Consider the following 57671-nt stretch of genomic DNA (forward strand, 5'->3'; position numbering starts at 1 on the left):
AAAAAGGTGATGCTGCTGCATTACAAACCGTTGTAATCGCTTCTACAGGTTCAGACGCTGATATTTGGCGTTATATCGCAACATTACCTGAAACCAAAGCTGCTGGCGTTAAACTCGAAATCAAGAACTTCACAGACTACGTTGCAATGAACACTGCAGCTGCAAACAAAGAAGTCGATTTGAATGCATTCCAATCTTACGCTTACCTTGTTGCATTCAATGCTGCAAATAAAGACAAGATTGCTCCTGTTTCAACCACTTACTTAGAACCGATGGGTATCTACTCAAGTAAAGTAAAGAAAGTTGAAGAGTTTGCTGAAGGCGCAACCATTGCGATTCCAAATGACGGTGCCAATGAATCACGTGCTTTATTACTTTTACAAAGTGCTGGCTTGATCAAATTAAAAGCTAACTTCGATCCTGTAAAAGGCACGCCTGCTGACATTATCGAAAACAGCAAGAAAATCGTGATCAAACCTATCCAAATGGCAACAGCTGTACGTGTTAAAGACGAAGTTGATGCGATTCTATTGGGTAATACACTTGCAATGGAAGGCGGTTTAAACGTTCTTAAAGATGCAATCTACTATGAACCAGTTGATCAAAGCACCAAATTAAATGTCAATGTATTGGCAACTGCTGAATCACGTAAAGATGATGCGGTGCTCCAAAAAGTTGGCGCGCTTTATCATACGGAAGCAGTGAAGCAATATGTTCAAGAACACTTTGCTGGTACCAAAGTTGACGTAAATAAACCAACAAGCTACCTCACAGAAGCAAATTCGTAATATAATATCCTCAAATAAAACAGGCAAAGTGATTTTGCCTGTTTTTTCTTTTTTGCATAGTATTGACGAACATGATCCAATTTAAAAACATTTCGAAACACTATCAGTTGAAAGGTCAAACGATTAACGCGCTGGATCAGATCAATTTAGAGATCCCAGACGGTAGTATCTTTGGCATTATTGGCTACAGTGGTGCAGGTAAAAGTACGCTTATCCGTATGATTAATTTACTTGAGCGCCCGACTCAGGGACAAGTGATCATTAATCAAAAAGATTTTACCGCAATGGATGCGCGTACACTTCGTCAAGAACGTGCAAATATCGGCATGATCTTTCAGCACTTCAATTTACTTCAGACCAAAACTGTGTCTGAAAATATTGAAATACCGCTGAAATTATTAGGTCATAGTAAAGCAGAGCGAGAAAAACGCCTTGCTGAATTACTTGATTTCATTGATCTCAAACATAAAAAAGATGCCTACCCTGACGAACTTTCAGGCGGGCAAAAACAACGTGTCGGGATTGCACGTGCACTCGCCAATCATCCTAAGATTTTACTCTGCGATGAAGCAACATCTGCACTTGACCCACAAACCACCAAATCTGTGTTGGCATTGTTGAAAAAGATTAACCAAGAACAGAACATCACCATTGTAATGGTCACCCATGAAATGGATGTAATCGAATCGGTATGCGATTATGTGGCGGTAATGGAGTCAGGTCATGTGATTGAAACTGGCCCGACACTGGATATTTTCAGTCAGCCACAGCATCCAACCACCAAAACCTTTATTCAAACGGTATTGCAACAACAGTTGCCGATCAATATTCTGAATAATCTTGAGCATAAGCATCACAATAGCATCTATAGTTTGCAATTCTTGGGTACATCAGCACAAGAAACCGTGATTCAGGCTGCGATTAAGCAATTTGATATCAGTCTAAATATTCTTTTCGCGAACATGACAGAAATTAATGGCACGGTGATTGGACAGATGTTCATCCAACTCTTAGGTGATCCGCTGACCATTCAAGAAACTGTTAAATTTCTTGAGCTTCAAGGCGTGAAAGTTGAACAGTCTGGAGTGGTTAGCCAATGAGAGATTTAATCGTACAATGGTTGACTCAAGTCACCGCTCCGTTTTGGCATAGTTCTTTATCCATCGACCAGTTTGTGGCTGCACTACAAGAAACCTTCCAAATGGTGTTCTTCTCGCTGCTGTTTGGCTGTATTTGGGGCTTAATCCAAGGCATTACCTTAGTGGTGACCCGCACTGGTGGCATCTTACAAAATCGCGCGATTTATTATTTCCTCAACCCAATTGTCAATGCCTTACGCTCCCTTCCCTTCATTATCCTATTGATTGCTGTTATTCCACTGACCAAAATGTTAGTTGGGACATCAATCGGGACTTGGGCAGCGATTGTACCCTTAACCATTTATGTCGGTCCGTATTTAGGTCGCTTAATTGAAACTTCGTTACTTGAAGTAAATGAAGGCATTGTCGAATCCGCTCAAGCAATGGGTGCTTCGCCTTGGCAAATTATCTTTAAGTTTATTATCCCTGAAGCGCGTAGCTCTTTGATTCTGAATTTAACCACGGGTACGATCTCGCTCATCGGTGCGACAGCGATGGCGGGAGCCGTAGGCGCAGGTGGTATTGGTGACTTGGCGATTTCTTATGGTTACCAACGTTTCGATACCAGCGTGGTGATTTTAACCGTGATTGTGTTATTGCTACTGGTTCAAATGGTACAAATGCTTGGTGATTGGTTGGCTAAATTACGCTAATTTTCATTCCATACTTGATTAAGGAATATATTGAAAACTCAATATATTCCTTTTATTTTCCTCAAAAACTGACCAAATGATATAAAATAATGCTCTATTAAAATAATAGTAAAAAATCCAGCAAGAGCACAATATGGCATCGCTTGAAATACTCACCACTTTTTTAATTACAACGTTTATTTTTGCTTATATTCCTGGCCCAGCAATGCTATATACCGCCGCACAAACTTTAGCAAAAGGGCAAAAATCTGGTTTCATGGCAACTTTAGGGCTTTTTATAGGAGGATGTGCTCATATCATAGCCGCCGCAGTCGGGCTCACAACACTATTTCATTTATTTCCAGTTCTATACACCATCATTAAAGTCCTTGGTGCATGTTGGTTAATCTGGTTAGGTATTAAACTCATCAAAGACACTCCAACATCCAACACGCTAAACACTGCTCAAGAAGAAATTGCAGGAAAAACACTCAAAGAAAGTATCTTGGTCGAAGTATTAAATCCTAAAACTGCGATTTTTTATCTCGCATTTTTACCTCAATTTATCAATAGTGCTTCTGAATCACCCGTCTGGCTACAATTTGTCCTTCTAGGTTTAATCGTTAATACAATTTTTATTTCTGCAGATCTTGTATGCGTTTTTCTGGCTGAATTCGTCATGAGAAAAATGAATAAATCCCAAAGTATCCAAAAAACTATGTCTATATTGGGTGGTTTAATCTTTATTTCTTTGGGCCTATTTCTGGTTTTGGGCCAACACTAAATCAGCTTATGCAAAGTAAACTTCATTCGCTGCCTTAAAGGTATTTACATGCAATGGCACTAAATCATCCAGTGCCTGATATCCCCCCGCCAACACAAACAACATCGGGATTTTCATTTTCTTGGCCATCTCAAAGACAATTCGATCACGTTCGAATAATAACTCCGTCGTAAACCATTTAGAGCCGTATTTATCATGTTGATGGCAGTCCATCCCCGCCTGATAAATAATCAAATCTGTATCCCAACGCGAAGCATATTGGAATGCCTCAAAGATCGCTTCGCGATATAAATCGAAATTGCCTTGTTTTGGATGGATATAACGCGTCAAACTACGGTCACCGGCCTTGCAACCAAAACGAATCCCAAAAATCCCAAAATTAATCAGATTGGTCATTCGATTGGTAAAAATCGCAGTACCATCCCCACCATGCTGGTCACAATCCAACACAAAAATCCGCTTCTCAGGATATTGCTTTGCGACCAGTGCCAAGCCATTGAACGTACAATAGGCTGCACCTGATTCATAACTGGCATGATGAAAGCCTTGGGCAATATTGGCAGCAATACCCTCTTTAAATGCAATCTCCGCACCCACCAATTGCCCAGCCTGTACTGCCAGAATTGCATCGCGAAGCTGTTCATTCCAAGGCTTAAACCCTTGTATGGTCGCAAAGGCAGACTGTCCCGATAAAAAAGCTTCAACATACTGTGGATTGTGCAGTTTCTTTAAGAGTTCAACATCAATGCTGCCTGGGTCTATCAATTCAACCATCTGTTGAGCACGTAATACATCGGCAACAGCAGTGAGTTTTTCCATACTATTGGTATGCGTTCGTGCAAAATAGCGTGGAGAGTAACAGGCTTTTAGCATGGATGTCCTATGTAAATCTGATCACGCGCAATTTCCATCAGCTGACTCAATTCGGTTGTATCTGGCCTAAATAATCCATTATCGACCTGTTGTTTAAAGTGATATCCAAATGCCCGAGCACGATTTTGTGGCGAAACAGCCAAGGTTGTTAAACGTAAAAACCAAAAACCATACATCTCGGCAATCGGGATCACATAGCCCTTATATTGTTTATTTTTATGTTTCGTCAGCTGTTCAATGTCATAGCTAGCTGAAAACAAACTGCCCGCAGGTAAACGAACACCATTCATCATCAAGGGTACTAAACTGATGCAAGAGTGATTATCCCCCATATTCAATTTTTCCATCATAATCGGTTGATCATGCTCATCCACAAAAATATTGATTTCACCCTGCCGTAATAAACGATGGTGTGCAATTCGCAAGAAGAATTTCTCTGCCATCGGGCAAGACCCTACTTTAGGTTTTTCCTCTAATGCGTGACATTCAATCATTTCAAGGTTTTCCGCATCTTGCGGTAGGATAATATCGCTGAGTAGCTGACAAATTAGTTGGCTCTCTTCGAGCTCAGCATATTGATGTATGGTTCTTAACTTGGCTTGAAACTCAACTTCCTGCTGTAAGCTCTGTGCAAAACTTTCTTGTGGGTTTATACGCTGCAAGCATTGTTGGACGTTTAAATTGGTATCCAAATTACGCCATGTTTCTAACTCTAAACCATAAGATGAGCTTTGATTAAGAATATTACGCAAAGCTTTGGTCTCGTATTCTTCAAAAATACGCAAATCCTGAAACCCAATTGGATCCCGAACTTGAGAAACAAACTCTGCAATAACACGCGTCGCTTGCGTATAACCACAACCCCGACGTTCTGTTTGATGGCTAAAATGCTCATTCAGCATTTCTGTAAGTTTGGCAGAGAGTGGATATAAATACTTTTTAAAGATAACGACCACTTCATGATCGATCAGCTCAGACATAATTCCCTCTCTTGTTCTTCAGATTTATCACTTTTCACCTATCGTAAAAAATCTGTATTTCTCTTTTTAAATCTAATCATTGAAATTATTTAGCTTTACTTCAATATTTTTATACGACTAAAGATAAATCATTAACTTATAAAACTTTTATCTCATCTTTATTGAAAATATGACACTTGTCAACGATAAAGATATCTATTGAAAGTGGCTGTCAAAATCTGCCCGAGAAAGTCATTATTCAGCGCTATAAATCAGTCGGAGTTTTGCACTGGATTGCATTTGCACTTACACTACTAATAGGCACTCATATGGGTACCCAAACTGCAATAACCTCACGAAACCAAACTTTAGGATTCGGCTATGCATTATAAGATTCATGCAATTGACGTAAAAAATGCCTTAAAAAACTATATTTGGTTATTGGAAGATACAGATACACAAGAAGTCGTTGCCATTGATCCAACAGAAGCTGGTTTAGTTACTGTTTTCTGTGAGCAACATGGTCTACAACTTAAACAAATCTGGCTGACGCATTGGCACCGCGATCACACTGGCGGTGTTGAAGGTTTACTCGCCGATCAGAATATAATGGTCTACGGTCCACGCGATGAATTGAGTAAAATTTCACTCATCTCCAACCCTTTACAAAATGACGATCATTTTCATTTTAATGATCTCAAAGTTGAAATTATTGCGACGCCAGGTCATACCCTTGGCCATATTACTTATTTTATTGAAAAAATAGAGACACTGTTTAGCGGTGATACCTTATTTGCAATGGGTTGTGGTCGTCTATTTGAAGGGACAGCGGAGCAAATGTATCACTCATTGAATCGGTTGGCTGCGCTACCTATTCAGACCAAAGTATACTGCACCCATGAATATACTCTTGCCAATGCAGAATTCGCCTTAACTGTTGAGCCACATAATGTCGCACTGCAACAGCGCATGCAACAAGTCAAAACGCTAAGAGAAGCAGATCAAATTACCCTTCCAAGTACGATCGAATTAGAGCTTGAAACCAACCCCTTCCTGCGAACTGAAAGTGCAGAAGAGTTTGCACGAATTCGTAGTTTGAAAGATCAATTTTAATTAAACCCCTTCGCTTCCACTGATTCATTTTCTACTTTCTCAACAAAGTGGAAAATGAAATCATTTTTTACATTTGATTCAAGAATATTTTCTCTAAAAATTGATTTTCACCACATTTATAAAAAATATTTTTTACAATAAATTCAAATAACTAATAAAAGTACAGATAAGATTTTATCTATAAAAATTACGCTAAATTTACATTACTTACATGTGGAAAAATAAATCTATGCAATCCCCCTTTAAAAAAATTTAACTGACCCTTATTAATAAATACATGTTCACAAGGAGATCTGTCATGAAAAACAGAGTTGTTAAAGCAAAAAACGTATTGGCTTTCCGTATTTGGTTAGAAAAATTAGGATATTCGGTTAAAAATCTGACAGATAACCGTGGTTTTACATTCAGCTTTAAAAAAGAATATGGTCTAGTCACATGTGACTTATCTGGTAATGCTTTAGCAATGCAGCTTGGCGAAGAATTCGAAGATCATTTAAAAGCATAATGACAATTTTTTCTAAACCTGAGGATTCCAAAGGGATTTGGAATCCTTGATTAATCGAAATAAGAATACTTCAAACTTTTCCTCCCTTTTAATTCTTCATTTTCTAACCATTTCATACAAAATCTTAGGGTCTGCTGATGTTTCACCTTACGAGCTATAGCTCTCATTGCGCCAGAGGATATTTTTTAGGCGATACAAGGCGAGTTTTGCGTAACTTAGTCTTCTAATTAAGCGAAACGTAACGTAGTAGCGGCAAAAAAAATCCCTGTCCTTGAGCTTCGCCTTGCGCTGCAATCAAAGCAGGGCTTTGCTCTTGCTCAGGGTTATTGGCTAAAGCTTCCCTAAACTGCGTTATGAAACTTGACAAGGGGACCGCCATTGCCAGCGTTTCATGCCTTGTTTATGTCGTTTTAACCAATAACTCAATGTATGGATGAAACTTCAGCAGCCCCTCTTGGAACAAACGCAATTTCCAAGTATCATTATGCCCAGTCGAGGGATGCTGCGACAATTGATCGGCACTAAAGATCAATTTGCCAGGCTCGACGATCGGTTAGACACTCGTTTTAACCAACAACGGCATCCGCGAACAGAATGATCCATACTATTTTTTCTAGGAGATCCTGATGAACGCGGTGAATGCTTCATTTACAGATTATAAAGTTGCTGATATTTCCCTTGCTGACTATGGTCGTAAAGAGATCAAACTTGCTGAAGCAGAAATGCCAGCTTTGATTGGCTTACGTAAGCGTTATTCAGCAGCTAAACCACTTGCTGGCGCAAAAATTTTGGGTTGTATCCACATGACAATCCAAACTGCTGTTCTTATTGAAACATTGGTTGAGCTTGGCGCAGAAGTGCGTTGGACCTCTTGCAATATCTTCTCTACTCAAGACCATGCTGCTGCTGCCATTGCTGCAAGCGGTGTTCCAGTTTTCGCTTGGAAAGGCGAAACAGAAGAAGAATATGTATGGTGCTTAGAGCAGCAGATCAATGTGAATGGTCAGCCTTGGGATGCCAACATGATCTTGGACGATGGCGGTGACTTAACTGCACTTGTTCATGACAAATACCCTGCGCTTTTAGAACGTATCCACGGGATTACTGAAGAAACGACAACAGGTGTACAACGTCTGTTGGAAATGTGGAAAGACGGCTCTCTTAAAGTGCCCGCAATCAATGTTAACGATTCGATCACTAAATCGAAAAATGACAACAAATACGGTTGCCGCCATTCATTAAACGATGCCATCAAACGTGCAACAGACATGTTACTTTCTGGTCGTCGTGCACTTGTAATTGGTTATGGTGACGTAGGTAAAGGTTCTGCGCAATCTTTACGTCAAGAAGGCATGATCGTACGTGTAACTGAAGTTGATCCAATCTGTGCAATGCAAGCATGCATGGATGGATACGAAGTTGTATCTCCATATAAAAATGGCGTACAAACTGGCAAAAAAGAAGACATTAACCAAGACTTATTGGGCAATACTGATCTTGTTGTGACCACAACTGGTAACTACCATGTATGTGATTCTGCAATGTTAGATAGCTTAAAAGCGGGTGCTGTGGTGTGTAATATCGGTCACTTTGATACAGAGATCGACACTGCATACTTACGTGGTTACAAGTGGGTTGAAGTGAAGCCACAAGTCCACCAAGTGTATCGTTCAGAAGACGAAAACAACTACCTTATCCTTCTTTCTGAAGGTCGTTTAGTGAATCTTGGTAATGCAACAGGCCACCCATCACGCGTGATGGACGGTTCTTTCGCCAACCAAGTCTTAGGTCAAATGCATTTATTCGCTGAAAAATTTGCTGACTTACCTGCTGAGCAAAAAAAAGCTGCGATTCGCGTAGAAGTACTTCCTAAGAAATTAGATGAAGAAGTTGCTGCTGCAATGGTGCTTGGCTTTGGTGGTGTGTTAACACAATTAACGCAAGTACAAGCAGATTACCTTGGCGTTCCTGTAGAAGGTCCGTTCAAATCTGACGCTTATAAATACTAAGAAAATCAGGGCAGACGTTTTACGGACTGCCCTTTTTTCTAAAATTCCAAGCGATTTTAAAAAGGATTTGAAATGACAAAACGTGTTCCTATTTCTTTTGAATTTTTCCCACCAAAAACTGATGCGGGCGCGGAAAAATTAAAAACTGTTCATCAAGAATTACAACAATTAAATCCAGAGTTTTTCTCGATTACCTATGGTGCGGGTGGCTCTACACGTGAACGTACTTTAGCTGCGATTAGTGACTTTAATGGCAAAGGTACACCCGTTGCGCCTCACCTCTCTTGTATTGGTGATGACAAAGCACGTATTGCTGAACTTTTAGATTTGTACAAATCTCAAGGGATTGATCGCATTGTCGCATTACGTGGTGACTTACCATCAGGTCAGGTTGGTCTAGGTGAATTACCCTACGCTCAAGACCTCGTGCGCTTTATCCGTCAACATTCAGGCGATCACTTCCATATTGAAGTGGCTGCGTATCCTGAAATGCACCCTCAAGCCGATACATTTGATGGTGACATTCAACGTTTTGTTGAAAAAGTGAATGCAGGCGCGAACGCAGGGATTACCCAATTTTTCTTCAATCCAGATGCGTATTTCTATTTCATCGAACGTATTGCCAAAGCTGGTGTGGATATTCCAGTTGCACCAGGTATCATGCCGATTACCAATGCAAGCAATTTAATCCGCTTTGCAGACGGCACAGGTGCAGAAGTTCCACGTTGGATCCGCAAACAACTGGCTGCTTATGGTGATGACAGTGCAAGTATCAAAGCATTCGGTCACGAAGTGATTGTAAATCTTTGCGAACGCCTGATTGCAGGTGGTGCACCTACCCTCCATTTTTATTCAATGAACCAAACTGAACCGACTCGACAACTGGTTGTCGATCTTGGTTTAAACTAATTTGTACGAGCACAACCCAAGCATGAATCGTTTTTATATCGAAACCGAATTAAATACTGGCAACACCATTGAATTAACCGAATCGGTATTTCATCACTGGGTCCGTGTGCTACGCGCAAAAGAACAAGAACAAGCCATCTTTTTCAATGGAAAAGGTGGCGAATACGTCGTAACACTGACTGAAATCAATAAGAAAAATGCCTTGGTTTCTGTTGATCAATTTGATCCAGCCGATCGTACTGCACCTTTCAAAGTTGTTTTAGGTCAAGTGATGAGTAAAGGCGATCGCATGGATTATGCGATTCAAAAAGCCACAGAATTGGGTGTTACAACGATTCAACTGTTGACCAGTGAACGCTGTGAAATGCGCTTAAAATACGACCGGGACCAGAAAAAATTAGATCACTGGCAATCTGTGGCAATAGCTGCTTGTGAGCAATGTGGTATGAACCGAGTTCCTCAAGTTTTAGCGCCAATCAGCTTAACGGAGTGGCTAAACTCAGAGTTACCGTCATCACGCTTTGTGCTGGCTCCAAACAAAGATCAAACGAATGTCTTACTGAACAGCCGACCAGACATTGCCCTACTAATCGGTCCAGAAGGTGGTCTGAGTGAAGCAGAAATTAATACTGCCAATCAGTATCAATTTAAAAACTGGTGTATCGGAGACCGTGTTCTAAGAACTGAAACAGCCCCAGTAGTTGCATTATCTATTTTAAATTACCACTTTGCATAGAAGTAATGTCGTGACATTGCTTTCTGCTATGTTTAGCGTTAATTTAAAATAAAACGTTGCTGTGTTTACAAAAAAACAAAGACTGTGAATATAGATAAAAAATGAAAAGGATTATTCTTTGTATGTTAGGGGCTCAGGAAAAAAATTTGCCACAGTTTATCTATACAGATCAAATCGATTATCCAAATCATGTACGCTTATTTGTATTAAGTGTCTTCTGTATTTGTCTGTTAGATTATGCCCTATTTGGTATTTTTTATTCATTTGAATCAAATATTTTCACGACTTGGATGAGTATTACCCTCATCCTTTTATTTAGTTTTACCTGTATCTGTCATTTCTTACTCAAACGCTACTCTTCAGTTCGCTACACCAAGCAAACCAACATCATTTTTCAAGTGATCTGTTTTTTTACTGGTTTACTGATTGGAGTGAATACGATTGTCATTAATCACTACTTGGCTGTCGATATCCCTCATTTGATTGGGTCACATATTTTGACCCTAACTGCGTTACTACTCACTGCATCTCATATCATTGCACTGACCTTTTTAACCCAACATATTCGTTATTTTTTCTTATTTTTTATTCCTAGTATTGCACCTTTAATCGCATCTCAAATTTTACATCGAGATCATGATCACACCCTGTTTTATCTTGCTTATTACTCTTCATTTTTCGCAACCGTACTCTGTGCTCAAGTCACTTATAAAATTCATAAACGCTTGGCCTTGGTTTTAGATAAAAATAAACAACTGATTGATGTCGCCGAGCAACATAACCAATGGACTGAAGAACTCTGTCAGCAATTACAGCGTGAAGTGAATAAATCCAAAGATATTGAAGCGCAACTGCAATTCAATAACCACCTGTTGGAACAAAAAGTTCGTGAACGTACATTCGACTTGACGCAAATGAATGAAAGCTTAGAAGAACATCGTCAGAACTTAAGCTTTGCCCATGAAACCGCAGGCATTCGTCCTTGGGACTGGAATCTTGAAAGCCATACCGTTGGAGTCACCAATGCACATAGTCAAGCAGTCACGCGCAATTCTGAAAACCATTACACCCTACTACATAAAATCATTCATCCAGATGATATCGAGCGGGTAAAAAACACCTTATATAATCATTTATGTGGCCAAACCAAGCGTTATGAAGAAACCTTCAGAATTAAACGCCACAATGGTGAATGGACCTGGATTCATGATGTTGGTCAGGTGATTCTAAGGGATCCAAAAGATGATACCCCTTTGCGAATGGTGGGTATTCATCGTGATATTAATCAGGAAAAGAAAGATCAAGAGCGCTTAAAACTTGCTGCCAGTGTATTTGAACAAGCTTCGGAAGGTATTTTTATTTTAGATGAAAACTTTAACTATGTTGAAGTGAATCCTAAATATGAACAACTCACAGGTCTTGATAAACAAGCAATCGTGAGTAAACCGTTATTTGAAATTACCAAACAAAATAAACAACACCACCATAATTTTCATTTATCGATTCTTGATACATTACGTGAAGAACAGGAATATGAGGGTGAATTTCAAGAGACCTATATTTCTGAAAAATCTTGTTTTTTGTGGATTCATATCAATGCAGTGAAAGATGAACAAGAACGCGTCATCAACTATATTGGTATCGTTTCCGATCAGACTGAACGTAAGCATCAAGAGCAACGTTTATCTTATCTAACCAATTACGATACGCTCACCGATCTTCCTAACCGTTTTTATTACCAACAGCAGTTGCATCAATATTTGGTCAATGAAGCTTCGATTCAACATTTAGCTGTCATTCGTTTAAATATCGATCGCTTCCGTGCACTGAATGAAATCATTAGCAACCAAGCGGGTAATGAGCTCCTTAAACAGGTGGCACAACGTTTACGCATTAGTAATATTGATGCCCTACTGGTCGCTCATTTAAGTGCAGATGACTTTGCAATTATTTATGAAATTTCACCACTGCATCCACCGATTCACCAATTGTGTAACAACATCGTTGAAGCGTTTAGCAAACCTTTTTATCTTGCAGATCAAGAGTACTTCGTAAGTATCTCAATCGGTGTCGCCATTTATCCAGAACATGGCCGTCAAGTCGATAATTTAAATACCCATGCGGAACAAGCACTTACCGAAGCTAAGCGTTTAGGTGGTAATACGATTCGTTACTACTCCAATGAAAGAGCGAGTTTTGTTGCGAAATATACAGATTTAGAACTCGATCTCAGAAAAGCCATTCAGAATAACGAGCTGGTTGTGTACTATCAGCCAAAGATTCATGCACATAATCATCAAATTAATGGTTTTGAAGCCCTAATCCGTTGGAAGCATCCAACCAAAGGGCTCATCATGCCAAGCATTTTCATTCCTTTAGCGGAAAGTACCAGCCTGATTTCTGATATTGGACAGCTCGTTTTACATGAAGCGGCTAAGCAACTACAAACGTGGCAAAAGCTTGGTTTTAACAATATTAATATTGCAGTCAATATTGTGGCACAGCAAATTTTACGCGGCCAACTGCTGCATGATATTGATGCTGTGTTAAATACGTATGAGATCTCAGGAAAAAACCTTGAACTCGAAATTACTGAATCGGCCTTTATCGAAAACACCGAGAATGTCAAAACCGTGTTGTGTGCCATTAAAGAACGTCAGATTTCGATCGCACTGGATGACTTCGGTACAGGCTACTCTTCTCTTGCTTACCTCACCGAATATCCAATTGACATTTTAAAAATTGATCGTGCTTTTATCTCTAAAATTGGTAATGCAAAACAAGATGCGATAGTTAATGCCATGATTGCCATGGGTAAAACCATTGGCCTAAAAGTTGTGGCTGAAGGTGTTGAAACAGAACAGCAATATGAATATTTGAAACGACAAAATTGCGACATATTACAGGGTTACTTATTTTCACAACCGCTCACGGCCGCCCATGCGACAGAATACCTGCAAAAACAAAAGCAGCAGTCAACTGCAAGATATTCCATTTAAACGTGAATTTTAACCTTTTCTGCTATTTATTTTTCGCTGAATAGCAACTGTCAAGAAGCATGCAGTTCAGTGAAAATAAGCTTTTTTGACTGTGCGAAAGCATGAACTAGTGCTATATTCTTGTGCACTTATCTTAATATCGTAATTAGACAGCTATATGTCTGATTATTATCGGAACAAACGAGACTCAGATGGACGATCAATCTTTAAAACAAGCCGCTTTGTATTACCATGAATTTCCAACCCCAGGAAAAATCAGTGTGACACCTAGCAAGCAGCTCGTTAACCAACGAGATTTAGCGCTTGCCTACTCACCTGGTGTTGCTGCGCCATGTTTGGAAATCGAACGTGACCCTTCTGCCGCTGCCAAATATACAGCGCGCGGTAATCTGGTTGCCGTCGTGAGTAATGGTACAGCCGTGCTTGGTTTGGGAAATATTGGTCCGCTCGCGTCTAAACCTGTAATGGAAGGTAAAGGCGTTCTGTTCAAAAAGTTCGCTGGTGTTGATGTCTTTGATATCGAAATTGATGAAAATGATCCAGACAAGATCGTAGATATCGTTGCTGCATTAGAGCCGACTTTTGGTGGTATCAACTTAGAAGATATCAAGGCGCCAGAATGTTTCTACATCGAGAAGAAACTTCGCGAACGTATGAAAATTCCTGTATTCCATGATGACCAACATGGGACCAGTATTATTGTCGGTTCAGCGTTACTCAATGCTTTGCAACTGGTCAATAAAAAAATTGACGAAATTAAAATCGTTGCATCAGGTGCCGGTGCTGCAGCACTTTCGTGCTTAGATTTGCTTTGCGCTTTAGGCGTGAATAAAGCCAATATCGTTGTTGCCGATTCTCGCGGACTGCTCACTACATCACGTGAAGGTTTAGATGAATCGAAAAAGCGTTATGTACAAGACATTCAAGCAACACAATTGCATGAAGTGATGGCTGGTGCAGATATGTTCCTCGGCCTTTCAGCAGCGGGCATCTTAACCAAAGAAATGGTTAAGGAAATGGCTGAAAATCCAATTATTTTTGCACTTGCAAACCCAGATCCCGAAATTCTACCTGAACATGCGCACGAAGTACGTCCAGATGCAATCATGGCAACGGGCCGTTCAGACTATCCTAACCAAGTGAACAACGCACTTTGCTTCCCTTATATCTTCCGTGGTGCACTGGATGTTGGTGCAACAACGATTAATGAAGAAATGAAGATTGCCTGTGTACATGCAATTGCACGCATGGCACATGTGGAAGCAGATGCTGCAACCTATGGTGAAAAATCTGCGTCATTTGGTCGCGACTATTTGATCCCTCGCCCACTTGATCAACGTTTGATTTTAGAAATTGCTCCTGCTGTTGCGAAAGCAGCTATGGATTCGGGCGTTGCGACTCGTCCGATCGAAGATTTTTCTGCGTATCGTCAACGCCTTTCTGAGTTTGTTTATAACTCAGCGTTCTTGATGAAACCAATCTTCTCTCAAGCGAAAACAGACCCTAAACGTATTGCCTATGCTGAAGGTGAAGATCAGCGTGTATTACGTGCAGTTCAGATTGTGGTTGATGAAGGCTTAGCGAAACCAATTCTGATTGGTCGTACTGCTGTGATTGAAGACAACATCAAAAAGTTGGGTTTACGTTTACAGCATGGCGTGAATATTGAAATCGTCGATCAGGAAAAGAATCCATCTTATGATGATTTCTGGAAAGAATACCATCAAATCATGCAACGCAAAGGCGTAACAGTTGAATATGCGCAACGTGAAGCACGTCGCCGCTCAACACTCATCGCAGCGATGTTAGTTAAATTTGGTAAAGCCGATGGTATGTTGTGTGGTACTTACTCAAGCTATGATATTCATTTAGATTTCGTGAAAAACGTGATTGGCCTAAAAGAAGGTCGTAGCACGTTCTTCACGCTAAATGCATTAATGCTTGAAGATCGCAATTTATTTATTGCAGATACTTATGTAAATACCAATCCAACTGCGACTCAACTTGCTGAAATGACCATTTTGGCTGCGGAAGAAGTTCGTCGTTTCGGTATTACACCACGTGTCGCACTACTTTCTCACTCAAGTTTTGGTAGCGACCAGAATGACCCAAGCGCACAAAAAATGCGTGAAGTCTATCGTCTGCTTTCAGAGCAGGCACCTGAGTTAGAAGTTGAAGGTGAAATGCATGGTGATGCAGCATTAGATGAAAATATTCGTCATTTTGCATTCCCAAATTCACGTTTCAAAGGTTCAGCAAACTTGTTGATTATGCCGAATCTAGATTCAGCGAATATTTCATTCAACTTGTTAAAAGCAACTTCTGGTAATAATGTGACGATTGGACCTATTTTATTGGGTGCTGCAAAACCTGTTCATATTCTGACACCTACAGCAACAACGCGTCGTTTGGTGAATATGACCGCATTAACGGTTGCCGAAATTCAGCAAAGCCAAAACTAAGTTCACTTAAGCCTCGCTTTTCTTGAAAAGCTTCGCTTAACCCTTGAGAAAACCTCTATTCTGTAGCATGATTGTGTGAAGAATAGAGGTTTTTTCATGCAAGTTTATTTAGTAGGCGGTGCTGTCCGAGATCATTTACTCGGCCATCCCTATCACGAAAAAGATTATGTGGTGGTTGGAGCAACGCCCGAGCAATTACTCGCCGAAGGCTATCAACCCGTGGGAAAAGATTTCCCTGTATTTCTACATCCAATAACAAAAGAAGAATATGCACTTGCACGTACTGAACGTAAATCAGGCGTTGGTTATCACGGTTTTCAATTTTTTACCGATACCACGGTTAAGTTAGAAGAAGATCTGATCCGCCGTGATTTAACCATTAATGCGATGGCAATGGATGATGCAGGTACTATCTATGACCCCTATGGCGGAAAAGACGATTTAGATCAAAAAATTCTACGCCATGTTTCAGATGCATTTACCGAAGATCCTCTGCGCGTACTTCGTGTAGCGCGTTTTGCTGCTCGTTATGCAAACTATGGCTTTAAAATCGCAGATGAAACCCTACAATTAATGCAGAAAATTGCCCAATCTGGCGAGCTTGATGCATTAACACCTGAACGTGTCTGGAAAGAAACCTCTCGTGCATTGCTGGAAGATCATGCTGATGTCTACTTTCAAACACTCAAAGATTGCGATGCATTGCAAATTTTATTTCCAGAGATTGATGCTCTTTTCGGTGTACCACAACGTCCTGAATATCATCCTGAGATTGATTGTGGCATCCACACCCTCATGGCGCTTAAACAGGCCTGTTTAGCGAAATATGCGCTGGATGTGCGTTTTGCTGTGCTTGTGCATGATCTTGGCAAGGCACTCACCCCTGTGGACGAACTACCACGCCATATCATGCATGAAGAACGTGGTCTCCAGCCTGTAACGGATCTGTGTGATCGTTTAAGAGTTCCAACGCATTTAAAAAGTCTGGCTTTGATCGTATGCAAAGAGCATTTAAAATGTCATCAAGTGAAAAATCTAAAGCCAGGCACTTTATGGCGTCTTTTACAACGTTTAGATGTATTGCGTCGACCTGAAAAAGTTGAAGCCTTTGTTCAGGCCTGTGAGTGTGATGCCAAAGGTCGTTTAGGTTTAGAACACCGCCCTTATCCCCAAGCACAATACATGCTAGACGCAATGCAAATCGTCAGAAATATTCGTGCACAGGATTTACCTGAACATGTGACTGGTCCAGAAATTGGTGAAATGCTGATTCAGTATCGCATTGAAGCACTCGCTAAATTTAAAGATCTGCACAATAACTGATTAATTTTTAAGTAAATTAAGTCTTTTTTGTACAGATTCACTTATCTATACGCCAAAAAGATTATTAATCAAGCAAACGATTAATTTTATTTACTATTGTTGTTGACGCATCCGCTTTTCATGCCTAAAATGCGCATCAGATTCTCCAATAGCTCAGTCGGTAGAGCGACGGACTGTTAATCCGCAGGTCCCTGGTTCGAGCCCAGGTTGGAGAGCCAATCTACTATTCTCCCATAGCTCAGTCGGTAGAGCGACGGACTGTTAATCCGCAGGTCCCTGGTTCGAGCCCAGGTGGGAGAGCCAAGATTCTAAAAAGCCCTGATCATTGATCGGGGCTTTTTTATTAATCAACAACAAAAATGCCGCATAAAAAAAGCTCCTGATCAACAGAAGCTTTTTATCTCTTAATTCAACTTAGGCAGTGACCTGTGCTGGTACACCGCTATGAAAACGGAACATATCATCTGGACTTGAAATCAGATTCTTTTCCACTTCACGAATATGCTCAATGCGTTGCTGGATCGTCTCTTCTGGATCTTTGAGTTTTGCAGTTTTTGCAACGTCCAAAGCCAGTGCTAAATAGTCCTCAAAATGGCGAGATTCCGACTTAAGCAAATAGCGGTAGTATCGCCCTAGTTCATCGTCCACAATCGGTGCCAGCGCATAGAAACGCTCACAAGAGCGTGCTTCTACAAATGCACCAATAATCATGACATCAATCAACGCCTCAGGCTCATAAGTGCGAATTTCTTTACGCAATTCACCTGCGTAACGTCCCGCACTTAAGCCCTTCCACTCTTGTCCACGTTTGGTCATGAACTCTAAAACCTGCTCATAATGCAGCATTTCTTCACGCACCAATTGTGCCAATTTCACTTGCAGGTCTGTAAAGAAACTATAGCGGAACATCAAGTTCATTGCTGTACTCGCCGCTTTTTTCTCACAGTTGGCATGGTCTTGCATTAATACATCAAGATTATTAATGGCTTCATCCAACCATGCCTGAGGAGTCGCACAACCTAAAAATGCGATGACAGGTTGCATTAACTCATCATAATTTACACTACTCATCAACTTATCTCGCAGCAGCCTGAATCGCTGCTTTCATCTCTTTTACTGCTTGAGACAAACCCACAAATACACTGTCAGCAATAATCGAATGCCCAATGTTTAATTCATGAATTTGTGGAATTGCTGCAATCGCAGCAACATTATCTAGATTCAAACCATGCCCAGCATTCACAACCAAACCTTTTGCCGCTGCATATTCCGCACCTTTGATAATACGGGCTAATTCAGCTTGCTGTTGTGCATCCGTTTCCGCATCTGCATAAGCACCCGTATGGATTTCAATGGTTGGTGCACCACATGCCACCGCTGCATCAATCTGTGCTAAATCTGCATCGATAAACAAAGACACATCGCTACCCATGGCTTTGAGTGCTTGGGTCGCCGCTTTGACTTTCTCAAAATGACCTACCACATCCAAACCACCTTCGGTGGTCACTTCTTGACGTCGCTCGGGTACAAAGCACACATGTTGTGGCTGAATCTCTTTGGCAAATGCAACCATTTCATCTGTTACTGCCAATTCTAGATTCATACGTGTTTTTAATAATGGACGCATACGGCGTACATCATCATCTTGTATATGACGGCGATCTTCACGTAAGTGCAAAGTAATACCCTCAGCACCGGCTTCTTCACAAACCAAAGCAGCCTGAACTGGATCAGGGTAAGTTGTACCACGTGCCTGTCTTAATGTCGCAACATGATCAATGTTTACACCCAAGATTGCAGCCATAAAAATATCCTATTATTTACCCTTCTTTTTGCATCATCAATACATCAAGAAGATCAAGTTTGTGTATTTTGAATCCAAAGTTGACGGCTTTTCAGCGGTCGATCACCCAGCAAAGAGCTAATCATTTGACGGTATAGTTTACCCAATAATTGCAACTGTTCGGGAGAAAAATCCTGTCCATCTTCATAACTTTGCATTGAACCAAGTAAATTGCCCGCCAAGGTCGCACGTGATGCTTTTGCAACAGGTAAAAAACCATCGTTCAGCTGGAAATGATAATGTTGAGACGGTTGAACCGCTTGCTGATTTGCATCAACCGAAAAGTCAATTGCATAACCAAGCTCTTGCAGTAAAGCATGCTCAAATTGACGGAGAATTTGTCTCAGAAATAATGCCGCTTGCTCATGTGAAGCAAGTTGTTGTAATTGCAATAATATCAATTGATATTGTTCAAAGGTTTGCGGCATGGCCTCTTCTAATGGGCATAACCGTAATAAAATTTCATTTAAATAAAAACCAGCAAAAAATGCATCGCCATGAAAAAACACAGGTTGATTCAGGATTTCTAATTTTGTGAAATTTTTAAGTTCTGACTTACCAGAAGCTTGCAGACGAATAGGTTGGTATTGCGGCGGTGGGACCTGTCTTAGAATCCCATCCACCCGACCATATTCTTGTGTAAATAAATGCACAATATGGCTTTTTTCACGATATTTACGATGATGAATCAAATAACCATGCAGGACTTCATTACGCATCATAGAACGAGACTAGTCCTTCTTTTTCTCATCCTTTTCATCATCGCCATCAGGAATCACCGCACCAACAACAGCAGCCGTTCCTTTAACAACACCTTTGGTGGTCTTATAAGCAACTTTAACAGGTACAGTCACAAGCTTGTGAATACAGCCTTGCAACATAAAAATGCATGTCACGATTGCGAGTACACGGATTGTTATTTTCATACCTGTTTCCATTGTCAGCAAGACAGTTAAATATCGCTATAACCTAAGCTTTTAAGTGCACGTTCATCATCAGACCAACCACCTTTGACTTTCACCCAAAGCGTTAGCATGATTTTTTGTTCAAACATTTTTTCCATGTCTGCACGTGCATCCATACCAATACTTTTTAGCTTCGCACCTTTGTCACCAATTACAATGGCTTTTTGACCTTGGCGCTCTACAAAAATGGTCGCATCAATATACGTACAAGGTGGCTTTAAACGACCTGTTTTTTCATTTACAGCCGCTTCTTCAGTTTTGAATGATTCAATCTGAACCGTTAAATCGTACGGAAGCTCTTCACCCAACTGACGCATAATTTTCTCACGAATGATTTCACTCGCAAGGAAACGCTCAGAACGATCGGTAATCTGATCTAATGAATATAAAGGTGGTTGATACGGCAGATACTTTTCAATGGTATCGCGCAAATGATCTAGGTTTGCACCACGCAATGCCGAAACTGGAACAATTTCAGCAAAATTCATGAGCTTTGCACGCTCTCGAATCAGCGGTAAAGCTTCATTTTTATTTTCAAAGGTATCTAGCTTATTGATCACGAGGATCACAGGCATATCTGCATTTTTAAGCTTTTCCAAAACCAATTCATCGTTTTGAGTCCACTTTTGTGCATCAACCACAAATAAAACCAGATTCACATCGCGCAATGCTGAATGTGCAGCACGATTCATCATCTTATTGATGGCACGCACTTCTTTTTTATGCATCCCAGGGGTATCTACGAATACAGCCTGTGATTTCTCACGTGAATCAATCCCCACGATCTTATGACGTGTGGTTTGTGGCTTACGTGAAGTAATTGATAGTTTTTGACCCAAGATATGGTTCATCAAAGTTGACTTGCCCACATTTGGACGACCAACGATTGCAACAAAACCGCTTTTGAAATCTGAAGGAATTGTGCTTCCTTGAGAACTAAAAAATTGATCAACTACATTATTGCCATCTTGCTGTTCAGTTGCTTCTGGCTTATTTTCTTCTGAATGAGACATCAGGTTATTGCTCCAATAATTTTAAAATCTCTGCCGCTGCCGTTTGTTCGGCAAAACGACGACTTGAGCCCTCGCCTATAAATTTTGGCAATCCCGCTACATCACATTCCACTTTGAAATGTTGATTCGGGGCATCACCCTGAATATCTACAACCTCGTAAACTGGGAGAGGTTTTTTACGTGCTTGTAAATACTCTTGCAAACGTGATTTAGGGTCTTTCAGTTGATCTGTCGGTTCGATATGATCAAGATATGGTTCATACCATTTTAACACAATGCGCTCTAGCAAGTTGAGATCATTACTGTCTAAATAAATAGCACCAATAATAGCTTCAACCGTATCAGCCAAAATCGATTCACGGTGATGTCCACCCGATTTTAACTCACCTGTGCTTAAAATTAATGACCGACTCAATTGTAAGTCATTTGCAATTTTCCCCAATGCTTCCTGTCGAACCAAAGTCGCACGCATACGTGTTAAGCGACCTTCATTTTCTAGCGGATAGGCATTGTACAAATAATTTGCAACGATCATCCCTAATAATGCATCGCCTAGAAATTCTAGGCGTTCATAATTATGTTTATGGCTGACCGAGCGATGGGTCAAAGCCAGCTTTAACAAATCAAACTGTTTAAACTGGTGACCTATTCGCCCTTGCAGCCGTGTATCATTGAGCTTGTTTTGCAGATTTTTGGTCAAAAGTCTTCTCAAAGGTCATCACTAAACTGATATTCAGCATGAAAGGCTTACGTATTTCATACTTCTTCATCACGACAAGATCATCTTTATAAGTCACTTGCGCAATATCTTTAAAATATAGATCACGAATTCCATTCATTTCGAAACGTTGATCCATCTGAGATGCAAACTTACTCGGTGTAATATTTGCAGGACTATCTTTTAATAGCCCCTCAATTTGAGTATTAATCAATTTGTCATCCCAATATGCTGGCCAAATCGCAATTGCTGCTTTCACAGCAACTGCAAATAAGACCACCCCAAATAAAATTGCAATATACGAAGTCCCTTGTTGAGATTTACGCATCTGTCTATTTCCTATCTATTTTTATTAGTCAATCTTACCATTTCGGTTGAAACTTGGAAGATTAAAACCAGGTTCTTTATGCATCCATACATAAAAAGCACGACCTGTTAGGTTCGCTTCAGGTACAAAGCCCCAAAAACGACTATCTGCACTTTGATCCCGGTTATCACCCATTGCAAAGTATTGTCCCTTTGGCACTGTTACTTCCCAATCTTGACCGTTACTTTGGATAAATACATCATTCTCTTTTGCGACAAATGGCACCAAAGCTTCAGCACCTCTCAATTGCGCAAACTGGAATTGCTCAACTAAAGGATTACGCCCCTCCAAGTAACGAACCAAATGCTGGTGTTCACCCAAGGTTTCTTTGAAATAAAGTGCTGTCGGTGTATCTTGCTGGTCTTTCTCACGCGAGTATTGTGTTTCTACCTTTGCGACTTGCTGACCATTAATGATCAATTGACCATTTTTGAATTGAACATGGTCACCTGGCACACCCACCACACGTTTAATATAGCTAATCGTGGGTTGTGGCGGATAACGGAATACAATCACTTCACCACGTTTTGGTTCGCCTACATCAACGATTTTAGCGTTTACGATTGGTAAACGTACACCATAATCAAACTTATTCACCAAGATAAAGTCACCCGTTTCTAAAGTCGGGACCATAGAATCTGATGGGATATTAAATGGTTCATATAAGAAAGAACGCAGCACCAGCACAACAGCCAACACAGGCCAAAAGTCGTAAGCCCATGTAATAACAAAGTTCTCTTGATTACGTCCTCGTGTTGCACGCTGTTTCAATACCAACTTATCCAGTAACCACACCAAAAAGAAAATCAGTGTTGCTGGTACCAGAATCAAGTTAAAATCAAAATCCACAAACCCTCTCTTGCAGTTTCACTGCCCGTCGTTCGACTGGGTAAAGCGGCATGCTTCCCCAGCCTGATCTTTTTTATCGATCAACTTTCAATACAGCTAAGAATGCTTCTTGTGGGATCTCGACACTTCCCACTTGCTTCATACGTTTCTTACCTTCTTTTTGTTTCGAAAGAAGTTTCTTCTTACGTGAAACGTCACCACCATAACATTTTGCCAATACGTTTTTGCGCATCGCTTTTACAGTAGAACGTGCAATGATTTGCGCGCCAATTGCGGCCTGAATCGCAACATCATACATTTGACGAGGGATCAGATCTTTCATCTTCTCAACCAATGCAATACCACGATGACGTGCATCTTGACGGTGACAGATCATTGCCAAGGCATCAACCTTCTCGCTATTAATTAGAACATCAACCTTAACCAGAGCTGAACTCTCGAAACGGACAAAGTTGTAATCCAGCGAAGCAAAACCACGCGAGCATGATTTTAATTTATCAAAGAAATCCATGACCACTTCAGCCATTGGAATTTCAAAAGTGATTGATACTTGGTTACCCAAGAATTTCATATCTTTTTGAATACCACGACGTTCGATACATAAGGTCATGACATTGCCTAAATACTCTTGTGGTACAAGGATATGACATTCAGCAATAGGTTCACGCAAATCTTCAACCGTTGAGCCATCTGGCATTTTTGAAGGGCTGTCGATATAAATGATATCGCCTTTCTTGGTTAATGCTTCATAAATAACAGTCGGTGCAGAACTGATCAAATCAAGATCATACTCACGCTCTAAACGTTCTTGTACGATTTCCATGTGCAGCATACCTAAGAAGCCACAACGGAAACCAAAACCTAAAGCATCTGAACTCTCAGGTTCAAAGAATAATGCAGAGTCATTGATCTGTAATTTTTGCAGTGCTTCACGGAACGGTTCAAAGTCACTTGAATCAATCGGGAACAGACCCGCATAGACCTGAGGTTTAACCTTTTTAAAACCTGGTAAAATTGCAACATCTGGTGTATTCGAAAGTGTAATGGTATCGCCTACTGGCGCACCAAAAATATCTTTGATACCCGCAATAACGAAACCAACCTCACCCGCTTCGAGGATGTCAGTTTCGGTATGCTTTGGATTGAATACACCCACTGAAGTCACAGGATGTGTTTGTCCTGTTGATTTCACTAACATCTTGTCGCCCTTGCGGATACGACCTTGTTTAATACGGACAAGCGATACAACACCAAGGTAGTTATCAAACCATGAGTCAATAATTAAGGCTTGTAACGGCGCATCACGATCACCTTCTGGCGCAGGAATCACATCCACCAAACGCTCTAGAACACCTTCAACACCTAAACCAGTTTTTGCTGAACAGGTTGGTGCATCTGTCGCTTCAATCCCGATAATTTCTTCAATCTCGTGGATTACACGCTCAGGCTCAGCTTGTGGTAAATCAATCTTGTTCAAGATTGGTAAAACTTCTAAGCCCTGTTCAATCGCGGTATAACAGTTTGCAACTGACTGCGCTTCTACACCTTGAGCAGCATCAACCACCAACAGCGCACCTTCACAGGCAGCGAGAGAGCGCGAGACCTCATAAGAAAAGTCAACGTGCCCTGGAGTATCAATGAAATTCAATTGATATTCTTGACCATTTGGATGCGTGTAATACAAGGTTACCGATGCAGCTTTAATGGTAATCCCACGCTCACGCTCAAGCTCCATAGAGTCTAATACTTGAGCCTGCATCTCACGATCTTGTAAACCGCCGCACATTTGAATAAAACGGTCCGCCAAAGTCGACTTACCATGGTCAATATGAGCAATGATCGAGAAATTGCGTATATTTTTGATATCTACGGATTTTTTAGCTTGCGCCATGGGTTACCTTAATAATATGTACACAACAATGTACTCAATTAAAAAATTGCTTCTTGCTGTGGAAAAAAATGTACGAAAAGTTCGGCACAGTATAAGCAGATCATTGTTAAAAATATAGTGTTAAAAGTATGTCTAATCATTGATAGCATGGCTAAATCATCCTATTTCCCTATTGGCAGTCTTTAAGACTAGACTTACGATAATTTTGAGTTCCTTTACTGCTAAATGTTTTTTTTAATACTATTTAGATACGTTTTATCTTGGTGAAAAAAAAGGAAATTTATGTTTTTATAATATCTAAAATATTTAATTGGGGAATGAAAATGATTGAAAACGCTCCTGATCCTAAGATCTTTCTACAAAATAGTGCCGAGTTTATGTATGAGGCGTTTCAAATAATTTTATCTTTAATGAAAGATGATTTTAATACATTCTTTGAAAATGACATATCAGCTGATGAGGGAAATTGGCTAGAAGAAACTCACAGCGTAAAAATCGGAACGGTATCTCTACTCATTTTTACTTCTATTGAAAATTATTTAAAATATAAGATATGCACAGAATCACCTTTTTTACTTATATCTAGTCTTTCTGATCTAAAAAAAGGAAAAACAGATTTTAACGAATACCACATGCATAGTTTTGAGGATTTATTGAAAGTTTATATTACTATTTATGGAATTACTGATGATGATAGACTCAAAACTAAATTTGAAATGCTCAGAAAAACAAGAAATTCATTTGTTCACAGTATCCTAAATGATGGAACATTAATTAAGGATTTACTTGAAAGTGCAGCATTTTTTGTAAAGGAAGTTTGGAATAATAAATCTAACCACCCACCTCTTTTTCACTATTTTGCTGATAGATTAGATCCACTAGCTGATTATCATGATGTAATGAATTTTACACCTGAATACGAAGATGACAATGATCAGCATGCTGAACTATTGGCAATTTATGAGATTTTAAACCACTATTTAACTAAAAATGAGGCATTATCGTTCTTAGGGTTATCAAAAACTGATAGGCTTATGATATGTCCAGTTTGTTCTATTTATTCATACAGAAATAGATCAATTACGTGTTTTAGATTTGCTAAATTTATTGTTGAAGATGGTGAAAACTTCTCTGTCTGCCAACTTTGCCAAGCCGAAGTGTTAGTCAAAGATACTGATGAAAATCCTCAAAATTTGCTCAGTGCAGAAATTTTATCAATAATTAATCAATCTCAATAAACAACAATTCCCGTCAATAATTAACATTATTCAGGAAATGATTATGTGCGCTAATTACGAACCTATCTCAAAAAGTCGAGCTCAACTACTAAATTTATATGAGCCAACTTTTGAGTATAAAGCCGATCTGTTTCCTGGTTATGTAGGTCCTATAGTCATTGCAACTGATCAAGGGTTAGAGTGGCGAGCAGCGAGGTTTGGTCTGGTACCGAACTGGGCTGATGATATAAAAAAGGTAAAAAACACATATAACGCACGCTCTGAGACAGTCGCATCCAAGCCAAGCTTCCGTCATGCATGGGCAAAGAATCAGTTTTGTTTGATTCCAGTCGAGACGATTTTTGAGCCAAAATATATCGATGGCAAGTCGCACTGGTACGGGATATTTCGAGAAGATGACATGCCGTTCACCGTAGCCGGAATTTATGAACACGCCACATTAAACGGCGAACCGGTTATCTCGATGAGCATGTTAACGATCAATGCAGATGATCATCCGTTCATGAAGCAGTTTCACGCGCCAGACGATGAAAAGCGCTCTATTGTTGTCATACCTAAAGGACGGCGTAATGATTGGCTTAGATGCAGCCATGATCAAGCTAAAGACTTTTTAGTAGAGATGCCAGTTGATGAGTACACCGCAGCGCCAAAAAATGAAATGCATAAATTCCGACCAAACACACACTGACTAGCGTCAAGTTTTGACTTGTCCTTGTTTATCCACAGATAAATAAATTTGAATTTATAATGATAAAAATCTTATCCTAAAAAGGTAAATCAATTCCCAACACGCCTCGTAGCGTAGGAGTTAGAAAATGTCTAAGAAGTTGCCTATTTACTTCTCTGATGGTGCCTGGTCGAGCTTACAAGATCTTATGGGACCTGATGGGAAACCAAGCCCCACCGTTAATGCTGTTTTTGAACAGATCTCAATGCAAGCAGATCTGATTGATAAACTCGGCCTCACCCCTATCCTTCCAAAATCTAAAGCATCGATACCGATGTCATTAGAGCGTATCCCTGCAGGGCCTGCATTCGCGACTAAAGATGATTTAGATACTAGCGTAGATCTGAATGAATATCTGATTCACAACCCTATCTCATCATTCATGGCCCGAGTTGATAGTGAATCTATGTTAGGTGCTGGCCTTGAAATTGACGACCCCATCATTATCGATCGCAGCATAGAGGCTGCACATCAGGATATCGTAGTCGCATTAATTGACAATAAAGACTCAACGATAAAGCGTCTTATGATCACCGCCAAAATGTCGAAAGCAGATATTAAAGAGATCTTTGGTGATGAAGATTATCCGCTGCCTAAACTCTGGCTTAAGGCTGAAAATCCCGCTTATGAGCACATCATCCCTGCAGACAATCAGACTGTAGTTGTATGGGGTGTGGTGACATTCAACTTAAAGCGTATGCATTACCGCTCATAATAAGAAGAATTAAAAATGAAAAGTAATACTCGCATATTCGCCTTGGTGGATGTGAATAACATGTATGCCTCGTGCGAACGTGTTTTTAATCCCGCGCTTAATGATCGGCCAGTAATTGTGCTCAGCAATAATGACGGCTGCGCTGTGGCCAGAAGCCAAGAATCGAAGGATCTAGGAATCAAAATGGGTGTTCCCCTCTTTCAAATTGAGGACATCGTTAAAAAGCATAATGTACAAGTGCTATCAAGCAATTACGCACTATACGCTGAAATGTCACGGCGCTTTATGTTGATGCTTGGCCAGTATGTCGCACCAGGTGAACAAGAAATTTATAGTATTGATGAGTGCTTTTTAGAGCTTACAACGTTCGAAAAAAACTTTGATCTAACCGCATACGCTCAAGAAATGAGATTGAAAGCTCAACAGTGGCTTGGGTTACCCTGCTGTATTGGCATTGGCCGCAGCAAAACCGAGGCCAAAATCTCGAACCATATAGCTAAGAAAAACAAATATTTCAATGGGGTATGTAATTTAGCTGAGATGGATCCTTGTTCTGCCGAGCAATTACTCGCACATGTGGACGTTGGTGAGGTTTGGGGCGTTGGCCGCCAAAATTGCAAGAAACTAAACTTAATGAATATTAAATCTGTTCTAGATCTAATTGAGTCAAATCCGAAAGAAATTAAAAAGTCTTTTTCAATTGTGATGGAAAAGACTGTCCGCGAGTTACAAGGCGTTTCATGCATTGATATCGAGAACGAGAACCCGTCAAAACAGCAAATTATAAGCAGTAGATCCTATGGCCAGCCAGTCTATGAAAAAGACGACATTAAATCATCGGTGCGATTATTCGTGACTCGAGGCGTTGAACGTATGCGGCATGATGGCTCTATATGCAAGATGATTGGTGTGTTTATACAGACTGGAAAGTTTAATAAAGAGGAACGTTATTCGCCGTATATCATTGTGCAAATGCCTGAACATACAGATGATTTGTTAGAAATTACCAAGGCGGCAATGAAAGGTATCGACCAAATTTATAAGAAGGGATTTAAATATAAAAAGGCCGGCATTGTTCTACTCGAGTTAATTCCTAAATCGAAATTTGTTCCAGATCTTTTCACAGATTACACGCATCGAAATCAACGTGAAAAGCTTTCACAAACGATGGAAGCAATCAAAGAGAAATACGGAAAGGATCATGTTTCTCTTGGTCTATGTAACGACACTAAAGCAATTTGGCAGATGAACCAAAACCGCCGCTCTCCCTCATATTTAACCAATTGGAACGAACTTTTTAGAATCGGGTAATCACTATGCATATTTTTAATTTAACAAACGAACAACTTGCACAGATCCTCATTCCGAAGCGGTTCGTTCCTGAGAGGTCTGCTGAATTGGAAGGAAATAATGTCGAGTATGTTTTTGATAGTGAAGATAAATTCGAATTAACTTATGATGAGCTATTAGAAATAATTGGAAAGGCTAGATTGGCTGGACCGCAACTTATACCTGTGATTGGGACAGTGGGGGAACAATGAATAGTAATAAAAGTACATTTTACGCAATATTATTATGGGGTGTTGTTATTTATGCTATTTCATTGCTTATTTACTGTACATTAAGAAGTTATAGTGCTGACACTAAAGATTTTATTTCAGATTTTGGTTCAATAATCGGTGGAATAGGTACTTTTTTTGCAGCCTTCATCGCTGCTTATTTATTCAACGATTGGAAAGATCAACACAATGCACAGGTAAGATATAACTATATTAAAGATACACTAACTCTTTTAAGGGAATGCATAATCGGACTTGGTCCAACACTAAGTTCAGCAGTTGTTGCAGGTGAAAAGTTCATAAATACAAGTTCAATAACCAGCATCCCCATTGATCAAAATTTAAACGATAAGCTCTATGAGCAACATAAACTTGTATTTTTAGTATTTAAGGAATACTACTCAATTTTTAAAGATGATGATAGTTATTTAGAATTTCTTAAACTAAACACCTTTCTTGAAAAAATATTTGTCTCATTATCAGATTTGAATACAACTATCCTGAATATTGAAAAATTAGAAAAAATTACTCAAAACACTCAAATAGTTGCTATTCCCTCTGCAATAAGCAACGGTCAAGTAATTAGCCATGTGACAGTTCAAAAGAGTTATCTAGATTTATATAGGGAGTTAGAACTCCACTACTTCAACCTGACAAGCCACATAGCTACCTACCAAATTAACGATTAATTCTCTAAATCACTTTTACACATATCCCAACATGAATATTGTTGTTTATAGTGTGTGCAGTGCAATCTGGTAAAAGAACAAGAATGCAGGCGCTTAAGATCAATGTAATCACTGAGCGCCTGCAGTGATAAATTACTTTTTTAAAAATAGATTACGCTCGGCAGCACGACGGCGTTCCAATCCTTTCATTACCTTGCCTCCACCAATATTCCAAACTTTAAACTGATCGGCTGCACCAATGAAATCACCTTTATTCAGTTTGGCCAATAGTGTTGATTTCTTAAATGCAGTTTCACCGATGTTGTATGTCAGACTCACCAGTGCATCGAATTGATTCTGAGAAACTGGAACTTTAACAACGCTATTAACTGCTGCTTCAAAGCGCTGCAAATCATGTTGAAAAAAGGTCATTGCTTGCGCTTTTGTGCAGGTATCACCTCTTTTCACTTTAACGCCGTTTGGAAAAACCGTGGTACCAAAACCAATGGTCCAAACTCCCACGCCATCGTCATAAGCTGTAAGCACCAGATCTTCAAAACTGGTGATTAAGTTGATACCAACGGAACTGGTTTTCATGCTACCAGATTGGTATTCATCTAAAATTTCACTAAATCGATCAACTTGATTTTGTGTAAGCTTGCCGCCTAGTAGTTTACGGGCAATGTCAAAGAATGCCTTTCTATCCATTTTACTGTCCTCTAAAAATTAGAAACCGCCCGAAGGCGGCTATTTAATGCTGTGATCTAAATGTCTTTATCTTTCTTCTTTTCTTGCTCTGAACTACCGAAGTAGAAACCGCAAGCGGTTGTCATTGCCCCTGCAATAAAACCTAATGCCGTGTTTATTAAGTTGCTGTTCTCTCGTGGCATATCGACAAAGAATAGTGCGATTACCAGGACAAACATTAAAGCAACTAAGGCAAAGGCCAGATAAGCCCGAGTTTGTTCACTTGTCATCAAAATCACCTTTTAACCGTTCTTTAGTTTGCTCATATTGCTTCTTTCGCAATTCGTGGATCTCTTGGGCTCGCTTATCATCACGCCGCTTAAAGTACAGCGTAGTGAAAAACGAAATCACACCAATAAATACCGAAAACCATACTGCCCAATCTACACTTGCTGCATACGCTGCCACTGATGCTACCCCTGATGCATATGATACTTTTGGTGCTGTTGCTGCGATTGTGTTTGTAGCAGCTTCAACCGCGCTTGCTGCCTGTTCCTGCATTTTTCTGACTCCAGAAATGAAAAAACCGCCTTAAGGCGGATGTTGTTAATTAGTCTATGAATTAAAGATTGGTTACATCAAGCGAGCAGCTTGCTACGATTGGCTTATCTTTTGTTCTACGCCGAGCATAGTAAACACATAAAATTCTTGCTGGAGTTGTCTCCACTACGAACGGTTGCCCGCCATCTGTTGAAAATATTGGTGCAATGCGAGTTCTATAAGACCAAGTCACCCCACCATCAGTACTTCTAAAGATTGTCACACCTGTTGTATTTGCTCCCCATATAATGTCGCCAGCAGATCCTGCGTGACCACTTGAACCGCTACGATCGCCAGTGGCCAAGATAATAGATCCATCAGAGATTTTGGTTAAATTCGGCTGTCGCCCATCCATCATTAATGCATCTTGAATGACTGGTGCAGACCAAGTTGCACCATCATCAATAGATACACTTTTATACAAAGGATTTGAGTTTCCTGAAGAATCTTCTCGACAGTATGCAATCCAGGTCGAACCTGTTGTATTCACTAAATCAGCTTCTGTAAAAATTTTCCCTGCACTACTAAACATGATCGATTTTAGAAACCAATTTTCTTTATCGTTTGAAGTAAATAATGCAGTTTCACTTATTCCGTTCACAGAATCAAAGTAGTAACCTGTTCTATACCAAACACCATTTTTGAACTTTAGACGAGACCAAACAGCATAAGCTTTACTGTTTGCATAAATAAAAGGCTTAATCGTTGCAGAAATTACACCCGCCACTTTTTTAATAATGAAAGTCTTTAAAACAAGAATGTCACCATCATTCATAATGCTTTCAAGTAAAGAAAAGTCATACTCAAGGGTGTCATTAATAAAGAAATTTTCATTCACTTCATATGTTTCACCATTGTCTTTTGAAACAAACATGACCTGCCGATCTGACTGTGCATGCGCTAAGCCATCTGAACAAATACCTACTATTGCTCCATTTAGTTTTTCAACAAATGGAAAAGCTGAATAATTCCCCGTGCGAACAATGTTCTTTGTTCGAAAGTTTACTGCTTGTACAAAAACATGGTTGGAGGGTAATCGTGGAAAGATACAAGGATCATTATTCAAATCATTCCCTGTAAATTCATATTCGCGTTTCTGACCAAAAACAACACTCATAATTTAAATCCTAGAAAATCACTTGGGCAGTCCAGTGGCATAGATAGCGATGTCCAGCAACAGCTGCAACGCTGTTTGTAATAGTTACACCGCTTTCACTTAAGTTATATGCGAGACCATTAATGTTGATTGGAGGATCTGCCGACTTATCTAAAAACCTTGATTCAGTACCACTTGTTGGCGACTGAAAGAGGAATTGAGGTGCCATAAGCATGACGGGGCTAAATTTGATATTTTGTGCAAAAGCCCAGTTAATATTTGAATTTAAAGCAATCATTTGAATTGCACCTTGCTCCGTTTGTACTCCACGGGGTGCTCCATAAGGGTAAGTGGTTTGATACCGGCTTAAAGCTTTCTGCATGATGTCGTATTTCTGCAGTTTTAAAGTCCGCACATATTTATTTGTTTGTGTAAGCTGGATACCTTCAAACTCTAAATAATCATTTGCGCCTGCAACTTCATTAATAAACTTAATCGTAAACAGCACTGCAATTTGAGTGAAGTGAGAAGGCAATGCAAAGACCAGTGAAAATGGATTGTCCTGGTCTCTTGACTCGATATTGAAATCTTCACTTTTAATTACTGTATTGCTGTTACTGTACAAACCATCTGGTCTTAAAATCGGTTGCTCTAATTCATCAGATCCTAAAATTTTTACGTTGATATCAGTTGCTTGATAATCCGAACCTTTAAACATATACCAGGCAAGACAGCAGGTATTGCCGAACAAATATTTAGCTTCATCGAAAGAAAGATTAATAACAAATGTATGCTCAGCCGTACTTGTTGTCGTAGCGTTTCGCTGGATGCGCATTGCATCTTGCTCATATGTTCCGTTTACATGGAATATAGTTGTACCATCGGCGAATCCAGCACGCGCGTGGGTGATCCCTGCAGGGATCTGCTTCCGCTGAGTTGTATCAACAGATAGCGCGTGCCCCATTTGCCATGCCGTTAATGCTCCTTGCCAGAGTTGATTTTCATAGGGAATCGTCTTAAATCGCTCTATAAAGTCTCTATTTAAAGCCCTTTGAGTCCGCCCATCCTCAGTAACAATTAATAAGTCTGTCCACCCATTTGCGCCAGCACCTGCAGCTGCAGCGATTTCAATCGCTTCTGCTAACCCTTCGATCGCACCATCTAAGTCGGCTCTAATCTGTTCAAGAACTTCATTAAAATGTTTTATCTGAGCTTCAACATCATCCTTTAATGCATTAATCTCTTCGATTGCTTCATCAATGGTGGTTATATCCACCTTTGTGTCTAAGCTTGCTAGTACTTTCCGCAGAATCATTAAAATGTCTGCCAAGCTATTTGCATTGCTTAAAATTGCACTCCAATTCGTTGCCATGCTTTCCTCCAGGCAATAAAAAACCCGCTTTCGCGGGTTTCATGACAATTTAAATTATTTAGCTTTGATTACATAAATCGCTGAAATATTCTTAGGTCTATTTTCGGTCGCAGTTGGTACAACTAAAGATGCATTAAATTTTGCACCCCAAGCATTACCAGTTCCAGTTGTATCCCCTGTGCTGTTTTTATTTCCAGGAATAACTTCAAATGCACCAGTGGCTTGTAAAGCATCAACAAACTGTAAATTACCAGAGTCCGTGCTACCGGCCCGAATATCTCCCTCAATATTTCGGATAGCATCACCCTGGGTACTTCCCAAAGTTCGGCCAATATCGACACCCCTTCCATGGTCCCAACCTCGTACAAATTCAGCTCGATAATCAGGGACCGCAAAAGTGTTTGCATCACCACCATACTTATTACCCAATCTTGCCGCTAGAATTGGATAGTCAGCCTTGTTATACGTCTGACCATTACACTCCAAATAGTTCACTGGTACTGTTTCAAATGGACAAATACTTATTAAGCCAATCGAATCCTCTAAAACACTTACCCTTCCACCCAAGACCTCAAAATCATGCGCATTTGATTGAGAAATTTGAGTTACTGTATTGTCTAGATCACCATGCGCATCAATAATTTCATTTACTTTTTTCGTTAATGCATTAAACAGCCAATTGAACCATTGTCTAGCAGGTTTTAATTTAGTGGGAAAGCCCTTGAGTAGATCCAATTGATCAGTATTTTTTTCTCCAGTACGGGCAAATTCCGTTAATTTATTAATACTCATCTTCATCACCAAATAGTAATCTGACCCCAGAAGGTAAAGGAAATAGCATCCGCACCAACTCCCTTTCATGTGTGTCAAAATCTTCTAAAAATAAAAAGCTCACAGTCATATTTAGATTATCGACTATCTTAAATCGCTTATTTAAGACCTGTTCGATAATCTCTTTTGCGGACTCCAAGGTACAATCAGACTTGTTCAAAAGTATCTTGGCTTTTATAGCAGACCGAAACAGTTGAGGGCTCATTTGATATGCTCGAAAACTTCCCACACCTGAGTCGCGCCAAAATCCTCCGATTGCTGGATCATTTGTTTCACCAAAAGGAAGTGCCTCCTCCTGATCTGCAAAACCAAAAAATGGAATCGCAACGGCGTTAGGGATTGAATCACGACTACCAACCCAATCCGCTAAAATCTGTAATTGATCCCCTTTGGCTGTTTCTAAATTGAACTTGCCACCAATACTGTTAAGGCATTCAAGACAATCAATTAAGGGATTCAGTGAGATCTCGACTGTTTCTCTAAACTTGGGTTTGTCTCGATGCTGGCTTGTAAGGAGAGCTATGTATTTCTTTGCATCCACTAAGCGCCTCCTGATGATGTAATTTCAATATTGTCGGTGTCACAATATGCAACCGCATTAAAAGCTAGGTAGTAATCACGTTCAATGGGTACACCATTTGCGATTATTTGGATCGACTCAATCTGGAACGACTCTGAATCCAAGTTCCCGAATAGACCTGCAGGAATATAAAGCTTATTCAGCATAATACGATCACCGATATCTAATTGATTTACATAATCAGCTAGGTTTTGCTTAATCTCAGCTTCAATTTCTTTGGAATAGCCTGAGGTACCAGTAATATCAATTGAAAAACTGATATTCACGATATTAGGTCTATACAACGAAACTATTTCTTCATCACCAAAGGTATTAATGACGGTGACTGAAATATTTCCGTACCATCCGCAACCCAAGCTTTTCTTTGATCTCATCACGTTAGCAATCTGGTTTGCATCCCCACCCGCTACCACCACACATAAACTATGAGAAGGAATGCCTAGACTGTTTGTAGCATCAGTGTCATTTTCGTATGTCTTACAGCGTGAAATGCCTGGCAAGCTAAAGATCGCCCCTTTAATGCTGTCCGTTTTAGATTGCGAAGGAATGGCCACAGAAAGTGCCTGACGCTGTCTTAGCTTTGCATCTGACTCAACGGGCATACCTAAAGTCGATGTCGCGGGATTATTTACCCCTTTCCATCCCCGTGTCGGCTTACCAATTATTTTGATGGTGTTGCTCATAGCCAGAATTGCACCTGGGTTTTTCGCAGTGGCTGTAATAACAATTTGACCCGAATTAGGAATTATCACCAAGTCTGGAAAGATCCATTGATTAGCATTGTCATCGAGGGCGTATCCTTTTGTGATTTCCGTAGTGGCCACACCCGTAATTTCTAGATCTACAGTCGAGAATGTTGGTACCTGCCGAGCAATTCCATTTATGGCCACATTGCGAGACAGAGCATCTTTCTTTGCTGTCTTTGGTGAAAAGGTGGAGTAAGTATCTACAATGGCCGCATTTACATCGGCGATCGCACGGGAAAACACACCAATCCACTGCCCGTCCTGGCTATCGTTTTCAAGGTACGCATCTTCGCCATAAATACTTTTATATTGCGTCTTGAGATAATCGACTATCTCGTAATAGGTGGGTGCCAAGGGACCGCTATCGGTAATAACTGGCGCAACTGTCGTCAATGTCATGTTGTTAAGTCCCCATTAATAAATGCTTCGCCGTAAATAGTGTTTACCGTCATCGATACAGTTAAACGGCGTGTTTCTGTATTTAAAGAGCTTTGAAAATCGACAATGTTATTTACACCTGGTGTTTCTAAAACTCGCTGTCTTAGAGTGAGCTCATAAAGATTCTTGGAATGCTTACCAACAATCGACTGACTCCAACCTGTGCCGTCCGATGTGTCGGCAAACCACTCACCAAGCCAAAGCTTAAGCCTGGATAAAATCGCCTGCGCCACGGTCTCGGGTGAGTTCACAAGAAAGTCATTCTTGCCAGATCCAAAAACATAGTCGCCATCACTTGAAAGTTTTCTATAGCGCATAAAAAAAGACGCTGTCGCGCCCCTCATGTTGATAACTTTTATTCTGGTGGGCCTGATTTGCTAGATCCCGAAGCAACGCCCGTTGTGATGTGGCTAAATAAACTTACTGTCTTGGCCACAACATCAGTTAATGACTTAATCAGCCCTGTAACAGTTAAAGTCTTTTTCATTTCCACGTCACAATGAAAGACAGCCTTCTGGCCAATAAAATTAAAGACCCCATCTTTTGTGATTTGGATCTTTGTTGCATTGTCATCACTGCGGATCTCAAGGCTATCTGTAGAAATATTCGAGATCTTGTTTGCTTGTGACTGCGGTTTAAAAAATGCAAAGCCATCTGATAGATCATGATGCCGAGTATCAAAGGGATTCTGAACCCCACCAGATTGCCACCACAGGTCGATGTTGCGAGATGAAAAGTTAACAAGGCATTCATCCCCCACATTGATTGGATGTGTAATGGTGAAGCCGCCAGCGCACGGAAACATAACTGGTACATCTTGCAGTATCGGAATTTCTAACATTTCGATATTTCCGTCCGGTGCACGTACCGGCACCTTGATTAACGGTTTCACTTCTAAAGTGACTGCATCAGGATCATAACTCACCACTTCACATGGTAAGTTTGTCCAGATAGCCAAGATCTCTGCAGTAACAGCATCTTTAATAATGCTAAGCAGATCTGGTGAACGTTCATTGATTGTTAATGCCATCTATTCAGCCCTCGGTGTGGGTGCCCAGCTTTCATCAACTGCAGTGAGGGTAATACCAGTTAAAGGCACTACTGCACCAAGTGCCGTGCAAACCATGTTGGTGTACCACTCATCCCCACGTGTATCACCGCTATGTTCAATCGCTTGAATCACAAAAATTCCCTTGGCATTGGTTGCCAGTTTCGGTGTTTTGTTGGGTTGATCAACTTGCTGTCCAGCATAGGAAATATCATAGTTTTCTGACTGCAGATTCGTTACATCGATCTTTATGCGGTCCATACGTTTAAGCTTAGGATTCAACAAGCATTTAACGACTAGTCCCTCGCTTGTCAGTTGTGGCATTCCAACCATCCCCGTATCTGCAGTTAAAACAAACATGGGGTGAATTGAGTATTTATCCAATTCTGTAGAATTAATGACACCTTCGGAATAATCAAAGGTGACATTATTCTCACGGCCAACTTTTTCAATAAATCCATGAAAGCTACCGAACAAGGTTCGCCCACGTGGGTACTTTTGATCACTTAACTGGACCAGATCCCCCGCATCGATTCCATACTTCTTAGCTTCCTCCACGATTAGATCACTTAAGCCGTGAATAGATGTACCTGCAGGTACAGATTGATTAATAACGGCCTCATTTCGGACTTGATCACCAGCAATGGCCAACACACAAAGATAGGTATCAACTGGACTATATCGACCACGGCGGTATTGAAATACACGACCTTTAAAAATAACCTCAGGCTCATCATCCCCATAACTACACGCCAAGATAACTTGCGTATTCTTTTTATCATCGTCTACGCCAGCAAGCTTATTCATAGTCTCATGCGATAAATTGTAGATATAGAACTCTGCGGCCTTTGGTTGTTCTCTTGTCGGCTGACTAACCACAAAAGTGATTTTAAAATCAGAAAAATCTAATGCGTCAGGTGTATTTTGATCAACTTGAATCGTCAGTCTACAGTTACGCATCCATTGCATAGTCATGTGTCACTCCAAAACAGTTTTATTCGGGTACTTAAGTCACTGAATGTCTGGCTCTCATCTTCATTAGTATTCAGCACGTATAGCGCACCCTTAATGATGTGTTGATGTTGGACCAGTAAATTGTCACCCACCAACATTGGTAGACCAGCAATTAAGGGATTTTCTGCATTATCAAAAATATCTAAATACCACTGCTCAGCTCGATAGATAAGTTGCAACTTATACTGTGTGGTACCGAGCTTGATATTAAATTTTTGATTACCGAAATTAAGCGGGATTTCGTAATCCATAATTATTCACCCAATAATACTGATTTGATAAAACCTGTAGTTTTACTTAATGCTGACTCATTGATAGGTATAGCCTGAACGGTACCACCGTCTGAAACGCCTGCAGTAGCTTCAGGGCTTGCTTGATTCTCAATTGCTATGAAAGTTGTTTGTGTACTGACCATCAAAACTTTTTTAAAAGTAATATCGATCATCAAAACGTTTTCAGTCTGTAGATCCGTAGTACATCCAAGCGACTTGATAAGCATGTTTGTGTACAGTCGCTTACCAGTTGAAATAATCAGGGGTAAAGCTTGTTCTTGTAGCTGCAGCAATGTTTGATAAACAATTGTCAAACTCGTATTGCCACCCAAGATGGTATCTCCAAGAAATCCATTTAAGGTGCCTGCGCTCTCTGACCACCCCACCTTCATTGTCACTTCTGGTGGCTCTTTGAATGCATGATCCGAAATAGCCGCACCGACTTCCGTAGGATGCTCAGTTATTTTCAGTTCATCTTTATGCTTTTCTTCTACTGTGACATCTGCAAAAAGCCCCATGATCGTTCGACCACGGCCAGAGAGTAAAAGTGAGCCTATGATCTCCGAATTCTGATATGACGTGACAGCACCTAGGCCGCCATCAAGTAATGTACCTATTGCCATAATTTCACTCATATAATATAAGAAGGCATTACACCTAAAGATGAAAAAACAGAGTAACCAATCATGAGAAAACTACTGCTCTTGACTATTACATCTATGCTTAGTGCTGGAGCTTGGGCTTTACCTGCGCCTAAAGATTCCTGTCAAATATCAGATCTTCAAACAAGATATGCTAGGCTTTATGCTGCAGGAAGTACTTGTGGTAAAGATGAAAATTCACCTTATGCAAACAAACTTAGTCAGCTTTTCCAGTCGGATCAAGAGAATTGCAAAGTTTCAGCGAATCAAATAGATCCTACAGATAAGCAAGTTGATCAAGCTTTTAATGAACTTGATCAAATGACACATGCCCAAATAAAAGAATTATGTGCAAGTTTGGATAAACAAATACAAGCCATTAAACAAAAACCCCCTTTGCTCCCCTTGCCATGATTGTCATTGCATTTTCCTGCTGATGCTTAATTGCATTGGCAGACTCCACTGGACTTGATGCCCCATTAATCGTCATATCTGTCTGATAATTTTGATTAATAGTGATATTACTAGCTGACATATCATTCGAGCTATTCACCTGCGCCTTGTGTGGATTACCATTGGGAATAGTCGCATTTTCCGCAAATCGGGCAAGATCTTTAGGGTTATTAGGTAAAATAAATTTTTCTGTCTTATCAATTTGTCCCTTTAATTTCTCCAGATTATTTCTCCGTCGCTGATCATGAGCTTTCCAATCAAATGCCGTTTTGCCTTTATTTATGCGATCTTGGCCATAAGCCCATACAATATAGTTTTTACCTAAAGTTTTGGCGTAATTTTCAGGATCAGCATTAGGAGAAGAATCGAATAATTCTTTGGTTTTACTGTATCTCTTTATGCTGTATATCTCACTTCTAGCAAACTCAGCCATTGCTTTTAGTGATCCTTGATTTTTCAACATATGTCCAGTTTCATCAAGTAGATTTTTAGACTTTAAATAGTTAATTAACTTCTCCTTCCTATCACCTTGCCAACTAAAAAATCCAAGATTTTGTTTTGAATTTCCAGCATCAGAATGAGTTCCGAACATCGTATCAAGGTTATATTCATTTTCACGGCCAACCTCTGCGGTTAATGCCATAGCTTGATTCATAGAAAATCCTGAATCCAAGAATGCTTTAAACACTGACAATCTACGACCATCTTTGGTTTTTAGTGATGTTTCACCTACAGCTCCTTTGACGGCATCTACTGTGGCCTTCGCTGCACCAGTAGCAACAGACTGGTACCCAATTTCACCACGTTCACGTTGATCAACTCGGGTTTGAGCATCAGCATTGCCAAACATGGCCAAACCTTTATCGACCATAGAAAATGCAAAATCGGTAATGCTGGCCACTTTGTCCTGTGTAGGCGTAACCTTTTTCGGATCTGTTGGATTGATGTATTTATCAACTGCATCGTTAACTTTCTCTGCAGTCTTTGTGACACCTTCTTGAACCTCGGTCGCTACCTCTTTTAATGCACCTGCAGGATCTTTAATGATTTTCTGGATGAACTCGATTGTCTTGTCTTTGATCTTGTCGAGAATATCTAAAAAATCTTTGATCTTGTTGATAATGGTATCGATGCCATTGGTCCACTTAGACCAGTCAAACAATGACTTGCCGCCTTCCTTCCACGTTTTGTAATCGTCATAGAGCAATGCCAGGGCTGCACCCAATGCCAGGATAATTCCGATCGGTGATGCTAGGAATGCGAGTCGGAATAACTTAAGCAAACCGATAAAAGTTTTAAAAGCCGGTATAAACTTTAAAAGTAGCCCGAGCGACTTGGCCAAAGCTCCAAACATTAATGCCAACATTGCAAAGCGCAAGCCAACGGCGAGCCCTTCTTTGATTTGTGGATTCAATTGTGAAAAGGCATGAATACCTGCCTGAATCAACTGATTCAACATTCTCAAGATAGGAATTAAAGCTTTACCCGCCTGCATGATAATGACCTGAAACCCTGTTTTAGTCATCATTGTCAGATCACGGTATTCGGTCATAAACTCATTGCCAGACTTGGCTAAGTCATTATTCATACCGAGTTCTTTTTGGATCTTCTGGTATTTATCCATGTTGGCCATGAATTTACCATCACGCATGGCCATCAATGTGTTTTGATCGATACCAAGGGAATTGGCATAAGCATTGGCTTGATACGATGGCATCTTGGCTAAAACACCGCTCAGATCCTTCATAACTTCCACGCGGTCACGCATTGCGCCGTTTGCATCACGTGTATTTACACCAAGACTTTTAATCTGTCCCTCGTAACCAGGTGAATTACGGATCTTTTCAGCTAATGCCTCAAGTGTTCCGACAGCACCCTCGGCACTACCACCAAGCTGAGCAATGGCATTCCCATATGCATTGATGTTGGTAACACTGGCACCAATACGTTGAGATGAGAAATAGAGCTTATCTAACTCACTGGCAGTTTGTTTTACAGCAAGTACGGCACCAGTGGCCAAAGCCAACAAAGCGCCGTTTAATGCCTTAGCTTTCCATTCAATGCCATCCATGGCACTTTTCATATTAGCTAAGCCGGTATTGTCTGTATCAAACCCCAGCGAAACCAAGAAATCACGAATTACACCATCTGCCATGGGATCACCTATTTATTTTTTCTTTCACGCTCCTTGTTCAACAGATATTCATTATCTGCAACGACATCAAGCGCATCATTCATGAAAGCTATATCAACGAGATCTAGCTCACCATTTTTTAAAGATTCAAATTTGCACATGCCTTTGATCACTGGCCGCATGAGCCAATCCGACTCATCCGGCAAGGACCTGAAACTTATTGCGGTTGCTTCATGCTCGATGCCTTCATAAGCAACCCTTGAATAAAATTTCCCAAGTTGATCCGGATCGTGGCAATTACTAAGGGCAAAACTTGCGTCATATCGATGTCATCAAACATGATGCTGTTATTACGACAGACAACAGCACCACCTCGCTTGGCAACGCCTAGGCATTTAAAAATGATGTAATTCACATCATCCTCAGGCATTTGTGCAATCGCATCCATCAACGGCGATAGAGCATCGGCCAATGGCTGCAGGTCGCTAAGATCACCGCTTTCGCCCTGGTCAATCGAATCAATTGCTTTTGCTAAATCACCCTTGGCCACTTCCGCAATAATCGGCATCAACTTAGGCACAATAGGTGCAATTTTTCGGGATACATGAAACTGATCGACCGCATTTAAGCGGCCGATCGTGTATTCAATTCCATTAATTTCCATAACTTAAAACCTTACTCATATGTGCCAAGTTTCATATCGACTTTGATTGAGTCAAATACCCATTCCACGATGCCGCCGTCTTTTGCATTCACATAGTCAGGGACTTTCTTAAATGCACATTTGGTGGCTGTATGGTTATCCCCTGAACCGTCATGATTCAGAGTGATTGTATTTTTCCCCCATTTCACCGAGCTGTTTTTCTGCAAGTTATAAAGATTCATTAACTTGGCATTAGTCGGAGAAGTTTTAAGAAAGCGAATTGTGATCTGACCTGAATTGTCGGCATGCAATGAATGCATCCCTTCACCATCGGCCCCAATGGTCATGGTGTTTTTGTCGCCTGCCATTGCAAAGGTAATACCCTCATCGGAAATAGCTGCGCCATAACCTAGATCAATCACCGCGTCTGCACTGGTTAAAGTGCAATGGGTATCCATAAAAGAATATGTACTCACGAATTACTCCTTAACGGTTTACAGCGACAAGAACATCAGCAAAGTGTGTTGCACCTGCTAACTTACCCGCAATTTGAAATACAGGCGCTTTACGAGCTTCACGATCTGCCTGAGGTTGATCATCAAGACTATTGGCAAACACGTAGTAGGCTTTTGGCAGATAGTCACCCGTCTCAAGTACACCAAAGCTGTCGCCATTCCATCGACCAGGACCAAGCAAGCCATTGGTCACACCTTGCTCACAAGCTGTTTCAAGCACACCACACTGACGGTTCACACCTGCGCCCGTTTGCGGAATCTTGGTTGTGTTGGTGTAATAAAGATTCCACAACGATGTCTCAAGATGGTTTTGGAACCAATCTAGGCCGTGGATCTCATCAAAGAATGTGCCATCTGTCATGACACCTTCCTGCAGGATGGCCGTGTCATTGTTATAGCCTGCAAACACATTACAGTTAATCGCTGCCAGCGCCTTAGCCTCTGGGGTTTTAAGATCCTCTGCAGCAATGCCAGGCAACTGTTTAAACTTCAATGTTATGGTGGTATTGGTACCCATAAAATTTACAGTGAAAGCACGACCAAACACCGATGCAGCAGCATAAGCGTTATCACTGGAAAAAATTGAGATGGTCCGGCGGAACTTCTTCTGTTTAAGCTTGTAAGGGATGCTGGTGGTATCCGTTGAACTTAAGCAGTTTTCATCTTGTGAGGTGTAACCGAATACACGCGAAGGATCTGCAGCCTCAATCAAAGCACCAACGTCTAAAGCCTGCTGCTCGGTAAGATCTGCAGCAATAACCAGACCGTACCACTTTAACGACCCAAGACATGCTTGGACTGCAGCTTGAATTGTTTCTGCCCCTGTGCCTTCTTTGTGCCAATAGCCAATATATAAGGTGCGTGGCTTAGGCGATTGTCCAAAGTATGCCAAAGCTGCTTTATATTCTGGATCGTCAACGCCGTAATCCTCACCAACTTCGGTGATATTTGAATACTGACGCATACGCTCAATCGCATCAATCACGCCACTGGTAGCACCAAGAATCAGCAAAGATCCAAACGAGCGAGGTCCTGCCGCCAATGCAGCAAGGCTAATGCTGACATTTACGACATTAGAAACGGGTAATGTCATGGATTACTCCTGGTTAAATTTATTGTTCCAACATCTAAAAATGACTTAACAGCAAACGTGCGTGATGTTTTCCGCTTAAATACAGTGGTTAGGTCATATCGATGTACAAACTGATTATTGAGAAAGTCAGGCGCGGTGATGAGCTCACCGACACTGATAAATTTGATTTGCTGCGCTTTGAGTTGCGCAATGTTTTGCGGAATTGCTAGACCATCCTTAAGGACGTTTGCGATCGATTGGCCATGATCACCATAGAACGATAGGAATAGTGTCAATTCTTCATGTCGAATTGAATCCATTGTCTCGTCTTTCTGGTCGAAGTATGGCCCATCATCGGGAATTATCGACTTTACAGCGAAGGCGCACCAATCCTCACCAATCGCAGGGAAAGGCGGAGGATCTTTCTGGAAACGTGGCCGAACCATTACACCTGGTAAAGAAGTTACCCCAACAATAAAAGCTTGAAAGATGTCCTCAAGTTTCTGGTCATAAGCAGATCCGCCACTAGGGGTGATATATCCCCCTGTTGCAGAATCACCCATGATTTACCCCAGTGGCTTAAGCTCACAAATTGCTTTTACGAAACCTTGGCCATAATGCAAATTATCCAAGACTTGAGAAACGATGTAGGTTTTACCCTGCCATAGGATCTCATCTGCTTTGGTTTCAGTATTACCTGAGGACAAAGCAAACTTGGTATGAATATTAATTGCACCTTTAATCAAAGTTCCATCAGGACGGCGGTCCATGTTTAGACCGCTATTGGTAGTCACCACACCTGCAAAAGTGGTGGTAGTTATGGTTTCTTGCGATCGGCCGTTATTACCCACGATGACTGCAGTACGATTACAGGCAATACCAATATCCATAAAATCAGGATCTAGAAGTACATCAGAGACATCAAGACGAGCCACGCTTTACCTCCTTATCCTTTTTCATGATGATGTAAGTAACTTTCTTGCGCAGCTCGCCAGTATCGATCAACGGCCGAACTAGGCCTGTTTCTGCAGGTCCAGTTTCTAGCTGTTTAAGGTACTTTTTCGCACCTTTACGCCCACGCCGTGCACGTGCACGGATAGTGGCCAAAGACAACGGCGCAAACTCACCATTTACGAAATATGCTCGAACAGAGTTCATTGCCTTCATCCCTGCAGACTCAAGCAACATCATCATGCGCTTATGATTACCAGTTAATGCAGCATCAACTGCTTTTACCAGCGTATTACCTACCTCGTCTTGAACTTCTTCAACACCCGGTACAAGGAAAGCACGTTCAGGAATGTTCATTGCAGGTGAGCCATTTTCCTGCAGGTATCCGATTTGGGCATTGGTGAGACCATCACCATCGGTTCGTACTTCGCCGTGTGGAATACCCACAAGCACATCAACCTTCGATAATTCAGCAACGGCCTGCAAGATATCTAACAGACCATTGCCTGTGGCTGTTACATTGCTGCTCATAGTTGAATACCTCCCGCACCTGCCATCATCATGAGCTGATAGAACTGAACACCCCACGTGGTCTGATTCCAATGGCCAGCATCAGCAATAATCACACCAGACACATCCATAGACTTTGCAACACTATCTACTGCTTTAGAAGTCTCGTTCCCGACAATCTTGCCTGCATCACCACCTACACTGGCCGCATCCATTCCACGTTTGTACAACGTGAGATAGTGAGCGATAAACAGCGTCAAACCATAATCGAGCAGATCCTCCCATCGATCCTCATTCAATAATTTTTTCCCAAGATTCAAGTAAAAATTAAATTGGAATGTTGGATATTGTGCAGCATCTGCAAAGACTGGCATCGTTTCCCGAAAGGATTGCTCATCGATCATGGGTTAAGCTTCCTTTGGCTGCTCTTTGGTTTTGGCCGCGCCCTTTGTACCAGCAGCAGTTGCATCTGCAGGTGTCTGTTCAGCTTTGGTCAACAGGATTTTAAGATCGCTGATCTCTTTATCCTTCTCTTGAACATCGCCTTTCAGCTTTTCGATCGTTTTTGTGGCTTCGTCCGATTGTTCCTGCAGGATTTTAAGATCACCCTGCAATTGCTCAACCTGCTTTTGTAGTTCGCCGTTTTCAACATCTTCTTGGGTGAGCTCTTGGCAATGGGCTTTTACGAACCAGTTTTCAGCAACCTCTTGTTCTACAGACTGCAGCCCAGCTTGAAGTTTTACCGTAATTGCACGGCCATGTTCATCAGTACCAAGGTTAACAGTCAATGGACGTGAAAGGAGAATTTGTACTTGCTTACTCATGTTGCTCTCCTTACAGACCATCGGCATAGAATGCTGTCTCAGGGTAAACCCATTCAACTGCACCTAAACGGCCGTAATAAGTTGTTAATTGACGTAAATCACGGTATTCGACTGGCGTACGCTGTAACGGCACCATCGGGAAACGAACGCGGTTTTCGTTCTGCTCATAACACATCATGCGGTCAGTACCTGCAGTACCACGGCCAACACACCATTTAGATGGCTGGATATCTAACGGCTTACCATTCTTAGCCATAGAGATACAGTTGATTTTGACGTATTCCAGAATTGAGATGTTTCCCGCTTCTGAAACTTTACGGGTAACGATCAAACCGAACTGCTCAGGCGGTAATAACAATTTAGAAGGACAAACGGCGAAAGCAGATGCAACCCATGCGTTATACAAAATCATATTTACGTCTGCGAGAATTTCATCTGCAGTAGCAGCCGACCATTCTTTATTGACGTTGGTTGCTCCTACCTTATCCGAGTTAAGCAATCCCTTAACACCCACGATGTCATCACCAATATAGATCTGCTCATCAGTGTCCATATTGTGCTTAAGGATTAAGCCGCTATGCTTTAACGCATCAACAGGGCGACCAACTTGGCGAGCCGATTCAAGCTCTGGAAGTGTCCAGCCGATCTGATTGGCCCATAAAGTCAATGGTTGAGCTGTTTTGCCGATATCCAACGCAATCCCCTGGATTGCATCAGCGTTCTTGCCTACCCAAGATTTACCCTGTGGCGATGCACCACCAGCTGCAGCAAAGGTAGCATTTGAGAAACTCGAAATTTCATCGGCAATGGATACGTCTGAACGTAGATCAATGTCACGGGACCAAGTGACATCAGCCAAAGGCTCATGCATGGTTTGATCTAAGCGTTCTAATTCACCAACCAGAAACGCACCTGTACTATCTACCGTCTGAGCATCAAAGGTCAGCATATGGTCACGTGTACGCGCACGTACAGGGTTTGCAGTACCCATGGCCACGGCTTGGGCAAGAGTAGTTGCAATCAATAACTTACTCATATTGTGTTTTCTCCAGGCACAAAAAAACCACCTCATTGGTGGCCGTGCGAATCAATTTTGTTTTAGATGTTGAATGAAATTTCTACGTTGCCCTTTGCATCAGCATCATGCATGAAAAAGGCACTTGGCAATGCAATACTGTTTGCACCATCTGCTGCGGCTTCGATTCCACCCACTGGCTTGGCTTCTGTGCCTGCAGTGACACGCACATAAACAGTTCCTGCTTTTTTGGCATTACCAGCATTACATTTCACTGTCATATAACCACGGCGTAAAACGTCTTGAATTCCGTTAGGCTGAGGCACTGCTTTGCCTAATTCGTTTTGCGCTGATTGAGTTGGGTAAGCGCGAACAAATAAACCGTAAATCACTGCCGCCGTATCTGCAGCAGCGAGTGGTACAAACTTTCCTGTTGTACCATCAATCTTACCGAATAGACCAAATGCAGCGAACTGTGCACCTACAGGATGCGATTCAATTGTTGATTGGCTTTTACGAGAGACATCACCAGGGATACCGCTCGGCATGCGATATAAAAAAGCATTACTCATGATTATTTTCCTTGTTGGTTCCAGTAGGCGCGGTTACGGGCGTTAATGTCTGCAGGTGTTGGTGCAGATCGACCGAAATCACTTGTTTTAATTCCAGAACGAACACCACGGGCATTGTTCTGCTGTTTGATCAATTCCGATGCCCCTGCGAAAGCAGCATCAATTGTATGGGTGGGTAATTTGTCAAAATCAGGATCTACCCCAACAAACGGAGCGATTGCCTTCTGGCCATCTTGTGTTGCGTATGAAGCCTTAAGCACCTGACGCTTAACATTCAAGACAGCTTTACCATTTTGGGCACTATCCAAGGTCGGCATGCGATAACCAGGCGAAAGGATCTCTGCACGGGAAATAACTTCTTTTAATGAATCACCTGTATAGCTCTGGACACCATTACCAGATAGCTGCTCAGCTTCTTCGGCTTCGGTTAAATCACCAGAATCATTAGTTTCCGATTCTTCCTCGTCCTCATCCTCGGTTTCATCTTTTTCAGAATCCTTGGTTTTTTTCTTTTCAATGGCTGACATGCGCATATCCATCGTTTTCATGAATTTACGCATTTCCGCCTGAAACGCCGCATCACCTGTTTTGGTTTTTCCCTCCTCAGGTTCGTCCTCATCTTCGGTTTCTTCTTCCTCAGAATCAGACGTTTTTTCTGCCTCCTCAACAGCCTGATCCACGGTACGTTTAAGCCCAATCAAACTTTGATACCAAGGCGCTTTATTTTTAGTCGTCTTTTTAGACATAAAACTATCTCCTATTGAGCAGCGAGAACCGCATCGCCCTTTTTCAACTAATGCAATATGGTTCACCCGAATATTGCTCTGTAACCCTTTGCCCTTGCTGGTCTCTGTATAGTCAGCATCGTAGCCTAGGGAAATTTCTACTTTTCCATCGAGAACCTTTTGAATGGTCTCTTTATCCATGACCAAAAGATCAGCCATGAGATAATCAGAATCGACACCATCACCACGGCGAACATCTTTGCCCACCCCCTTGGATAGTTCTTTCCAGTTATCTGGCGTTACCCAATCATCAGGGTGGTCATCGGTAATAGGCTTGCTTTCAGCACTTGCAATGGTGATTGGATCGAATAGAACATCTTCACCACGGTAGATGATGATCAAGCCAGTATTGTCTGCAGTGACTGGGACCTCGCCGTCTGCATACATCAAAGTCCCAATACGTGCGATCGGAACATCACGACATAGCAAATAACCCTCTGGGGTAATCTCTCGGGTGCGTCCTAACTGGCCAGTGGTATAGATCTCTGATCGATCAACCGTTTTCTGATCTTTTGTCTTTTTAGGTTTAAACATGGTTCACCTTTATGCAGGCATAAAAAAACCACCCGAAGGTGGTCTTTTTAAAATGAATTTATCATTCAATAACTTTTAAAGCTTCGGGTGAAAAGTCATAAGATTTGACTTCACCCTCGACAACCCAAACACAGACGGCTTTAGCATTATCCTTGCGAATTCTTTCAACTGTCATCGAAATACCGCCTGATTTAAGTTTTACAACATCTCCAGCTTTAACGCTCATAATTATTCTCCAGAAATAAGAATCTTCAAATATATCAGCTATTAAAATTTAAACAATATACTTAAACATCAGGTATTACTGGCTCTGCATAACACCGGCAATTCGGTAAACATCCTGCATGACCACGCAATCGATCTAAAACAGGTGGGCTACTCCACAAAACGAACTTCCCATTCATTTCCTTATGGGATGGCCTAACATCTCCATCCTCACTGGTTCGCCAAATATATCCATCAGAACCAAGATTCTCGGCTCTAGCCTGTGTAAATAAACATGATGCTCGGCTGACCTCAGTGCGAGCAATTGTATTTGCTCTGGATCTTGTCACTTGACCAGTGGCCATGATTAGACCAGCAACCTCACTGGCTCGACTACCATCAATTAGCGATCGTGTAGATAGATCCTGAACACGCTGAGCTGCTTCCAGTGGTAGCGATCTAATCAAGCGAACTTGCTCATTTAGCAACTCTTGATAGACCGCACCTATATCAGTGTCGCGGATCTGTTCACGCACACCACGGGATAGATCTTGTGCATAGATGAGCCAAGTTTTCTCATCACGTAAAGCAACATCTGTGATGATTCTCCCCGCAGTGTTTTGTGCCCAAAAATGTAAAGTCTCTGCATATTGATTTAAGGCATTCACAATGATGGGGTACTTACTTGGATCATTAACATCGAAACCCTTAACAATGGTATCAACGTAATGGGCAATCTTTCTAAGCTGCTGACTGTACCGGATCTCCATCTTTCGCGCCCGATTCGGCGTTAGGCGGCTGATTTGGTTCTTCATCGTCTAAACGTCCCCTTGGCGGTGGTGGATCTTCATCATCAGCATCTTTAATTTCCTCGTCTGTGATATGAGAGAAAATTCCAGTTACTTCGCTTGATTGGCGTAACTCTTTAAGGGCGGTAGACCGTTTGATCAGCCCAGATTCCTCGGCTGCAGATACAGCATCAACCACATTCTTGGCCACCTCTGCTTTTTTATCGTCCCCAAGCTGCCACAATGAGGCGAATTGAAAGTCGAATGAATCAGGCAAAGGCTTGCCAACCACAGACATAGACAACACGGCATAAAGGATCTGCAACGGCGTACGCAATCGGCCCTCTTGCTGTTGATTGATATTGTCGTAATAGTTGGCTAGATCAGATTCTCCCGTGGCATTTAGCCCTGCAGGTGACTGCCCGAATAAGCGCACTAAAGGGATACCGGTTGCACCAGAGATCTGTTGTCCAAACTGCAGAAGTAAATTATCCAATCCCGTAAAGCTATATTGATGAGTCTCAAATTCATCCTCGGCATCCATCAAGGTCAAACCCTCGTTAGATTGCCATAGTCTGATTTGTTCAATCTGCTTTACCAGAGCATCAAAAAGCTTGCCACCTGCAGCAATGACATTGCGTAACCCTTTGACCTTGTAGGTGCGTAAATGAGCCTTATAGACCAACTGCCCAGCGCCTAAAGTTGCGCTGTCAAAAATCGTTAATCGATCTAATAAACGCTCAATGACTGATTGGCCCCAAAGGTTTTCTGTGATCGATTGGTTATATGGCAATTCAACGCCGTCCATACGAATTACACGGGAATAATGGATTTTCTGATTGCATAGCCCAACTGAATCATGGATCACGTCATAGAATTTAGGCATTCCATAATGTGGACCATATTCAGTGACAAGATCTTGCATAGATGGCTGAACCATCCAACGGTCTAAAACCAATAAACCTTTGAATTGACCTTTACCGACTGTATTGGTATTTAACGGCGTCGAAACGTTCTGGCCATCGATTAGCATTACAGCAATGGTTCCACCATATAGACGGGACCACTTAATTGTCTTATTAAGACGATCCCATACCTGCAGGCGATCCATCTCTTGGTCAATCATCTCCCCATCTTTCGGTGAACTAAATCCCTTAATGTTGCAGCCCTTACGTGTCATATCATCGGCGACAACATCAACTACTTGGCCAACCACCCAAGAAGTGCGATACATTGCTTCGAGTTTTAATCGGTTGCGGCTTAAGTAATTGAACCCATAACCAGACTGGTCATGTTGGTTTCCTGAACCCAAGCCAACGCGAGCGGCGAAGTTTTGAAAACTGTCCGCCGTAAATTTTAAGAGTCCCATAATTTTCTCGTATTAAAGCTTGCCCCAAACACTTAAGGCTGCAATCTGCGGGTTAAAACAAATCATGACGCTATCAGCTCGGTTCGGTGATGCTGTACCGTCTGGTTGCTTGTTGACTAAGATCTTACCCACACCGTTCTTTGTATATGTAGGCTGTGATAACTCGGTAGTGAGCAATGCCAACTCCTTAGGGTCGATATGCTCACTAGATAGTGAAATGATCATGTCGGGATCATATTCACGCCCTTCCAGTGCTCTAAATGTTTCCTGAAAACGTAAACGCAAAGACCACCATGATTGTGCTTTGAGATTTGCAAAGAAATCCTTATTGAAACGCATTTCAACCATCTGACTATCAGGCTCATGCACTGCACCAGATCCACGGAATGGCTGAACATCAACCTCGGATAATCCTTGCTCTCTCCGTATCTCATTGATCACTCGGGCATCTCCACGGCATCCAGCACCTAAACCATCGGCATCGTAAAATAACGTGTCGATTGATTGATCGATACTTAGATCCATGGCCTTTTGAGTTGTTCCGAAAATATCATCGCCTTTGCCTGACCATGTATCCAAATAGGTCATAACAACGCCGTGACGCGCTGCATAAGAGTTCTTATCCTTACCCTCATCAGCAACGTCCAGACCTGCAATACGATCACCTGTAGGCTCAATGCCAAGCTTAGTATGTGCATCAACTGCAAACTGTACCCACGTTGATGGAATCAAGACACCTTCCACAGATGCGGCATAGTTAATATCGACCTCTTGAGCCAGGACAACATCATCGAGTGTGGCCAGTTGCTTTTCATACCACGGGTGGATCTGCTTCCCTTTATATTCAACGGTCCAGTTCTTATCCGGGTTAGCTCGCCAAGGCATTGAAAAAACTGCGTAGCGGCCGCTGAATCTATCCTGGTGAAATCGATCACCAATCCCGTTAGGTGTAGATCCTTTGATATGAACGTTCGTGTTTTGCGATATAGCTGCATCAACAGCCTCTTGTCGCTCTACGAATGCCCACTCATCAAGAAAATACATTGTGGTACGTCCACCACGGCCAATATTGTCACCAGCTTCACCTGTAATGGTTGCGCCGTTATCCGGGTTAATGATCCGCATATAGTTATCATGCACTTTCTCGACAAAGCCCTTAGGCTTCATCCAGTCAGGCATTTTGCTGAACATATCGCGGAACTTATGGAATAGGGTTTTAGGGTCGCCCTTCTTATCTACCAATTCCTCTTTACGGCTACCCACTCCACCTGCAAAGCCGTCAACGTATAACCACCGATGCAGGAAATACCCGAGGACAACATAGCTCATTCCCTCATCACGGGATTTTTCAATTAGGCCATGTGTCTGTGTATTCTCTCGCTCTAATAGCCAATCAACCAACTCCACTTGCTTAGGCCGTAACACAAAAGGAATATTGGCAGGGAGACCAAACGACATGCCGCGCGGATCATATGTCCATATCCAATGATTGAACCAATGAATCGGATCTGTACGGCACTTATATAGCTCCGCCTGAATGCTTAATTCGTTCTGCTCAGCTACAGCTTTGTAGTAGTAACGCCGTGACATTTCGGCCACAACATCAGGAAGCCGTGTATTAATCGTCCACTGTTTGATTAATGGCGCAATCTCATCAAGTGCATAAGTCATTTCTTACCTGTCAGGACTAAACGAGAAAGTTCTAACGGCGACATCGCGGCAAGTTCTTCCGGTGTAAGAATTGGTGGTGATGGGATTTGAGTATTTTCTGTTTTTATTGCCCCACCGCCTGCCCCTGTAATTTCGACACGCTTCTCATAAAAACCTTTCATGATCTTTTGCATTTGGTCCACGATTTTAATTGTCATCGTCACGTTATTTTTTTTAGACCAAAGCAGATCGCTTAAAATTTTGAGCTGAACAATGTCATTTGCTCCACTAATGTTGTGGATTGGTTGCTTGAGATAATCATCCCGTGTTGTTTCAAATACGTCCTTGTATTCTTGTCGTAGATCTCTGCCTGCAACCTTGGTGGGGTCGTAGGCTTCCACTTGCTGCGGTGACACATCAATGTTGAATTTTTCCTTGATGTCCTTAACAACTTCTGAGGGTGTCATGAATTGCGCAAGTGACCGAACTATATAGAGTTGCTCGGCTTTTTTTAGCTTTGCCATAATTCAAAATCCATCAAGGCCCATCAAGGAAACAGGCCAAAAAAAAGAGCCATTAGGCTCAACTTACAAGGCAGGTTCCACAGCACTTGGAAATGTTTACATCATTCACAAACGGCGATTGCTTCGCCACTTCAATAAGTCGCTTCACTTGCTCGCTCGCTCCCCATCGTTTCACTATGCTGACAAACTCCTCAACATCGTGGCCAGTGAGATAGTGTTTTGGTAAACCTGTCATCTCGCTAAGACGTGGTTCACCATCCTCATCACGCTCTACGCCGATGTGATATAGCTCATGCTCTATCAATGCACAAAAATCTCGGTCTGTAGCTTGCTCGCAAAAACTGGCATCAATGGTAATGAGATATACCGGCACATAGCCAAACCAATCACGCATCTGCTGCTCTTGTCTCGCCTTACGCCAACCGCCCTGGTTAAACATAACTTTTTCACATTGGCCAGAAACCATTTGTTTTTTGACAGTACATGCTTGTGATGCCCAGGCAAATGCAAGGAAACCTTCGCTGTCATGTAGTAACTCAGCGATATGGTCATGGTCTGGATTGTGTAGTGGTCCACCAATGGTTAGAAAATTATCAATTACCCATTGCATGAGATCTGGTGCCGGTGCAAGGCGTATTGCTTCCTCACTATCTGCTTGATCAATCAAGTCAGTCGGTGGAAATGGTCTTATTTGGCTCATTAAATGTGTGCCTCTTTAAATTTTTAAGCCATTGTTGTGCAAAGCTCGCTTGTATCTGTAATGGACCAGCCTCATTAATCTTAAATCTAGCTGCCGATTCCAAACGAACAATAGTAAATCCCATTTCATAAGCAGTGTGTTCACGATCAGCATCATGGGAGAAACATTTTCTTTTCCTGCCTGCTGACCATGGCCCACCGGCAATTTCAACCAAAATTCGATACTCAATTAAATGGAAGTCAAAACGCCAGTGCTTCGTTGATTTAAACTGAAATAACTTTTCATGTTTAATTTCTAAAACCTGTAAGGCACGCTCCAAATCCTCAAAAGCTTCTAAGTATTTTTCATTCGCTTTCGGCAATGGTTTGTAACGTGGCTTTGATTTATGTTCTCGCTTTTTAGTGAGCTCGAAATATTTTGAACTATCCATAAATCACACCCATAAAAAAACCACCGATTAGGTGGCATGGAAAATCAATTAAAATGACAATCTAAAAGCTATTTTTATCCATATTGCTCATTAAAGTTTTATAAAGATGATGCTTATCTTTGGATCTGGCTTCTTTTAAGATTGATTTAATTTCTTCATCAGTCTTTTTGTTACCCCTTCTAACATAATTTAAAAAAATTGCTATAGAGACAAATGGGTGATCATTTTCCCTTATATACGGTTTCACTAAATACCGATATGATTTAGTCATAACAAACAGTCAAATAAATATGAAATATACATTAAAATTATATACTTATAATTATTGAAATAGAATAAGCATCTTAACAAATAATGTAATTATATAGTCAGGCTTAACTATTAAGATAGAAACCCCGCCAATACCATTATTGCAGCGGGGTTTTTAATGCCGTAATACGTTCGGCTAGTTGACTCGCATTGCGCTAATGCGAGTGAGGGTTAAATCATATTTTCGAATATTCCATATCTTTACCGCGAGATTCACAACCTCACGCTCATTTTCCCAATCAATATAAATTCTTTCTTCACTTAATGGATGATCTGGCCATGTTGTTATGTTTGTGCTGGGAGATTGCGCCCCACACTCATGGCAAAATGCACGAGCTGACCATATAACCCCATGCTCTTTTAAATCATGTGAATTACTATCAACAGCTATACCATGGTCATAACCGCAAAATGGGCAAGGCAAACCCTTAACATCTGGCCTCATATTATTTTCTTGATCAGCATGCCAACGATTTTCCATTTTTATTTTCTCTTTTTGAATGGCCATGAAAACAGCCCAGCTATCCAAATGAATAACTGGGCTGAGTAGTACCGTAGTTTAAGGCTAACTGAGTGTGTTAAGGGGTCGCCAATCCGCAAGTAAATACTCACCTCTTTAGGTGGTCAAACCAAGGGTAGTGCCTTGTTCAAAGCCTCGCACCCCTCTATTCACTCTGCCGACCATGCAAAGCGCCTATTACTTTAAGAGGTCTAATAGGTAACCCCAGAAACGCAAAAGCCCACCTTTCGATGAGCAAAAAAATACCCACTGACTGATGTGGTATCTCAGTGGGTATGAAAATCAAAACTAAGTGAATTACTATAACTTCGTCCACTGTATCACAAATCTAAACTAAGTGTGCTACACAGTCAAGTGTGAATTAAAGCCTTATCAAACACTCATTAATACTTCAATTTTCCCATCTAAATACGATAGGCCTAAATCAATCTCCCTTCGGACGGTTGCCTTGCTCACCTTGTGAGTATTCGCAATCGTTTGATACGACCAATCGTTCTCATATTTTAAAATCAACAACCAGGCACGCTCTGCCAAATATTCTCTATTTTCGTTGTGCATTTTCGCCAAGAGTTTACCAACCTCAACCGCTTCATAATCAGTAATTTCACATGGCTTTGAAATCTTGCTTGCACGAACTCGTGTTTCATCTGCCTGGTCTATTGCTTTGGCAAGCGGGTTAGCAGAGCTTTTAAAATTACCTGATCGAACCCAGATACCATATTGATCAAGCCACTGGTGAGGTGAGCGCTTCGACCAATCCATTTTTTGTTTTGCTACTGCATTCATTATTTTCGCGCTCCTAATGCTTAAAAAATTTACATGTGAATTGAGTTCCGTTAACCCAATACACTTCTTGACCTTTACAAACTTGAACCGTGTTCCATGTATTAACCGCCACTACAACAATGGCGAATATGATGAATGCAATAATTAAAAACCAATCGTTATTTTGTTTTCTCATTTCAACCGTCCGTAAACTAACATTGCTGCATCACGGCTGTGTTCACTTGTTCTGCCTACCCAGCCAGTTATTTTTTTAAAATATGCATCTTTGGTTTTTGTCATGTTTGCTGCAGGGTGTACCAAGTCAAATTTAATTCCCTGCTCTACACAGAATTGCTCCCATATACTGCAGTCACGTTTAACAGATCCAACGCCCTCACGTACACCTGCACCCGACTTAGCTTGTCGCGCATCTGTAGATCCGAACCAGGTGCGCTTCCGTGCATCTTCAATACGTACAAGCAAATCAGGATCTTGATCATGCAACTCTTTGACCGCCTCCATTGCTTTTGTAATGGTTAAGGTCTCAACACGGTTCAGAACCCCTTTATTGGCCACAGCAAAACCTGTCTTAACGCCGCAATCGATACCAACTTGAATCATATTGCTTTCCCCTTGATCGCTTGCTCTAACTCTTTTGCACTTCCTCTTAATGCTCTCAATAGCAAGTCTATTGAACTGTAAGCTTCATCAGGTGTATCAATCGTGCTTAGAATAAAGATTGAATCATCCACCCGCTTTTGCAGGTCATTCACTTTTGATTGCTGCTGATTGCTTAATTCAGCCATTTCAACAAGCTTAAGCATGTTTAACGGATGAGCCACAACATCGATAAAAGGACCGTAATGTCTATTGCATGCATGAATAGCATCCTCTGCAGCTCGCCTAAAAAGCACCAATTCTCTTGGAGACAGCTTACTCATCGCCCTTCTCCCACTTCTCAAAATGAAAGACAATTGGCTTTTGAACAAACTCAACCAATCCAAAACGCATTAAGTGGCGGATCTGAGGGCAATCCCGAATCACTTGGATATCTCGATAATGGACCAATAGTTCACGCCAGGATTCGAGTGATAAAGAACGTTTGTTGTGGTTACACGGCGTGCAAGCAGGCATTAGATTCTCGTAAACATCATTTTCAGGCTTTGTAGGCTTGCCAGTTGTTAAATCTCTAACAACCGCATTTAAATGATCTGGATGCCATTTATCGCCTAATTCATCACCACAATAGGCACAACAACCACCAAACTTTTGCTTTAAATCTGCTTTTTGAATTT

At 41.2% G+C, this 57671-nt stretch carries 68 protein-coding genes and 2 tRNA genes (2 of these 70 running past the window's edge); 21 read left to right on the forward strand and 49 right to left on the reverse strand.

The window, feature by feature from the left end:
- From A7P55_RS02815 to A7P55_RS02830, 4 genes are all read left to right on the forward strand, one after another.
- A protein-coding gene (locus A7P55_RS02815; protein ID WP_171551045.1) for a MetQ/NlpA family ABC transporter substrate-binding protein crosses the window boundary here: on the forward strand, positions 1-788 show its 3' portion. It extends 88 nt beyond the left edge of the window; 788 of the gene's 876 nt are visible here — the last part of the coding sequence; its start codon lies beyond the left edge, outside the window; its stop codon occupies positions 786-788.
- Positions 789-859: 71 nt separating this feature from the next.
- Positions 860-1888 (forward strand): ATP-binding cassette domain-containing protein, encoded by a 1029-nt coding sequence (locus tag A7P55_RS02820; protein ID WP_005189850.1) that lies wholly within the window; start codon positions 860-862, stop codon positions 1886-1888.
- The gene (locus A7P55_RS02825; RefSeq protein ID WP_171551046.1) at positions 1885-2580 is read left to right on the forward strand and encodes a methionine ABC transporter permease; all 696 of its coding nucleotides are present in this window, start codon (positions 1885-1887) and stop codon (positions 2578-2580) included. The genes A7P55_RS02820 and A7P55_RS02825 overlap by 4 nt, the downstream gene beginning before the upstream one ends.
- A 133-nt stretch (positions 2581-2713) precedes the next feature.
- Positions 2714-3343 carry a LysE family translocator gene (locus A7P55_RS02830; protein WP_171551047.1) on the forward strand — a complete coding sequence of 210 codons (630 nt, stop codon included), beginning with the start codon at positions 2714-2716 and terminating at the stop codon, positions 3341-3343.
- Between the two features lie 6 nt (positions 3344-3349).
- Here the strand turns inward: A7P55_RS02830 and A7P55_RS02835 are convergent, their stop codons facing one another.
- The gene (locus A7P55_RS02835) at positions 3350-4216 is read right to left on the reverse strand and encodes a histone deacetylase (protein ID WP_171551048.1); all 867 of its coding nucleotides are present in this window, start codon (positions 4214-4216) and stop codon (positions 3350-3352) included.
- Positions 4210-5196: a hypothetical protein gene (locus A7P55_RS02840; RefSeq protein WP_171551049.1), complete on the reverse strand. Its 987-nt coding sequence runs from the start codon at positions 5194-5196 to the stop codon at positions 4210-4212. The genes A7P55_RS02835 and A7P55_RS02840 overlap by 7 nt, the downstream gene beginning before the upstream one ends.
- 360 nt (positions 5197-5556) lie before the next feature.
- Between A7P55_RS02840 and gloB the strand changes: the two genes are divergently transcribed.
- Both gloB and A7P55_RS02850 read left to right on the forward strand, forming a co-directional pair.
- A complete protein-coding gene (gene gloB, locus A7P55_RS02845; RefSeq protein ID WP_171551050.1) occupies positions 5557-6288 on the forward strand; it encodes a hydroxyacylglutathione hydrolase in 732 nt (243 codons plus the stop codon).
- Between the two features lie 298 nt (positions 6289-6586).
- On the forward strand, positions 6587-6793 hold the full coding sequence (locus A7P55_RS02850; protein WP_004654498.1) for a hypothetical protein: 207 nt from the start codon (positions 6587-6589) through the stop codon (positions 6791-6793).
- A gap of 223 nt (positions 6794-7016) precedes the next feature.
- Here the strand turns inward: A7P55_RS02850 and A7P55_RS02855 are convergent, their stop codons facing one another.
- Complete coding sequence (locus A7P55_RS02855; protein WP_171551051.1) at positions 7017-7160, reverse strand: hypothetical protein; 144 nt, start codon at positions 7158-7160, stop codon at positions 7017-7019.
- 259 nt (positions 7161-7419) lie between these two features.
- Between A7P55_RS02855 and ahcY the strand changes: the two genes are divergently transcribed.
- The 8 genes from ahcY (at position 7420) to A7P55_RS02895 (ending at position 17534) form a co-directional block, all read left to right on the forward strand.
- A complete protein-coding gene (gene ahcY / locus A7P55_RS02860; protein WP_171551052.1) occupies positions 7420-8802 on the forward strand; it encodes an adenosylhomocysteinase in 1383 nt (460 codons plus the stop codon).
- 72 nt (positions 8803-8874) lie between these two features.
- Entirely contained in the window at positions 8875-9711 is an 837-nt protein-coding gene (gene metF / locus A7P55_RS02865) for a methylenetetrahydrofolate reductase [NAD(P)H] (protein ID WP_171551053.1), read from the forward strand.
- A 22-nt stretch (positions 9712-9733) separates the two neighbouring features.
- Entirely contained in the window at positions 9734-10447 is a 714-nt protein-coding gene (locus A7P55_RS02870) for a 16S rRNA (uracil(1498)-N(3))-methyltransferase (protein WP_171551054.1), read from the forward strand.
- 122 nt (positions 10448-10569) lie between these two features.
- Positions 10570-13446, forward strand: a complete 2877-nt coding sequence (locus tag A7P55_RS02875) for an EAL domain-containing protein (RefSeq protein ID WP_171551055.1) — start codon at positions 10570-10572, stop codon at positions 13444-13446.
- Positions 13447-13637: 191 nt separating this feature from the next.
- Positions 13638-15908 (forward strand): NADP-dependent malic enzyme, encoded by a 2271-nt coding sequence (locus tag A7P55_RS02880; protein ID WP_171551056.1) that lies wholly within the window; start codon positions 13638-13640, stop codon positions 15906-15908.
- A 96-nt stretch (positions 15909-16004) separates the two neighbouring features.
- A complete protein-coding gene (locus A7P55_RS02885; RefSeq protein WP_171551057.1) occupies positions 16005-17231 on the forward strand; it encodes a multifunctional CCA addition/repair protein in 1227 nt (408 codons plus the stop codon).
- Between the two features lie 142 nt (positions 17232-17373).
- Positions 17374-17449 (forward strand) — tRNA-Asn (locus A7P55_RS02890).
- A 9-nt stretch (positions 17450-17458) separates the two neighbouring features.
- Positions 17459-17534 (forward strand) — tRNA-Asn (locus tag A7P55_RS02895).
- A gap of 111 nt (positions 17535-17645) precedes the next feature.
- Here the strand turns inward: A7P55_RS02895 and A7P55_RS02900 are convergent.
- From A7P55_RS02900 to lepA, 9 genes are all read right to left on the reverse strand, one after another.
- Positions 17646-18302: a tRNA-(ms[2]io[6]A)-hydroxylase gene (locus A7P55_RS02900; RefSeq protein ID WP_171551058.1), complete on the reverse strand. Its 657-nt coding sequence runs from the start codon at positions 18300-18302 to the stop codon at positions 17646-17648.
- A gap of 4 nt (positions 18303-18306) precedes the next feature.
- Entirely contained in the window at positions 18307-19035 is a 729-nt protein-coding gene (pdxJ, locus tag A7P55_RS02905) for a pyridoxine 5'-phosphate synthase (RefSeq protein ID WP_171551059.1), read from the reverse strand.
- A gap of 53 nt (positions 19036-19088) precedes the next feature.
- Positions 19089-19796 (reverse strand): DNA repair protein RecO C-terminal domain-containing protein, encoded by a 708-nt coding sequence (locus tag A7P55_RS02910; protein WP_171551060.1) that lies wholly within the window; start codon positions 19794-19796, stop codon positions 19089-19091.
- Between the two features lie 9 nt (positions 19797-19805).
- Complete coding sequence (locus A7P55_RS02915; protein WP_171551061.1) at positions 19806-20000, reverse strand: NF038104 family lipoprotein; 195 nt, start codon at positions 19998-20000, stop codon at positions 19806-19808.
- A gap of 26 nt (positions 20001-20026) precedes the next feature.
- Positions 20027-21052: a GTPase Era gene (era, locus tag A7P55_RS02920; RefSeq protein WP_005189893.1), complete on the reverse strand. Its 1026-nt coding sequence runs from the start codon at positions 21050-21052 to the stop codon at positions 20027-20029.
- Positions 21053-21056: 4 nt separating this feature from the next.
- The gene (rnc, locus tag A7P55_RS02925; protein WP_171551062.1) at positions 21057-21752 is read right to left on the reverse strand and encodes a ribonuclease III; all 696 of its coding nucleotides are present in this window, start codon (positions 21750-21752) and stop codon (positions 21057-21059) included.
- Positions 21721-22098 (reverse strand): DUF4845 domain-containing protein, encoded by a 378-nt coding sequence (locus A7P55_RS02930; protein WP_171551063.1) that lies wholly within the window; start codon positions 22096-22098, stop codon positions 21721-21723. The genes rnc and A7P55_RS02930 overlap by 32 nt, the downstream gene beginning before the upstream one ends.
- A 24-nt stretch (positions 22099-22122) precedes the next feature.
- The gene (gene lepB, locus A7P55_RS02935; protein WP_171551064.1) at positions 22123-22986 is read right to left on the reverse strand and encodes a signal peptidase I; all 864 of its coding nucleotides are present in this window, start codon (positions 22984-22986) and stop codon (positions 22123-22125) included.
- Positions 22987-23059: 73 nt separating this feature from the next.
- A complete protein-coding gene (lepA, locus tag A7P55_RS02940; protein ID WP_171551065.1) occupies positions 23060-24877 on the reverse strand; it encodes a translation elongation factor 4 in 1818 nt (605 codons plus the stop codon).
- 323 nt (positions 24878-25200) lie between these two features.
- Here lepA and A7P55_RS02945 point away from each other — a divergent pair, with 323 nt between their 5' ends.
- From A7P55_RS02945 to A7P55_RS02970, 6 genes are all read left to right on the forward strand, one after another.
- A complete protein-coding gene (locus A7P55_RS02945) occupies positions 25201-26115 on the forward strand; it encodes a hypothetical protein (RefSeq protein ID WP_004805881.1) in 915 nt (304 codons plus the stop codon).
- Positions 26116-26158: 43 nt separating this feature from the next.
- Positions 26159-26803: an SOS response-associated peptidase family protein gene (locus tag A7P55_RS02950; RefSeq protein WP_004805878.1), complete on the forward strand. Its 645-nt coding sequence runs from the start codon at positions 26159-26161 to the stop codon at positions 26801-26803.
- A gap of 127 nt (positions 26804-26930) precedes the next feature.
- A complete protein-coding gene (locus tag A7P55_RS02955) occupies positions 26931-27557 on the forward strand; it encodes a S24 family peptidase (protein ID WP_004805876.1) in 627 nt (208 codons plus the stop codon).
- Between the two features lie 15 nt (positions 27558-27572).
- Positions 27573-28868, forward strand: a complete 1296-nt coding sequence (locus A7P55_RS02960; protein WP_032864983.1) for a Y-family DNA polymerase — start codon at positions 27573-27575, stop codon at positions 28866-28868.
- A 5-nt stretch (positions 28869-28873) separates the two neighbouring features.
- Entirely contained in the window at positions 28874-29098 is a 225-nt protein-coding gene (locus tag A7P55_RS02965) for a hypothetical protein (protein WP_004805872.1), read from the forward strand.
- Positions 29095-29805 carry a hypothetical protein gene (locus A7P55_RS02970; protein WP_004805871.1) on the forward strand — a complete coding sequence of 237 codons (711 nt, stop codon included), beginning with the start codon at positions 29095-29097 and terminating at the stop codon, positions 29803-29805. Before A7P55_RS02965 ends, A7P55_RS02970 begins: the two co-directional genes overlap by 4 nt.
- 132 nt (positions 29806-29937) lie before the next feature.
- Here A7P55_RS02970 and A7P55_RS02975 read toward each other — a convergent pair whose 3' ends face one another.
- From A7P55_RS02975 to A7P55_RS03035, 13 genes are all read right to left on the reverse strand, one after another.
- Positions 29938-30492: a lysozyme gene (locus A7P55_RS02975; protein WP_004805868.1), complete on the reverse strand. Its 555-nt coding sequence runs from the start codon at positions 30490-30492 to the stop codon at positions 29938-29940.
- Between the two features lie 56 nt (positions 30493-30548).
- The gene (locus A7P55_RS02980) at positions 30549-30761 is read right to left on the reverse strand and encodes a hypothetical protein (protein ID WP_004805867.1); all 213 of its coding nucleotides are present in this window, start codon (positions 30759-30761) and stop codon (positions 30549-30551) included.
- On the reverse strand, positions 30751-31032 hold the full coding sequence (locus A7P55_RS02985; RefSeq protein WP_004805865.1) for a holin: 282 nt from the start codon (positions 31030-31032) through the stop codon (positions 30751-30753). The genes A7P55_RS02980 and A7P55_RS02985 overlap by 11 nt, the downstream gene beginning before the upstream one ends.
- Positions 31033-31093: 61 nt before the next feature.
- Positions 31094-32188 (reverse strand): sialidase family protein, encoded by a 1095-nt coding sequence (locus A7P55_RS02990; protein ID WP_004805864.1) that lies wholly within the window; start codon positions 32186-32188, stop codon positions 31094-31096.
- Positions 32189-32198: 10 nt separating this feature from the next.
- Complete coding sequence (locus A7P55_RS02995) at positions 32199-33539, reverse strand: hypothetical protein (RefSeq protein WP_004805861.1); 1341 nt, start codon at positions 33537-33539, stop codon at positions 32199-32201.
- A 54-nt stretch (positions 33540-33593) separates the two neighbouring features.
- Positions 33594-34331: a phage tail protein gene (locus A7P55_RS03000; protein WP_004805858.1), complete on the reverse strand. Its 738-nt coding sequence runs from the start codon at positions 34329-34331 to the stop codon at positions 33594-33596.
- Positions 34321-34911 (reverse strand): DUF2612 domain-containing protein, encoded by a 591-nt coding sequence (locus A7P55_RS03005; RefSeq protein WP_004805855.1) that lies wholly within the window; start codon positions 34909-34911, stop codon positions 34321-34323. Before A7P55_RS03005 ends, A7P55_RS03000 begins: the two co-directional genes overlap by 11 nt.
- The gene (locus A7P55_RS03010; protein WP_004805854.1) at positions 34911-36095 is read right to left on the reverse strand and encodes a baseplate J/gp47 family protein; all 1185 of its coding nucleotides are present in this window, start codon (positions 36093-36095) and stop codon (positions 34911-34913) included. The genes A7P55_RS03005 and A7P55_RS03010 overlap by 1 nt, the downstream gene beginning before the upstream one ends.
- The gene (locus tag A7P55_RS03015) at positions 36092-36478 is read right to left on the reverse strand and encodes a hypothetical protein (protein WP_004805852.1); all 387 of its coding nucleotides are present in this window, start codon (positions 36476-36478) and stop codon (positions 36092-36094) included. Before A7P55_RS03015 ends, A7P55_RS03010 begins: the two co-directional genes overlap by 4 nt.
- 11 nt (positions 36479-36489) lie before the next feature.
- Positions 36490-37164: a Gp138 family membrane-puncturing spike protein gene (locus tag A7P55_RS03020; RefSeq protein WP_004805851.1), complete on the reverse strand. Its 675-nt coding sequence runs from the start codon at positions 37162-37164 to the stop codon at positions 36490-36492.
- The gene (locus A7P55_RS03025; RefSeq protein ID WP_004805848.1) at positions 37165-38157 is read right to left on the reverse strand and encodes a hypothetical protein; all 993 of its coding nucleotides are present in this window, start codon (positions 38155-38157) and stop codon (positions 37165-37167) included.
- Positions 38154-38447, reverse strand: coding sequence for a hypothetical protein (locus A7P55_RS03030; protein WP_004805847.1), 294 nt, complete (start codon positions 38445-38447; stop codon positions 38154-38156). Before A7P55_RS03030 ends, A7P55_RS03025 begins: the two co-directional genes overlap by 4 nt.
- 2 nt (positions 38448-38449) lie before the next feature.
- Positions 38450-39091, reverse strand: a complete 642-nt coding sequence (locus A7P55_RS03035) for a phage baseplate protein (RefSeq protein WP_004805844.1) — start codon at positions 39089-39091, stop codon at positions 38450-38452.
- Between the two features lie 63 nt (positions 39092-39154).
- Between A7P55_RS03035 and A7P55_RS03040 the strand changes: the two genes are divergently transcribed.
- Positions 39155-39523 carry a hypothetical protein gene (locus A7P55_RS03040; RefSeq protein ID WP_004805842.1) on the forward strand — a complete coding sequence of 123 codons (369 nt, stop codon included), beginning with the start codon at positions 39155-39157 and terminating at the stop codon, positions 39521-39523.
- Here A7P55_RS03040 and A7P55_RS03045 read toward each other — a convergent pair.
- The 24 genes from A7P55_RS03045 to A7P55_RS03160 form a co-directional block, all read right to left on the reverse strand.
- Positions 39489-41717 carry a phage tail tip lysozyme gene (locus tag A7P55_RS03045; protein ID WP_004805839.1) on the reverse strand — a complete coding sequence of 743 codons (2229 nt, stop codon included), beginning with the start codon at positions 41715-41717 and terminating at the stop codon, positions 39489-39491. The two genes, A7P55_RS03040 and A7P55_RS03045, sit on opposite strands and share 35 nt — an antisense overlap.
- Before the next feature lie 196 nt (positions 41718-41913).
- Positions 41914-42360 (reverse strand): phage tail assembly chaperone, encoded by a 447-nt coding sequence (locus A7P55_RS03050; protein WP_004805835.1) that lies wholly within the window; start codon positions 42358-42360, stop codon positions 41914-41916.
- An 11-nt stretch (positions 42361-42371) separates the two neighbouring features.
- Entirely contained in the window at positions 42372-42815 is a 444-nt protein-coding gene (locus A7P55_RS03055; protein WP_004805834.1) for a phage protein, read from the reverse strand.
- Positions 42816-42825: 10 nt separating this feature from the next.
- The gene (locus A7P55_RS03060; protein WP_004805832.1) at positions 42826-43947 is read right to left on the reverse strand and encodes a DUF3383 family protein; all 1122 of its coding nucleotides are present in this window, start codon (positions 43945-43947) and stop codon (positions 42826-42828) included.
- Positions 43944-44489, reverse strand: a complete 546-nt coding sequence (locus A7P55_RS03065) for a hypothetical protein (protein WP_004805829.1) — start codon at positions 44487-44489, stop codon at positions 43944-43946. Before A7P55_RS03065 ends, A7P55_RS03060 begins: the two co-directional genes overlap by 4 nt.
- Before the next feature lie 3 nt (positions 44490-44492).
- On the reverse strand, positions 44493-44861 hold the full coding sequence (locus tag A7P55_RS03070; RefSeq protein ID WP_171551066.1) for a hypothetical protein: 369 nt from the start codon (positions 44859-44861) through the stop codon (positions 44493-44495).
- Positions 44848-45408, reverse strand: coding sequence for a hypothetical protein (locus A7P55_RS03075; RefSeq protein ID WP_171551067.1), 561 nt, complete (start codon positions 45406-45408; stop codon positions 44848-44850). Before A7P55_RS03075 ends, A7P55_RS03070 begins: the two co-directional genes overlap by 14 nt.
- The gene (locus A7P55_RS03080) at positions 45405-45791 is read right to left on the reverse strand and encodes a DUF4054 domain-containing protein (protein ID WP_171551068.1); all 387 of its coding nucleotides are present in this window, start codon (positions 45789-45791) and stop codon (positions 45405-45407) included. Before A7P55_RS03080 ends, A7P55_RS03075 begins: the two co-directional genes overlap by 4 nt.
- A gap of 3 nt (positions 45792-45794) precedes the next feature.
- Positions 45795-46211 carry a hypothetical protein gene (locus A7P55_RS03085; protein WP_171551069.1) on the reverse strand — a complete coding sequence of 139 codons (417 nt, stop codon included), beginning with the start codon at positions 46209-46211 and terminating at the stop codon, positions 45795-45797.
- 10 nt (positions 46212-46221) lie between these two features.
- Complete coding sequence (locus A7P55_RS03090; RefSeq protein ID WP_171551070.1) at positions 46222-47247, reverse strand: DUF2184 domain-containing protein; 1026 nt, start codon at positions 47245-47247, stop codon at positions 46222-46224.
- 62 nt (positions 47248-47309) lie between these two features.
- Positions 47310-47798, reverse strand: a complete 489-nt coding sequence (locus A7P55_RS03095; RefSeq protein WP_004805815.1) for a hypothetical protein — start codon at positions 47796-47798, stop codon at positions 47310-47312.
- Positions 47799-47800: 2 nt separating this feature from the next.
- Positions 47801-49117: a DUF2213 domain-containing protein gene (locus tag A7P55_RS03100; RefSeq protein WP_171551071.1), complete on the reverse strand. Its 1317-nt coding sequence runs from the start codon at positions 49115-49117 to the stop codon at positions 47801-47803.
- Positions 49118-49178: 61 nt separating this feature from the next.
- Positions 49179-49343, reverse strand: coding sequence for a DUF2158 domain-containing protein (locus tag A7P55_RS03105; RefSeq protein ID WP_004805811.1), 165 nt, complete (start codon positions 49341-49343; stop codon positions 49179-49181).
- A 61-nt stretch (positions 49344-49404) separates the two neighbouring features.
- Positions 49405-50091, reverse strand: a complete 687-nt coding sequence (locus A7P55_RS03110; protein WP_004805809.1) for a phage minor head protein — start codon at positions 50089-50091, stop codon at positions 49405-49407.
- A complete protein-coding gene (locus A7P55_RS03115; protein WP_004805808.1) occupies positions 50063-51478 on the reverse strand; it encodes a DUF1073 domain-containing protein in 1416 nt (471 codons plus the stop codon). Before A7P55_RS03115 ends, A7P55_RS03110 begins: the two co-directional genes overlap by 29 nt.
- Before the next feature lie 12 nt (positions 51479-51490).
- Positions 51491-53149, reverse strand: a complete 1659-nt coding sequence (locus A7P55_RS03120; protein ID WP_004805805.1) for a hypothetical protein — start codon at positions 53147-53149, stop codon at positions 51491-51493.
- A complete protein-coding gene (locus A7P55_RS03125) occupies positions 53146-53652 on the reverse strand; it encodes a DUF2280 domain-containing protein (protein WP_004805804.1) in 507 nt (168 codons plus the stop codon). The genes A7P55_RS03120 and A7P55_RS03125 overlap by 4 nt, the downstream gene beginning before the upstream one ends.
- A 58-nt stretch (positions 53653-53710) precedes the next feature.
- Positions 53711-54352 carry a putative metallopeptidase gene (locus A7P55_RS03130; protein ID WP_171551072.1) on the reverse strand — a complete coding sequence of 214 codons (642 nt, stop codon included), beginning with the start codon at positions 54350-54352 and terminating at the stop codon, positions 53711-53713.
- Positions 54321-54782, reverse strand: coding sequence for a hypothetical protein (locus A7P55_RS03135; protein WP_171551073.1), 462 nt, complete (start codon positions 54780-54782; stop codon positions 54321-54323). The genes A7P55_RS03130 and A7P55_RS03135 overlap by 32 nt, the downstream gene beginning before the upstream one ends.
- 445 nt (positions 54783-55227) lie before the next feature.
- Positions 55228-55572, reverse strand: a complete 345-nt coding sequence (locus A7P55_RS03140) for a hypothetical protein (protein WP_171551082.1) — start codon at positions 55570-55572, stop codon at positions 55228-55230.
- Positions 55573-55983: 411 nt separating this feature from the next.
- The gene (locus A7P55_RS03145) at positions 55984-56397 is read right to left on the reverse strand and encodes an antiterminator Q family protein (RefSeq protein ID WP_171551074.1); all 414 of its coding nucleotides are present in this window, start codon (positions 56395-56397) and stop codon (positions 55984-55986) included.
- A gap of 171 nt (positions 56398-56568) precedes the next feature.
- Positions 56569-56997, reverse strand: a complete 429-nt coding sequence (locus tag A7P55_RS03150) for a hypothetical protein (protein WP_171551075.1) — start codon at positions 56995-56997, stop codon at positions 56569-56571.
- Positions 56994-57317: a hypothetical protein gene (locus A7P55_RS03155; protein ID WP_171551076.1), complete on the reverse strand. Its 324-nt coding sequence runs from the start codon at positions 57315-57317 to the stop codon at positions 56994-56996. Before A7P55_RS03155 ends, A7P55_RS03150 begins: the two co-directional genes overlap by 4 nt.
- On the reverse strand, positions 57310-57671 hold the 3' portion of the coding sequence (locus A7P55_RS03160) for an HNH endonuclease (RefSeq protein WP_171551077.1). 13 nt of this gene lie beyond the right edge of the window; only the last 362 of its 375 coding nucleotides appear in the window; the start codon falls outside the window, past its right edge — the gene reads right to left on this strand; it ends in the stop codon at positions 57310-57312. Before A7P55_RS03160 ends, A7P55_RS03155 begins: the two co-directional genes overlap by 8 nt.

It is taken from the genome of Acinetobacter sp. Ac_5812 (assembly GCF_013072695.1).
In the GTDB taxonomy this organism is placed as follows: domain Bacteria; phylum Pseudomonadota; class Gammaproteobacteria; order Pseudomonadales; family Moraxellaceae; genus Acinetobacter.

Coding starts and splice junctions, on each gene's coding strand:
- gloB (WP_171551050.1), top strand. CDS start 5,557: ATGCATTATAAGATTCATGCAATTGACGTAAAAAATGCCTTAAAAAAC.
- A7P55_RS03060 (WP_004805832.1), bottom strand. CDS start 43,947: ATGACATTACCCGTTTCTAATGTCGTAAATGTCAGCATTAGCCTTGCT.
- A7P55_RS03155 (WP_171551076.1), bottom strand. CDS start 57,317: ATGAGTAAGCTGTCTCCAAGAGAATTGGTGCTTTTTAGGCGAGCTGCA.
- A7P55_RS02975 (WP_004805868.1), bottom strand. CDS start 30,492: ATGGATAGAAAGGCATTCTTTGACATTGCCCGTAAACTACTAGGCGGC.
- A7P55_RS02970 (WP_004805871.1), top strand. CDS start 29,095: ATGAATAGTAATAAAAGTACATTTTACGCAATATTATTATGGGGTGTT.
- A7P55_RS02825 (WP_171551046.1), top strand. CDS start 1,885: ATGAGAGATTTAATCGTACAATGGTTGACTCAAGTCACCGCTCCGTTT.
- metF (WP_171551053.1), top strand. CDS start 8,875: ATGACAAAACGTGTTCCTATTTCTTTTGAATTTTTCCCACCAAAAACT.
- A7P55_RS02930 (WP_171551063.1), bottom strand. CDS start 22,098: ATGCGTAAATCTCAACAAGGGACTTCGTATATTGCAATTTTATTTGGG.
- A7P55_RS03075 (WP_171551067.1), bottom strand. CDS start 45,408: ATGAGCAGCAATGTAACAGCCACAGGCAATGGTCTGTTAGATATCTTG.
- A7P55_RS02900 (WP_171551058.1), bottom strand. CDS start 18,302: ATGAGTAGTGTAAATTATGATGAGTTAATGCAACCTGTCATCGCATTT.
- A7P55_RS03105 (WP_004805811.1), bottom strand. CDS start 49,343: ATGAGCGTTAAAGCTGGAGATGTTGTAAAACTTAAATCAGGCGGTATT.
- A7P55_RS02985 (WP_004805865.1), bottom strand. CDS start 31,032: ATGCAGGAACAGGCAGCAAGCGCGGTTGAAGCTGCTACAAACACAATC.
- A7P55_RS02915 (WP_171551061.1), bottom strand. CDS start 20,000: ATGAAAATAACAATCCGTGTACTCGCAATCGTGACATGCATTTTTATG.
- A7P55_RS03115 (WP_004805808.1), bottom strand. CDS start 51,478: ATGGGACTCTTAAAATTTACGGCGGACAGTTTTCAAAACTTCGCCGCT.
- A7P55_RS03090 (WP_171551070.1), bottom strand. CDS start 47,247: ATGAGTAAGTTATTGATTGCAACTACTCTTGCCCAAGCCGTGGCCATG.
- A7P55_RS03085 (WP_171551069.1), bottom strand. CDS start 46,211: ATGAGTAAGCAAGTACAAATTCTCCTTTCACGTCCATTGACTGTTAAC.
- A7P55_RS03010 (WP_004805854.1), bottom strand. CDS start 36,095: ATGACATTGACGACAGTTGCGCCAGTTATTACCGATAGCGGTCCCTTG.
- A7P55_RS02945 (WP_004805881.1), top strand. CDS start 25,201: ATGATTGAAAACGCTCCTGATCCTAAGATCTTTCTACAAAATAGTGCC.
- A7P55_RS02980 (WP_004805867.1), bottom strand. CDS start 30,761: ATGACAAGTGAACAAACTCGGGCTTATCTGGCCTTTGCCTTAGTTGCT.
- A7P55_RS03065 (WP_004805829.1), bottom strand. CDS start 44,489: ATGGGTGATTCTGCAACAGGGGGATATATCACCCCTAGTGGCGGATCT.
- A7P55_RS02870 (WP_171551054.1), top strand. CDS start 9,734: ATGAATCGTTTTTATATCGAAACCGAATTAAATACTGGCAACACCATT.
- A7P55_RS03080 (WP_171551068.1), bottom strand. CDS start 45,791: ATGATCGATGAGCAATCCTTTCGGGAAACGATGCCAGTCTTTGCAGAT.
- A7P55_RS03130 (WP_171551072.1), bottom strand. CDS start 54,352: ATGAGCCAAATAAGACCATTTCCACCGACTGACTTGATTGATCAAGCA.
- A7P55_RS03000 (WP_004805858.1), bottom strand. CDS start 34,331: ATGAGTATTAATAAATTAACGGAATTTGCCCGTACTGGAGAAAAAAAT.
- A7P55_RS03035 (WP_004805844.1), bottom strand. CDS start 39,091: ATGGCAATAGGTACATTACTTGATGGCGGCCTAGGTGCTGTCACGTCA.
- A7P55_RS02995 (WP_004805861.1), bottom strand. CDS start 33,539: ATGGCAACGAATTGGAGTGCAATTTTAAGCAATGCAAATAGCTTGGCA.
- A7P55_RS02835 (WP_171551048.1), bottom strand. CDS start 4,216: ATGCTAAAAGCCTGTTACTCTCCACGCTATTTTGCACGAACGCATACC.
- A7P55_RS03045 (WP_004805839.1), bottom strand. CDS start 41,717: ATGGCAGATGGTGTAATTCGTGATTTCTTGGTTTCGCTGGGGTTTGAT.
- A7P55_RS02850 (WP_004654498.1), top strand. CDS start 6,587: ATGAAAAACAGAGTTGTTAAAGCAAAAAACGTATTGGCTTTCCGTATT.
- A7P55_RS02820 (WP_005189850.1), top strand. CDS start 860: ATGATCCAATTTAAAAACATTTCGAAACACTATCAGTTGAAAGGTCAA.
- A7P55_RS03120 (WP_004805805.1), bottom strand. CDS start 53,149: ATGACTTATGCACTTGATGAGATTGCGCCATTAATCAAACAGTGGACG.
- A7P55_RS02880 (WP_171551056.1), top strand. CDS start 13,638: ATGGACGATCAATCTTTAAAACAAGCCGCTTTGTATTACCATGAATTT.
- A7P55_RS02885 (WP_171551057.1), top strand. CDS start 16,005: ATGCAAGTTTATTTAGTAGGCGGTGCTGTCCGAGATCATTTACTCGGC.
- A7P55_RS02830 (WP_171551047.1), top strand. CDS start 2,714: ATGGCATCGCTTGAAATACTCACCACTTTTTTAATTACAACGTTTATT.
- A7P55_RS02875 (WP_171551055.1), top strand. CDS start 10,570: ATGTTAGGGGCTCAGGAAAAAAATTTGCCACAGTTTATCTATACAGAT.
- A7P55_RS03025 (WP_004805848.1), bottom strand. CDS start 38,157: ATGACTATGCAATGGATGCGTAACTGTAGACTGACGATTCAAGTTGAT.
- lepA (WP_171551065.1), bottom strand. CDS start 24,877: ATGGCGCAAGCTAAAAAATCCGTAGATATCAAAAATATACGCAATTTC.
- A7P55_RS02960 (WP_032864983.1), top strand. CDS start 27,573: ATGAAAAGTAATACTCGCATATTCGCCTTGGTGGATGTGAATAACATG.
- A7P55_RS03050 (WP_004805835.1), bottom strand. CDS start 42,360: ATGGAAATTAATGGAATTGAATACACGATCGGCCGCTTAAATGCGGTC.
- A7P55_RS02990 (WP_004805864.1), bottom strand. CDS start 32,188: ATGAGTGTTGTTTTTGGTCAGAAACGCGAATATGAATTTACAGGGAAT.
- A7P55_RS03135 (WP_171551073.1), bottom strand. CDS start 54,782: ATGGATAGTTCAAAATATTTCGAGCTCACTAAAAAGCGAGAACATAAA.
- A7P55_RS03100 (WP_171551071.1), bottom strand. CDS start 49,117: ATGTTTAAACCTAAAAAGACAAAAGATCAGAAAACGGTTGATCGATCA.
- ahcY (WP_171551052.1), top strand. CDS start 7,420: ATGAACGCGGTGAATGCTTCATTTACAGATTATAAAGTTGCTGATATT.
- A7P55_RS03150 (WP_171551075.1), bottom strand. CDS start 56,997: ATGATTCAAGTTGGTATCGATTGCGGCGTTAAGACAGGTTTTGCTGTG.
- pdxJ (WP_171551059.1), bottom strand. CDS start 19,035: ATGGCTGCAATCTTGGGTGTAAACATTGATCATGTTGCGACATTAAGA.
- A7P55_RS03145 (WP_171551074.1), bottom strand. CDS start 56,397: ATGAATGCAGTAGCAAAACAAAAAATGGATTGGTCGAAGCGCTCACCT.
- era (WP_005189893.1), bottom strand. CDS start 21,052: ATGTCTCATTCAGAAGAAAATAAGCCAGAAGCAACTGAACAGCAAGAT.
- A7P55_RS03125 (WP_004805804.1), bottom strand. CDS start 53,652: ATGGCAAAGCTAAAAAAAGCCGAGCAACTCTATATAGTTCGGTCACTT.
- A7P55_RS03030 (WP_004805847.1), bottom strand. CDS start 38,447: ATGGATTACGAAATCCCGCTTAATTTCGGTAATCAAAAATTTAATATC.
- A7P55_RS03040 (WP_004805842.1), top strand. CDS start 39,155: ATGAGAAAACTACTGCTCTTGACTATTACATCTATGCTTAGTGCTGGA.
- A7P55_RS03110 (WP_004805809.1), bottom strand. CDS start 50,091: ATGGAGATCCGGTACAGTCAGCAGCTTAGAAAGATTGCCCATTACGTT.
- A7P55_RS02840 (WP_171551049.1), bottom strand. CDS start 5,196: ATGTCTGAGCTGATCGATCATGAAGTGGTCGTTATCTTTAAAAAGTAT.
- A7P55_RS02965 (WP_004805872.1), top strand. CDS start 28,874: ATGCATATTTTTAATTTAACAAACGAACAACTTGCACAGATCCTCATT.
- A7P55_RS03020 (WP_004805851.1), bottom strand. CDS start 37,164: ATGGCATTAACAATCAATGAACGTTCACCAGATCTGCTTAGCATTATT.
- A7P55_RS03015 (WP_004805852.1), bottom strand. CDS start 36,478: ATGAGGGGCGCGACAGCGTCTTTTTTTATGCGCTATAGAAAACTTTCA.
- A7P55_RS02910 (WP_171551060.1), bottom strand. CDS start 19,796: ATGATGCGTAATGAAGTCCTGCATGGTTATTTGATTCATCATCGTAAA.
- A7P55_RS03140 (WP_171551082.1), bottom strand. CDS start 55,572: ATGGAAAATCGTTGGCATGCTGATCAAGAAAATAATATGAGGCCAGAT.
- A7P55_RS03095 (WP_004805815.1), bottom strand. CDS start 47,798: ATGAGTAATGCTTTTTTATATCGCATGCCGAGCGGTATCCCTGGTGAT.
- A7P55_RS02950 (WP_004805878.1), top strand. CDS start 26,159: ATGTGCGCTAATTACGAACCTATCTCAAAAAGTCGAGCTCAACTACTA.
- A7P55_RS02955 (WP_004805876.1), top strand. CDS start 26,931: ATGTCTAAGAAGTTGCCTATTTACTTCTCTGATGGTGCCTGGTCGAGC.